This is a genomic window from Campylobacter lanienae NCTC 13004 (assembly GCF_002139935.1).
Taxonomy (GTDB): domain Bacteria; phylum Campylobacterota; class Campylobacteria; order Campylobacterales; family Campylobacteraceae; genus Campylobacter; species Campylobacter lanienae.
In genome coordinates this window covers 865,070-922,740 of the sequence record NZ_CP015578.1, presented here as the reverse complement: position 1 = coordinate 922,740, position 57,671 = coordinate 865,070, and the positions used below count along the sequence as shown (strand labels likewise).

Sequence of the window (57,671 nt, the reverse complement as noted above, 5' to 3'; positions counted from 1 at the left end):
ATTCGTAAAAGACCACTGCGTATTTACAACAGGCCCAGCTGATATCGGCTATGGCATGAGAGATAATATCAACCACCCTAAATATCTACCAAGTGAGTTAGATACAGCAGCCAAAGAGAGATCTAAAGTATTAACCGAAGCTGAAGGTGTAACACTAGCATATTTAGGAATGAAAGCTGGTGATACAATGGAAAATAAACACACAGCCACTCCAGATGCTCATTGGCAAATTTCATTTGATGAGTTTAAAAAGGCTCTAGCGCCATACACACTTGATTTTGTAGCGAAATTAGCCAAAGGTGATGATAATGAAGATTTAGAAGAGTTTAAGAATAAACTTCAAACTCTAGCAAGTTATTATATAGATCAAAAACGCAAAGTTGTGAGCTTTTGGACTATGGGTATGAATCAACATACTCGTGGTACTTGGGTAAATGAGCAAAGCTATATGGTACATTTCTTGCTAGGCAAACAAGCCAAACCAGGTAGTGGAGCATTCTCGCTAACAGGTCAGCCAAGTGCCTGTGGTACCGCTAGAGAGGTTGGGACATTCTCACACCGCTTGCCAGCAGATATGGTCGTAGCCAATCCAAAACATAGAGAGATTACAGAGAAAATTTGGAAACTTCCAGCTAAAACTCTAAACCCAAAACCAGGTGCGCCATATATGAAAATTATGCGTGATCTTGAAGATGGTAAGATCAAATTTATTTGGGTACATGTAAATAACCCATGGCACAATACCGCAAATGCTAATCACTGGATCAAAGCAGCAAGAGAGATGGATAACTTCATAGTAGTGAGCGATCCATATCCAGGTATTAGTGCTAAGGTAGCTGACCTTATCTTGCCAACAGCTATGATATATGAAAAATGGGGAGCTTATGGTAATGCTGAGAGAAGAACTCAACATTGGAGACAACAAGTTCTTCCAGTAGGCGAGGCTATGAGTGATACATGGCAATATATGGAATTTAGCAAACGCTTTAAACTAAAAGAGGTTTGGGGTGAGAAAAAAATCGATAACAAACTAACACTTCCAAGTGTCTTAGATGAAGCAGCTAAATTAGGCTATACCCCAGAATCAACTCTATATGATGTGTTATTTGCCAATGCTGAGGCTAAATCATTTAATGCTGATGATGCTGTTATAAATGGATTTGATAATACTGAAGTATTTGGTGATAGCAGAAATGTAGTTGGTAGCGATGGTAATGTATTTAAAGGCTATGGATTCTTCGTCCAAAAATATCTTTGGGAAGAGTATAGAAAATTTGGCGTAGGCCACGGTCACGACCTAGCAGATTTTGATACATATCATAAAGTTAGAGGTCTTAGATGGCCAGTTGTAGATGGCAAAGAGACTCAATGGAGATTTAATACCAAATATGATGTATATGCGAAAAAAGCAGCTCCAGATAGCGATTTTGCTTTCTATGGTAACGCAAGTGGTGCTTTACCAAGTGGGGATTTAACCAAAGTTACTAACCCTGAAAAAACTTCTATAAAAAATAGAGCAAAAATATTCTTTAGACCATTTATGGATGCACCAGAAACTCCAAGCAAAGAGTATCCACTATGGCTATGTACAGGTAGGGTACTAGAGCACTGGCATAGTGGTACTATGACAATGCGTGTTCCTGAGCTATATCGTGCTGTTCCAGAAGCGCTTTGCTATATGAATGAAGAAGATGGCAAAAAAATAGGCGTAGCTCAAAATGATGTCGTATGGGTAGAGAGCCGCCGTGGCAAAGTAAAAGCTAGAGTGGATTTCCGTGGTAGAAATAAACCACCTGTAGGCTTGGTATATGTGCCTTGGTTTGATGAAAATGTATATATTAATAAAGTTTGTCTAGATGCTACTTGTCCATTATCTAAACAGACAGACTTTAAAAAATGTGCTGTAAAAGTCTATAAGGCCTAAAATGCAAAGGCGAGATGCTATAAAGACGGGTTTTAGTTTAGTTGGACTTTTAGCTGCTAGCTCATTTGTTTATAAAGAGTATGCAAATGCTAAGCCTGTGCTTAAACTGCGTCCGCCTGCAGCTTTAGATGAAGATGAGTTTTTGACTCGTTGTATTAGGTGCGGGCTATGCGTTGAGGCGTGTCCTTTTGATACGCTAAAACTCGCTGAATTTAAAGATAGTGGCGTAGGTATCGGAACTCCATTTTTTACCCCAAGGGATATTCCTTGCTTTATGTGCGAAGATATTCCTTGCGTGGTTGAGTGTCCTACAGAGGCGCTAGATCCTAAGCTAGTTACAAAAGATGGAGCTTTGGATATCAATATGGCTAAAATGGGTGTAGCGGTTGTAGATGAGAAGAGCTGTGTAGCCTATTTTGGAATTCAATGTGATGCGTGTTATCGTGCTTGTCCATTGATAGATAAGGCTTTATTGATAGATTATAAACGCAATGAAAGAACTGGCAAACACGCATTTTTATTGCCGATTGTAGATAGTGATTATTGTACTGGATGTGGTAAGTGTGAAATAGCATGTATCACAGATAAAGCCGCAATAACTGTGCTTCCAAGAGATATGGTTATGGGTAAGCTGGGCAATAACTATGTAAAAGGCTGGGTAGAGGGTGATGATGCTAAACTAAAAGATGCTGATACTAAAATGCATTTAGATAGCAAAAAGGGTATTAAGTATCTAAATGGAGATGAGCTATGAAATTTACAATTGCTAGAAGAGTAGTTCAATTAGCTATTTTGGGATTATTTATAGCTGGAAATATATATGGCGTAAATATCTTAAAAGGAAATTTAAGTAGCTCAGAGCTCTTTGGTGTGATCGGACTTAGTGATCCGTATGCTTTGCTTCAGCTATTTTTAGCTGGATTTAGTGTAGGTAGTGCTAGTGTGATGGGAGCTATAATTGTAGCTCTTTTTTACGCTTTGATAGCGCCTAGGGCGTTTTGTTCGTGGGTTTGTCCTATTAATATCTTAACAGATCTTGGTGCTTATATAAGAACTAAGCTAAAAATAGGCAAAAATCTAGTTAATATAAGCTCAAATTCAAGATATTATCTATTTGCGCTTAGCTTGGTGTTTAGCTTTGCTTTTAGCATAGCGGCTTTTGAGAGTGTAAGCTATATTGGGGCATTTACTAGAGGTGTTGTATATCTTAGTGGATCAGCTATTAGTATAGCTATTATAATTATCTGTATTGAGGCTTTTTTAGGTAAGCGATTAATATGTGGTCATTTATGTCCTTTGGGAGCATTTTGGGCATTAATTAGTAGATATAGCTTAATAAGAATATATCACAATAGCAAAAACTGCACACATTGTAATAAGTGTAAAGCTGTTTGTCCCGAGATACAAGTTTTGGATTTGATAGGCAAACAAAGTGGAAATATCAGAAGTGAGTGTATAAGTTGCGGGCGTTGCGTTGAGGCGTGTAATGATGATGCGCTTGATTTTAGTATATTAAAATTTAGGAGAGAAGAATGAAAAAGGGTTTGCAAAATATTTTACTTAGTGCTACTGCGGCACTAGTTTTAGCAGCTTGTAATTTTGGTGTTGGTCAAAACTCAGCAGTAGAAGATACGCAAATTGGTCTTAGAAATGTGGATCTTCAAGATGAGCTAAATGTTAAAAATCCAGCAATTGCTTGGAAGGGTGATTTGCCTGGTAGCAATGAATTGTATGAAAGAAGCTATGAGAATGCGCCACCACTTATTCCGCATAGTTTAGATGGATTATTGCCTATTACTTTAGAATCTAATGCCTGTTTATCATGCCACACTATAGAAGTGGCAAAAGATATGGGGACTATCCCAGCACCACAAAGCCACTATATGTATCTATCAACTGGCAAAAAAACAGCAGATATCAATAAAGAGAGATTTAACTGCGTTCAATGCCATGTGGCTCAAACAGACGCCCAACCATTAGTTAAAAATAACTTCAAAGCTGATTTTAGAAGCATAGAGGGTAATAGAACTTCTAATCTTGTTGATGTTTTAAATCAAGGTATTAAATGATAAATAGGCGAGAACTCTTTGCTAAATTTAAGCAAAGAGAGCCTGAATCCATATCTCCGCCATATTTTAGCGGAGAGTTTGATTGCGTTAATTGTCCTGCGCCATGTGTGGATAGCTGTGATAGAAATCTTCTTGAATTTGATAATGGTAGGGTTAAGTTTGATCCTAATAAGCTTGGCTGTAACTTCTGTAAAGAGTGTGCTATAGCGTGCGAATCTATAGGTAAAAATGTCTTAAATTTAAGTAATCTTGCTGTTATTAATGCTAATGTAGAGATAAATACCGCCACTTGTCTAGCGTGGAATGGTGTTATATGTTATAATTGTTTAGATATCTGTAAATTTAGAGCAATTGAGTATTTAGGTATGTTTAGACCTACTATTAATGATAAATGCGTAGGGTGTAGCGAGTGTGTGAGTGTGTGTGTGAATAACTCAGTGATTGTAAGGGGAAATTGATGAGATTTTTTGTAGTTTTATTTATTGCGATTACATTTTTGTGGGCTGATTTTGAACTTAAATTACCTGCTAATGCTGTTAGTATTAATCTTGATAAAAATAGCTTATTAATTGGGCTTGATAATGGCGAATTGTATGATTATGATACGAAGAGTAAAGAGCTAAATAGGATAATAGAGCTACCAAAAATCTCAAATTATTTTGATAATAATATCTCACCAAAGATATTTAGTATCGATAAATTAAATGATATTATCGCAATTTTATATGAGAGCGATAATGGGGCTAAATCTCTTGGTATTATCCAAAATGGTATGTTAAAAAGCTTTAAAATGCCTACTGATGGGGTAAAAAAGATATTTTTGTTAGATGAAAATAGTGTTGTATTTGTAACTTTGAGTAGCGAAGTGGAGTATTATAATTTTAAAGAATCTAGGATTGTTTTTGATACCAAGCTTAGCACTTCTAGCACGGGCAACGCAGCGTATGATAGAAAAAATGGAATTCTAGCTATAGGGATTGAGGGTGGTGTGATTTTTTATTTTGATACTAAACTTAAAAAGCTTATAAAACAGATAAACGCTCAAAAAGATACTATATATAGCGTAGGGCTAAATGGAGATCTGTTGATTAGTGGCTCAGCAGATAAAAAAGCGTATTTTAATAATGGTGTTAAAGAGTTTTATTATGATGCTAAATTTTTGGTATATTGTGTTGGGATAAGCGATGATAAAGGGGTATTTAGCACAGAAGATATGATAAAAATTATAGATAAAAGTGGTGTGGTGATAAAAGAGATTGAGTATAATGGCTCTTCGCTTAATTATTTGATATTTGGTAGTGATGATTTGATTGGTTCAAGTTATGATAATAAGATATATTTTTGGAGTCTAAAATGAATAATATTTCAAGCGTAGTTATAACTCTAATGAGTGCTGATAATCGTGAAGATATCGCATCTGTGGTGGCGAAAATCCCAAATTGCGAAGTAGCGGTTAAAGAGGGTGATAAGATTATTGTATTGATAGAATCAGCTGATTTTGATAGTGAGTTAGCTACATTTAGAGCTTTAGAGCAGATTGAGGGTGTGAGCACCGTGGCTATGATATATAGCTATCAAGATTTAGATAGCGATATCTCTAAAGCCAACTCAAATGATATCGGAGAAATTGTCCGTAAAATAGATGAAATGGATATCAAAGATATCAAATATAATGGTAACCCAAATATATAAATTTATTTGAAAAATACCTTTTTTAGGTATAGTCCATTTGATGGAGCTGGGATTTTGGTAAGTGGCTTTTGAGATCTATATAGCTTGATAAACTCACATAGATTCTCATCACTGCTTGCTGCCTTTAAGGCGTTAGCTACCATTAGTCTGACTTGTGCTCTTAAAAATCCATTGGCTTTAAATTTAATGATAGTTAAATTTGGCTTAGAGTTATATCTTTTTAATCCAAATGTGGTTTTAGAAATTTGATAAGCATAAGCTTTGTAAATCTCTCTAATTGTGGATTTTTCGCCGCTACCGACTTTATAAAATGGTTTGAAGTCTTGCTTGCCTATAAAATAATTAAGAGCTAAATTTAATCTTTTTAAATCTAAATTTGGATAAAAATATACAAAATCGCTTAAAAATGGCGACTTTTCGCCGTGGTAGATGATATATCTATACTCTCTAGCCACTGCACTAAATCTAGGATGAAAGCTCTCATCTACAATGAATATATCCTTAATGCTGATATAGGGGCTTAGATGCCTATTAATTTGTGATTTTAATCTATCTAATTCCCAAAAATCCCCACAATGAAGGGTTGAAATTTGGTTTAAGGCATGGACGCCCTTATCAGTTCTAGACCCAGAAAGTATTGGCTCATAAATTCCGATATGATTTAAGGCTTGATTTATCGCATCTTCTACGGCTAGCATATTTGGTTGGGTTTGAGAACCACTAAATTTAGAGCCATTATAGCTATATTTGAGAGCTATTTTCATTAGTATTTTTTCATTACTTTGTGTTTAAAAGTTATCAAGCTAGATAGCATTGTAAGTGTAAAAATAGCCACAATTCCATAAATCGGATACTTAGATAGCAACAAAATAGCTGTAAAATAGGCCGCCAAAACCGCAAAAACCCCAATATATACAATCCCTTTTTCATATCTATAAGTTACAATGCCAAAGCTTAGAGCAAATAGGGTGCTAGCTAGCGGAAATAGCGCTATAAGCGTATAGATTATGAGATTTCTAGCAACTTTTGGGTCGCTACTAGCTTTAGACCAATACTCTATAATGCTGAAATTTTCTCCAAATTTATCTTGGATATTTGAGCGGATTGTGAGCGAGTCGTATTTGGCTATATTCCATTTATTCTCTTTTATATCATAGATATAGCCATCTTTTAAGATTAAATTTAGTTTTGCATCTTCATTGGTGATATCTCCGCTACTTGCGGTGATAAATCTCTCATTTATATCGCTGTTATTATAAAGCACAATATTTTCATATTTTGATAGGCTTTTGTCGCTGTTTTGCTTATCTATAAATATCATCCAAGACCCAAATCTCTGTCCAAATTCGCTTGGTTTGAGATTTAGGCTTAGTTTTGTTTTTTTATAATTTACAAAATTATTGTGTAGATTAAAGGCTGTTGGCATAACAACCAAAGCTATAAAGAGCAGTATTATTGAGATTAGTGCTGATATTTGTAGGAAAAATTTTGCTATATATTTTGGGCTATAGCCTAGAGTAAATATCACTATGCTCTCATTCTCTTTCGATAAGCGAAAAAAGCTCATCGCCAAAGATACAAAAAAGCTAATAGGCGTTGTAAATAGCAGAATTTGTGGAAGTGTAAATAGATAGAGCTTCACAAGCTCAACAAAATTTATATCAATATAGCTAGTGATCCTTACAATTTGTATAAAAAATATAATCGAAACTATCAAAAACAAAGTAGCAAAAAGCGACGCAAAGGTTGATAAAAAACTACTAAAAAGATATATATTAACCCTATTCATATTAATCCTAAATTTATATTTGTGAAATTATCTAGCATTAAAGCACAGATAAAACCCAAAAAAAGCGCCGGGATGAAAGCTATAGCACGCTCTTTTTTGATTAAGTGAAATCCAAGCTGGATAATAGAGCCTATAAACAGAGCTACAATTCCCCACCAAAGCCCCAAAATAGCAACCATTGAACCTATAAATATACTATCAGCATCGCCCATTGGCTCTGATATTTGGCTTTGATATTTATGCCTTAGCATTAGGATGCTTTTTAAAATCACCATAAAGCCAATTATGATAAATGAGTTTAAAATTTGGTTGATATCGCTTAAAAAAGCATAAATTATAGCTAAGAAATATCCACTCATTAAAAGCGAATTTGGCACAGCTTTTAGCCTATAATCAATCACGCTAAGAGCATAAAAAATAGTAAATATCAAAACTAAAATTATAGCTAAGATTAAATTTGGCTTAGCAAGATATGCCAAAATAGCTAAAATTCCAATCAAAAGCTCAGATAGCGGATAAAAAGCTGAAATCTCGGATTTACAATTTTTACATTTTTTATTTAAAATCAGCCATGAAACTATCGGAATAAGCTCATAAAAATTTAATTTTTTATGGCATTTTTGGCAGCGGCTGCGAGTAAATATGATATCTTGTGAATTTGGCACTCTGGTGGCTAAAACTGCGGCAAATGAGCCAAAGCAAAGGCCAAAAATAAAAAATATAAATAGCATTAAATCGCCCCAAATTTGCGGTGAGTGATCTTAAATTTAGCTATAATCTCATCAAGCTCTTTTGTATCAAAATCTGGCCAAAGAGTTGGGGTAAATGCTAACTCAGCATAGCTAGATTGCCATAATAAAAAGTTGCTAAGTCTATGCTCGCCACCCGTTCTAATCATCAGATCCACATCGCCAAAATCAGCGCTATCAAGGTGGCTTGATATGCTTTTTTCATCTATTTTAACTCCATTAGCAAGGGCAGAATTGACAGCTCTTACTATCTCATTTTGGCTTCCGTAGTTTATAGCTAGGATTAAATTTAGCCTACTATTATCTTTGGTTTTATCTTTGAGATTAGCTATAGCATTTTTTAATTGAGTGCTAAATGGGCTTAAATCGCCAATTGTGTGAAATCTAATACTATTTTCTAAAAATAAATTCTCTTTAAGCTTGATAAATTTCAAAAGCAAATTTAGCAAAAAATCAACCTCGCTCTTTGGCCGTTTCCAATTCTCTGTGCTAAAAGCATAGAGCGTGAGATTTTTAATCCCATTTTTAGCGCAGTAAATTGCTATATTTTCTACTGTGTCAGCGCCCTTTTTGTGGCCATCGGTTCTTATTAGTGTGCGATTTTTGGCCCATCTACCATTGCCATCCATAATTATAGCTAGATGATTTAGGGTATTCATATTGTCGCCTTTATGGTGGCTTTTTGCCATAGTGGAGATATGTTTTTGATCTCAAATTCGCACTTTAATTCACTGGCTAAGGCTTTGCTAAGACTTGGGTATTGTGAGCTAATGAGATTGAATTTGCCATCTTTTATTGATATAATCACAGGAGCAAACAAAGAGAAAATTAGATAAATTTTGGGATTTTTATTGAGTGAAATTTGTATCAATGCTGAGCGGTTATCATAGTAAAATGGTATATGAAGTATATTTTCATTTAGTGCCATTATCATATCTGCGTATATGCTAAATTCATCCTTAGAGAGCGAATTTGACATTTTGGTTTTGATATATGGGATCAACCAAGATAGATCTTTTGAGTTGGCTACCATCTCGATTAGGCTTACTCCATCGGCTAAAACTGGTTCGATAACCTCTCTTTTGGTTAGTGAGTTTATGCTTATTACACCACCACTTTGTGAGCCGATATTTGCGTAGTATTCGCTTCCTACATCTAGCTCTTTGTAGCTTGTGGTGCTTATGGTTTTGGTGCCAAATTTGATATTATAGCGGTTAAATCTAGTCTGTTCTAAGACCTTTATTATTACAGGCAAGCTTGAGTTTATCATAGCTGGGATGTTGTTTGAGATTTTGGCTGATTGAATTTGATTTACTCTATTTATCATATATTTTTTACTAGCTCCGTGATTTGCGATGCGACTAGCTCTTTTGGGGCGAAATCGGTTTGCGTGGTTGAGTCTTTGGTTATGAAGCTTATTTGGGTTTGGTCAGAGCCAAATTTGATCTTATCATCTAAGATATTTAAGCAGACCGCATTTAGGTTTTTATCTATTAGCATATTTTTGGCGTTGTTTAGAGCATTTTGTGGATTCATCTCCATCTTAAAGCCGATTTTTTTACAATTTAGATTTAAATTTTTTAATATATCAATATTTAATTTTAGCTCGATTTTATCGCCCATTTTATCTTTTTTTATCTTTCCATCTTTAGGGTTAAGGCAGACAAAATCACTAACCGCCGCACACATAATCAAAATATCATTTTGAGTTACTTTTTGAGAATTTAAGGCATTTAATAGCTCATTTGAGCTTTTGAATTTAATCATCTTATACGGGGTATCAAAATCAACCGAGCTTATAAATACCACATCAGCACCAGCGTAATAGAAACTATCGGCTAGGGCTTTTGACATTTTGCCGCTTGAGTGGTTGGTGATGGCTCTTGCGTCATCTATCTTTTCAGTTGTTGGACCACCGGTGATTATAACCTTTTTGCCTTTGTAAAACTCATCTTGGTTTAATACTCTTTTGGCGGTTTCTACAATTAGCCAAGGCTCATTTAATCCGCCTTTTCCATAATCCAAACAAGCTAGAGTCTTAGCAATTGGCTCAACTATTATAAAGCCATCATTCTTTAAAATCTCTAAATTTCTAATTGTAGCTGGGTTTTCTAGCATATGATTATTGGCCGCAGGAGCGATTATTTTAGGGCAAGATGCGGCTAAAATGGTCTGTAAAAAGATATTATCAGCAATTCCAAGAGCGATTTTATTAATGCTATTAGCGGTGGCTGGGGCGATGATGATTAGATCATTTTTGCTAAAGCTTATGTGAGTTAGATTATCCGCCCAACTCTCATTGAGTGAGCTTAAAACACCATTGCTAAGGGCTTCAAAGCCAACTGGAGTAGTGAATTTAAGCGCACCATCGCTTAGTAAAACTCTCACATTTGCGCCATTTTTTTTAAGCAGACTTAAAATTTCATAAGCTTTATAAAAGCTAATACTCCCACAAACAGCTAATAAAATATCTCTATTTTTCATCTTTTTTGCCAAAAAATTTATAGAAAAATCCATTTTTGTTACTCTGTTTTGCCCTAGCGATTACCAAATCGCCTTTTTGACTATCGTTTGTTACGCTAGAACCGGCTGCTATGAGTGTATCATCAGCGATATTTAAAGGCGCAATGAGCTGGGTATCGCTACCTATAAATACATTTTTGCCTATTATTGTTTTGTGTTTATTTTTGCCATCGTAATTACAAGTTATGGTGCCGCATCCCACATTTGTGCCTTTGCCGATCTCGCAATCTCCTAAGTAGCTTAGATGGCCAGCCTTGACACCATCTAAATTCGCATTTTTAAGCTCTACAAAGTTACCAATATGAGTAGAATTAATATAGCTTTTTGGTCTTAAATGCGCCATCGGGCCAATATCGCTATCGATTATTGTGCTGTATTCTACCACAGAGCTACTTTTGATAATTGAGTTTTTAATAAGGCAATCGCCCTTAATTACACATCCGCTCTCTATCTCACATTCACCTTCAAATTTAGCTCTACTATCGATAAATACGCTATTTGGTAATCTGATTATAACGCCATTTTTCATCAAATTTGATTTAATCTCATTTTGCATTATATTTTCAGCTTTACTTAAAGCTAGTTTGTCATTAATACCCATGAAATTTTGCTCATCTACTAAGACATAACCAACGCTTTTTCCATCTTTTAGGGCTATTTCTATGGCGTCAGTTAGGTAGTATTCGCTGCTTGCGTTTTTGTTATCTATTTTAGGTAAAATTGAGTTTAATAAAGCTGTATTAAAGCAATACGCCCCTGCGTTACATAAATTTATAGCTTTTTGATCTTTGGTTGCGTCTTTTTCTTCTACGATTTTTATTACTTGATTTTCATCTTTTATTACTCTTCCATAGCCAAAAGGCTCATCAGATAAAAAGGCGGCTAAGGTGATATCGCTATCTCCTTTGGCTATGGATATTAGCTCTTCAACCTTGACTAGTGGCATATCAGCACAGATTATTAGAGTTTTGTCATATTTAGGCCTTGCGCTCATAACGGCCCCAGCAGTGCCAGGATAGTTTTGAGTATCTTGTCTTGTTATATTTATACCGCTAAATTCGCTATTTATAGCTTTGCTAACTTCATCAAATTGATAGCCTAAAACAACAGAAATATCATCAGATATTTGAAGTGATTTATCTATCACATGGCTAATCATAGATCTACCGCTTAATGTATGTAGGACTTTGGATTTTGGGGATTTCATGCGTGTGCCATTGCCGGCTGCTAATATGATGATTGATATATCTTGCATAGCTAACTCTTTTGATGATTTGAATTTGGCATTATTGTATCTAAATATGGTTAAAATTGATTAAATTTAATCTAAGCTTAACAATAAATTTACATAAATTACCTACAATGACGCCAAAAATATCTAAGGAAAATAATGAAAATATCGAAAAAATTATTAGCAATTCTTATTATAGTGATTGCTGGTGGGGCTATTTTGTGGTGGAGTTTAAGAGATGAAACGCCAAAAAATGAGTATATAACAACAGTAGTTAAAAAGGGAGATATAATCCAAAGCGTAGATGCTGTGGGTGAAGTTTTTTCTCGTAATTTAGTTGATGTAGGTGCTCAAGTAAGCGGTCAGATAAAAGAGCTATATGTAAAAGTAGGTGATAGAGTAAAAGCCGGAGATAAAATAGCTCAAATAGATAGCATAAAGCAGCAAAATACGCTTGATCAGCAACTTGCGGCTTTGGAGATTTTAGAAGCGAAGTTAAACTCGGCTAGAATTTCAGTTGATATCGCATTAAAGCAGTATAAAAGGGAGCAAAATCTAGCTAAACAAAACGCCACAAGCCAAGAGAGCTTAGAAAATGCTAAAGATGCTTATAGTTTAAAATTAGCTAGTTTAAAAGAGATAGAAGCTCAAATTAAACAAACTGGAATTGAGATAGATACTGCTAGGACAAATTTGGGTTATACTGATATTAGGGCGCCATTTGATGGAGTTGTGGTATCTGTGCCTGTGGAGGTGGGTCAGACTCTAAATGCCAATCAAACCACACCGACTTTAGTAAATATCGCAGATTTAACTAAAATGGAGATAAGATTACAAGTTAGCGAGGGCGATGTACCTAATATCAAGGTAGGAGATAAAGTAGAGTATTCGATTCTTTCAAATAATTCTAAAAAATATACCGCATATATAAGCTCAATTGACCCAGGTCTAACTACTCTTAGTGATGGCCAATACTCATCTTCAAATTCAAACTCAAGCAGCTCAAGCTCAAGCTCAGCGGTATATTATTACGCTAAGGTAAATGTGGATAATAGTGATGAGATTTTGCGTATAGGTATGACAACGGAAAATAAGATTATAATTGCTGAGAATAAAGATGTGCTATATCTACCTACAATGGCGATAAAATCAGGCAAAAAAGGCAAATTCGTATATATCAAAAATGGTGATAAAGTAGAGCAAAAATCTATAAAAACCGGCGTAACAAATGGTATAAATACACAGATAATCGAAGGGCTAAATGAGGGTGAGGAGGTTGTATATTTCTATCTAAATTCAACAGGCGTTCAAAATATGATGAATAGTTCTAGAAAACCTGCGATGAGATTGTGATGATTAGATTAGATAATATTCGTAAATCTTTTAGAGTTGGTGATACTCAAACAGAGGTATTAAAAGGGATAAATTTAGAGATTAAAAAAGGTGAGTTTGTAGCTATTATCGGTCAATCAGGTAGCGGCAAGAGTACGCTTATGAATATCTTAGGTTGCCTTGATACACCAACTAGTGGCAAATATGAGCTTGATGGCAAGGATATAAGTAAATTTAATAAAGATGAGCTATCATATCTTAGATTAAAGAAATTTGGCTTTATATTTCAGCGTTATAATCTACTTAGCTCTAATGACTCTAAAAACAATGTCGCTTTACCTGGAATTTATGCTGGGATGGATAGAGATGAGAGATTAGCTAGAGCTAAAGAGCTATTAAGCAAACTAGGCTTAGAGTCTAAATTTGATACCATGCCAAATCACCTAAGTGGCGGTCAGCAACAGCGAGTAAGCATAGCTAGGGCGCTTATGAATGGTGGGGAGATTTTGCTTTGTGATGAGCCTACTGGAGCACTAGATAGTGCTAGTGGGGTGATGGTTATGGAGATTTTAAAGGATCTACATAAAGATGGCCATACTATTATAATAGTAACTCATGATAAAGATATAGCTAGTTGGGCAAACCGCATTATAGAGATCAAAGATGGAAATATCATAAATGATATTGTAAAAAGCGATGAGAGATATACTAAAAACCCCGAAAATATAGCTATCAAATCAAATTTCAAAGCCTTTAAAGACAGATTTATTGAGAGCTTTGTGATGAGTGTATCAGCGATTAAATCGCATAAGCTTAGATCGTTTTTAACTATGCTTGGTATAATCATCGGTATAGCATCAGTAATTTGCGTAGTAGCATTAGCCAAGGGTAGCGAACAAAAGATTTTAGCCAATATAAATAGCATGGGGACAAATACCATAACTCTAATGTTGGGTAAGAATTTTGGTGATAGAAACGCTAAAAAATTAAAAGATTTTAGTATAGAGAGCTATAAGATGCTTGAGAGTCTTAGCTTTATAGATTATGCTACGCCTAGGATAAATAGCTCTGGACTTTTGACATATGGCAATAAAAATGTAGATGCTAGTTTAAGAAGTGGTAGTGAGAATTTGCTTAGTGTATCTGGGGTGAGTATTATTAGTGGTAGGGATTTTGATGCTGATGATTTGAGATTTTCTCGCTCAAATATTATTATTGATAACTTGGCTCAAAAAGAGCTTTTTGATGGGGTTGATCCTATCGGTAAGACAATTATCTTTAATAAGCAGCCATTTACAATTATCGGAGTAGGATATAAGGATTCAGGCTCATTTGGTGCTGATAATATCACAGTTTATCTACCATATACCACAGCGGCCAATAAGCTTACTGGAGTTCAAAATATACGCTCAATAATTGTTAAAATAAATGATCAAATCAACGCACAAGTAGCAGAAAGTGGCATAATAGAAGCTATGAGCTCGATTCGTGGGGGGAAGGATTTTTTCACTGTGAATTCAGATACCATAATGCAAACCGTCCAAAGCACGGTAAATACAATGGGGCTTTTGATCTCTGGTATTGCTTTTATATCTTTGATGGTTGGTGGAATTGGGGTTATGAATATTATGCTTGTGAGTGTATTTGAGAGAACTAAAGAGATTGGAATTCGCATGGCAATTGGAGCAAAGAGTAGAGATATTTTACTTCAATTTTTAATCGAAGCGATACTATTATGTGCTATTGGTGGAGTGATCGGAGTGGGGTTAGCTTATTTGGTTGGCACTATTGTTAATGCACTAAGCAGTGAGTTTAGTATGATATTTAGCTTTGCTTCGATTATTATAGCTATTTGTGTTTCTAGTCTTATAGGGATAATTTTTGGCTATATTCCAGCGCAAAATGCATCTAAGCTAAATCCGATTGATGCGTTATTAAGGGATTAATATGAGATATATGATTGCTATTTTTATCGCTTTTATGATTAGCGGATGCGCTAGCAAAAAGCTAGATTATGAGATTAAAGATGTTGAGTTTTATACCCCTAAGTGGTATAAGGATTTTAACCAAACTACCTTAAATGAGTTGGTTGATTTAGCTATGAAAAATAGCGAAAATCTTAATATAGCGGCTCTGAATTTAGAGATAGCTATGCTAAATTCTAATGTAGCAAGTGATGGATATATACCATCGCTTAGTGGCGAGATCGGGGCTAATTCTAGTAGAGATATCGGTAGAAATGATGAGTTTAGCAGTAGATTTAATTCTAAATTTAGCCTTAGTTATGAGCTTGATATATTTGGTAAAATTTATGATAATTATAAATCCAAAGAGTGGCTATGGTCTGCTAGTAGATCAACGCTAGAAAATTTGAGATTAACTATCATAAATCAAGTTGCTAATAGCTATTTTAATATCTTATATCTTAATGACTCTTTGCGTAGTTTAAAACAAAATTTAGATAACGCAAAGATGCTTGATGAGCTTGTGAGAGTTAAATTTGATAATGGCAAGGAGGAGTTTTTGGCTATTAAGCAAAGCTCTCAAAATATCTTAAAAATTCAAAATCAAATTCAATCCACCCAAAGGTCATTAGAGCAAAACTATGAGAGCTTAAAAAATCTCACAAGAAGCGATATGAGATTTGATGAGCTTAGTTTAAGCGAAGTTGGATTTGTGGGGATAGGTGAGTTTGAGATTAGTGAGTTATCAAATCGCCCAGATATCAATGAGGCAATTTCAAATTTAAACGCAAGTTTTTATCAATATAGATTGAGCCAAAAAGATCTATTGCCTTCGCTTTCGCTTGGGGCGAGTTTAAGCGATGAAGATAGTAAATTTAAAAATAGCTTTGATTTTAATCAACTTGGTGGGGTTGTGAGTTTTAGTTTGCCTTTTTTGGACTATTATAAGTTACAAAAACATATCAAAATTAGCGAACTTGAGTTTAATAAACTTAGATTAAGCTACGAGCAAACGCTAAAAAATGCGATAAATGAGGCATTAAAATATATCAATTTTTACCAAACTGATAATATCACATATGAAAATTTGATAGTGATGAGAGATGATCAAGCTAAGATTGTAGAAATTTATCAAAGCAAATATAATGAAGGTAGCGCAGAATTAAAAGATCTAATAGAAGCACAAAACAATCTAATATCAATCCAAATTTCATTAATTAATCAAAAATTTGAGCTTTTAAATGATGAGATAAGCTACTATAAGGCTATTGCTAAGTAGATGAATATCTTTGCTAATTTTAAGCAATTTGGGATATTTGCGGCTATTTGCGTGGGGATTTTGGCTCTAAATTTATATATTGAGTTTAAAAATTATGAGAAATTTATATCCTCGCCTTATAACTTTATTAAAGCTGATCTATTATTTAGCGATAAGAGAGAGGGTAAGAGCGGGGAGTATTATATCATCCAGTTTAAAAGCGATGAGTTTGTATTTTATACTAGATCAAAAAATTTACCAAAATGTAGTAGCTGTGAAGTTGGCGTTATAACCAAAAATCTGAAATTTAAAAACTATATAACGGGTAGATTTTTTTTGCCTAGTTTTAAGATTGTAGAGTTTATAAAGCCTCCAAGCATTACAAATCATCTAAAATCAGCCATCATCAGCCAACATAGCGATTCTAAAATTCAAGAGCTTTATAGTGCTTTGTATCTAGCAACGCCGATGAGTAAGGAGCTAAGGCAAAATGTAACTAACTGGGGGATAGCTCACATTATCGCAATTAGCGGATTTCATCTTAGTGTGATATTTGTCTTTATATTTTTTATAGCGAAATTTACGATTATGCCGCTACAAGATAGGTATTTCCCATATTTAAATTTGAGATTTTATATTAGTTTGATTTTGTTTATTTTAATGGGATTTTATCTATATATTTTGGATTTTACGCCTAGCTTTTTAAGGTCTTATATTATGGGTGTTATTGGATTTTTGCTTCTTAGTAGGGGGCTAAAGATTTTTAGCTTTGGGAATTTGATTTTATCTATTTTGATTGGGGTAGCTTTTAGTGTAAATTTGCTATTTTCTATAGGATTTTATTTTTCAGCTCTTGGGGTCTATTTTATATTTTTATATATTTATCACTTTGGCAATAAAGATGATTTAAATAGCTATTGGCGTATTTTTATCCATACTTTAGCTTTGGAGATATTTGTATTTTTGGCGATGAATATTCCTGTTTATTACTTTTTTCCAACTGTGAGTTGGTATCAGATTAGCGTGATTCCTATAGCTTATATTTTTGTGATATTTTATCCGCTTAGCCTGTTTTTACATATATTTGGGTATGGTGGGATTTTTGATGAGTGGATTTTAAGATTTCTTGAGTTTGCCCCAGCGCAGGGTAGGGCAGTCGTGGGGTTATGGGAATTTATCGGATATAATATCCTTGCTTTATTAGCGATATATAAAAAGCAAATAATGATATTATTAGCATTTTTGGGGTTATTTGTCTATGTTTTTGCTTTGATTTGAGTTAATAAAGCTAAAGACAAAATTATTTATCCCATTTTGGTGATTATATAGTAGTTTTAGCTTGTGAGCTACTAAGATATTATGGACTATATATAATCCTAATCCAAAGCTCTTTTTAGCATTTGAGCCTTGCGTAAATGGCTCTATATAATATTTTATATCATGTTCTAATGGCTGTGATTTAGATGAGAATACTATCTCATTATTTGTGATTGTTATTTTAACAAATTTATCATCTGAATATTTCAACGCATTATCTATCATATTTTTACACGCAATTGCTAAGAGCTTAAAATCAGCTTTTATAGTAGCGTCATCTATAGCTACTACTCTTACGCTAGACTCTTCAATCATAGCAATATCTATAGCCTCATCTATGATATCTCGTATTTTATATGGTTTTAACTCGCCAACTAACCTAGATGTAGCTCTCTCTACAGCTGCAAATTCATTTATCAAGCTCTCAAGTCGCTCAAATACATCGATTAAACGCTCTTGATTTTTATTTTTCTCTATCATTTCAGCTGTAATTCTACCTTTTGTGATTGGGGTTTTTAACTCGTGCATGATATTACGAAGAAATAATTGCCTACTATTATTTAAATTTTTAATCTGACTCACAGCATCATAAAACGCACTCGCAACTTGGCTTATCTCATCGTTTCCAGTGGCTACATTTTTGATCTCTAAATCACCTTGAGCAAATTTATCAATCTCTCGTTTAAGCTTGCCAAGTGGCATAATTTTACGAATTATAAATATATAAGTAAGCAGTATAATTCCAGCCACAAAGGCAAATATAATCTGTATTATTATATAGCGATAAGATTGATAAGCAGTATCAATAAGAAGTAGAGTCTCATCATCTTTGGTAATTTTAAGATAGTTTTTCTTTTGGTGAAATAGTATAGCGCTAATGCCTAGCTCTGTAGTGATCTCTTCTAATACCACGGCTTCTTTTATGATTTTTTCTTTTTTGCTCTCATCATTTATGGGCGGCATATATAAATTTGATAATTGCTCTTTATACTCATCTTGATTTATTAGCTCATTAAGATATAATAGTGTGGCTCTAGCTACAATTGAGTATTTGGTATTTAGCTCTCTAGCGTAGTTAGCCTTGTCATACTCTATAAGCCACAAAAATGCAATGCCTATAGCCCCAATCCCAAGAGCAAAAATCAGAGTAATGGTATAAAAAATAGATGAGAATTTCACTACTATAATCCAGATTTACTGCTCTAATTTATAGCCTACGCCCCTAATAGCGTGTATATATTTTGGCTCTTTGGGATTTTCACCGATTTTGGTTCTAATGCGTCCGATTATGACATCGATGCTTTTGTTTGTGCTATCTTCATTGATTGAGTTGCAATTATAAATTAGCTCTTCACGACTTATAGCACCACCTTCTTTTTTGATTAGATATCTTAGTATATCATACTCAGCTACTGTTAGTTGAAGTGGCTCACCTTTTAGCGTTATGATATGGCGAAAATCATCACAAACTAGATCTTTTTGCGTTGGTGAAAGCTCTTGTATATTAATGCTTTGGCGGCGTAAATGGCTCTTAATACGAGCTAAAAGCTCTTGGGGATTATATGGTTTTGGCAAGTAGTCATCAGCACCAAATTCAAATGCGTTAATCTTATCGCTGATATCGTGCCTAGCGCTAGATATTATGATTGGGATTGTGTGTTTGGTGCGTATCTCTTTACACACTTCTAAACCATCAATCCCAGGTAGAGTAAGATCTAAAATCACTAGATCAAATTTGCTAGTATTAAGAGTAGAAAGCCCTAAATATGGATCATCACATATCTTAACTTCTATATCAAACTGCTCTAAGTACTCACTCAAAATCTCAGCAAGCTCAAAATCATCTTCAATCATTAGAATTTTTATCATATATCCGCCTTATAAATTTAGACTGATTATAACCAAAAATAGCTATTATTTCAATACAAGTCCCATTAGAATTCCAGCTCTATTTATCCATATTATCGGTTTTCTATTTGAAGCTTTAGAGGCTTGAAGCTCTTTGCTAAATTCATTAATATTGCTTATAATTTTCTCATTTACTTGGATAATTATATCGCCAGTTTCAAAGCCGGTATTTGCGGCATTTGAGCCATCTTTGACATCTGTTATTAATACCCCTTTTATATCTTGTGGAATTTTGTATTTATATCTTATATCATCGCTTAGGTTTTGAACGCTTAATCCATCAATGCTAAAATTCTTAGCTGCCACTTGGACATCATCGGTTGTAGTTAGCTGGAGTTTAGTAGAGTAAATTTTGCCTGCTCTTTCATATTCTACGCTAATTTTGGTATTTGGCGAGTAAGCGCCGATTATGTTTTTTAGGTCATTTGCGCTTTTGATCGGTTTATTATCTACTTTTATAATCAAATCTCCCCTTTGTAATCCTGCCTTGCTAGCTGGATAATCCTTTTCTACATTTGTAATTAGGGCGCCTTCTTTGTTTTTATAGATTTCTTTTTGATCTGTAGTTAAATTCGCAATCATCACACCGATATATCCACGAGTTATCTTGCCATCGCTAATTAGCTTTTGGGCTATTGTTTTTACCATATTAGATGGGATCGCAAAGCCTATTCCGTTGTTACCACCACTTCTACTTAAAATAGCTGAATTTATCCCTACTAAGGCACCACGACTATCGATCAAGGCCCCACCGCTATTGCCTGGGTTTATGCTTGCGTCTGTTTGGATAAAATCCTCATATTGATTTAATCCGATATTATCTTTATTTAATCCGCTAATTATCCCACTTGTAATGCTGCCACCTACACCAAATGGATTTCCAATAGCAAATACCACATCGCCTTCAAGCAATTTGGAGCTATCAGCAAAATATGCGGGAGTTAAATTTGTCGCTTCGATTTTGATAATGGCTAGATCTGTTTTGGGGTCTGAGCCAACTACTTTGGCTTTATACTCTTTAGAGTTATCAAGCATTGAGACTATGATCTCATCGCTATCTTCTATAACATGATAATTAGTAACTATATATCCATTGCTAGTTATAATCACCCCCGAGCCTAAAGATGAGCTTTTTTGGCTTCTTTGCTCTGGGATATTAAAGCCAAAACCAAAAAATTCTTGAAAAAATGGATCATTCATCAAGCTATTTAAATGATTTTTTGTTTTGGTTGTTCTAGTTGTGGATATATTTACCACAGCTTGTTTGGCTATTTGGATTGAGCTATTGTATGATAAAATTGAGTTTTGATCTATAGATGGATTTATGCGATTGAAATTTGAATTTGCGTCACGAAACTCTACGCTAGCGCCAAAAATAGCCGTAGCTGCTAATAGCGAGATTATTGATATTTTTTTCATAATAATTCCTTGCTTAAAATAATGCTTGATTATAATATTTGCTGATAAATGTAAAATTAATATTTATATAAATGAAATTAAATAAGTTGATTGACATTAGCTCAACTTTTATGATATAATATATATAAAAATATATAAGTGGAGAATTATAATGAGTAATAGTTTATATGAGACCTTAGGCGTCTCTAAAACCGCTAGTAGCGATGAAATCAAAAAAGCCTACAGAAAATTAGCTAGACAATATCATCCTGATATCAATAAAGACCCAGGGACTGAAGAGAAATTTAAAGAGATTAATGCCGCTTATGAAATTTTAAGCGATGAAACGAAGCGTAAGCAGTATGATCAATATGGTGATAGTATGTTTGGTGGGCAGAGTTTTCATGATTTTAGTAGAGAAAATTTTGGCGGTAATGCTGATATTAATGATATATTAAATCAAATTTTTGGCAATTTTGGTAGATCTAGTCGCTCTAGCAGGGGATTTGGTGGGTTTGGCTCATCTAGTTTTGAGAGTTTTGATGGATTTGGCGGTGGATTTGGGCAAAATTTAGATATCCAAGCTAAGATTAATATCTCATTTGAACTTGCTGTAAATGGCGGTGATTATGAATTTAGCGTAAATGGCGAAAAGATCAAGATCAAAATCCCAGCTGGATTAAAAAATGGTGAGAAATTACGCGCTAGAAATAAAGGTAAAAGCGCCGGAGGCCACAGAGGCGATCTAATAATCAGTGTCAATATAGAAGATGATAAAGAGTATAAAAGAGATGGGGATGATCTTTATAAAAATTTAGATATTGATCTCAAAACGGCTCTTTTTGGTGGTAAGATTAATGTCAAAACATTTAAAAAAGAGGCCTCTATCAAAATTCCAGCCAATACCAAAAATGGTCAAAAGATTAGATTAAAAGGCTATGGAGTGAAAAATAGAAAGAGTGAAATTTATGGTGATATGTATCTGATTATTAATGTGATTTTACCATCTATAGATGAGCTAGATCCAGAGTTAAAAAATATGTTAGAAAATAGATTATAAGGAGGTAATATGCAAGATTATGAAGAGCCAGTTTATCTAATAAGCGTAGTAGCAAAGGTATTAAATATCCATCCACAAACTCTAAGACAATATGAAAGAGAGGGGCTAGTAGAGCCTAGTAGGACGGGTGGGAAGATGAGATTATATAGTGAAAAAGATCTTGATAAAATCAAGATGATTTTGCGACTAACAAGGGATTTGGGGGTAAATTTAGCCGGTGTAGATGTTATTTTACGGCTTAAGCAAAGACTTGAAGAGTATGAGGCTACAATAGATGAATTAAGGTCAAATATAAAAACACAAAATAAAAGCTCAATAGTCAAAAGAACAAGTAGTTTTGATCTAATATTTGTAAATGATAAAAAGTAAGAAAAATGGAGAATTTTGTATATATTTTTGTTATTGGTGCTGGTGCTGTAATTTTATTTAATCTTCTATTTCGTAAATATGATATTCCAACTATCATAGGATATATCGCTACTGGGGTATTTATCTCATTGATTTTTGGGCTAAAAGGAAATAGTAATTTAAATTTTATAGCTGAATTTGGAATTGTATTTTTGATGTTTACTATCGGTCTTGAGTTTAGTATTAAGCATCTAATGTCTATGAAAAAATATGTATTTGTATATGGGTCTATACAGATGATTCTTACTGGATTTATATTTAGTTTATCATCATTTTACATATTTGGTTTAGATATGCAAATAGCGATTATTATAGGCTTTGCTCTTTCGCTTAGCTCTACAGCCATTGTCTTAAAAATATTAAATGATACAGGCCATGTATCTAAAAAATATGGGCGAAAAGCTCTTGGAATTTTGCTATTTCAAGATATTGCTGTGATACCATTGCTTTTGATGATAGATATATTTGATACTAAGGATATATCTGTAAGCTCACTGATTTTCACATCTATTATAAGTGCTTTAATTTTGATTGTACTTTTATATTTTATAGGAAAGTATATTTTAAGCCGTGTTTTAAATGCAGTTGTTCAAGAGAATTCAAAAGAGCTATTTATCACAACTATCTTATTTACCGTAATCGGTGCTAGCTTTTTGGCTCACTATTTTGGATTTAGCTACTCATTGGGTGCATTTATAGCTGGTATGCTAATTGCCGAAACTCCATATAAACATCAAATTGAAATAGACTTGATACCATTTAGAGATCTATTGCTTGGGTTGTTTTTTATCACGGTTGGGATGCAAATAGATTTTGTAGTTATAGCTACAAATATCTTTATCATCATTCCTGCGTTAATCTGTGTTTTGTTTATAAAAACTATGGTTGTGTATCTATTTTTGGTATTATTAGCCGGTAAAAAAGTAGCTATCAAAACTGCTCTTAGCCTATCTCAAGTTGGTGAGTTTGCTCTAGCGATATTTACACTTTTATCAGTCAAAAATATGGTAGATGATAGAATACTTCAAATTCTAACTGCTGTAGTAGTCATCTCAATGGTTCTAACTCCATTTATCTTAAAAAATGTTGTTAAAATTGCTGATAAAATGGAAGATCAAGATAGCATAGATATTACTCAAGATCATCACTACGAAATAGATGAGCTTAACACAAAAGATATCGCAGAGCATAAAAATCATTTTGTAGTATGCGGATATGGTAGGCTAGGCCGTGAGATAATAAGACAGCTAAAGGCTAAGGGTTGCTCTTATGTGGCGCTTGAAAATGATCTAAATTTAGTAGAGCGAGGTAAAAACAATAGTGATAATGTATATTATGGCGACGCAGCTCAAAAAAGCACCCTAGAAAAGGTATATATAAAAAATTGTATAGCCGCCATAATCGCTGTAAGTAACGAGCAAAAATCAGAGCTAATAGCAAATTCAATTAAAAATTTAGGTTATGATGTAAATACTGTTATAAGATTTGCTGACACCATCGAAAAGGGATTATATACCGATTTTGGCGATCATTTTTATCTAGTTAAAGAGCGAGAAGCGGTGGCTAAAGAGATTATAAACAAAGCTTTAGAGTGTAAAAATCAAGGATAACTATGGATAATTCATTGATAATTTTTGGGGGTTTATTTCTGCTTAGTGTGATATTTAGCAAGATATCTGATAAGTATGGAGTTCCGGCTTTGCTTATGTTTTTAAGCATTGGGATGCTAGCTGGTAGCGATGGGCTTATAGGACTTGAGTTTGATAATGCTAAAATAGCTGAAAATGTGGGAACTATAGCGCTTATTTATATACTATTTTCTGGTGGATTTAATACAAATTATAAATCAATCAAGCCAATTTTTAAAAGCGGTATAATCCTAGCAACGATTGGAGTGGCGATTTCAGCTGTTATTACAGGAATATTTGCTTATTATATAATGAATTTTTCTATTTTAGAATCCTTGCTATTTGGGGCTATTATCAGCTCTACTGATGCTGCGGCGGTATTTTCTATAATGCGATCAATAAAGCTTAAAAATAATCTTACTTCTTTGCTTGAATTTGAGAGCGGAAGTAATGATCCGATGGCGATTTTCTTGACAATTACCTTGCTTGGATTGCTCACAGCTACAACGATTATTGATCCATACGAAATGACAATTAAGCTTTTGCTTGAATTTATCATTGGTGGAGCGATGGGGTATCTATTTGGTATCATCATCCCAAGCCTTATAAATAGAATAAAGCTTGGGTCTTGGGGCTTATATCCAGTGCTTTTAATAGCTTTGATTGCTATGCTTTTTGGTCTTTCAGAAAAGATCGGTGGAAATGGCTATATAGCAGTATATGTAGCAGGAATCATCGCTAATAAAAAGGAGTTTTTGTATAAAAAGAATTTAACCGGCTTTTTTGATGGGATTGCTTGGATGATGCAGATATTTATATTTCTTACTCTTGGTCTTTTGGTATTTCCTAGTGAGTTGCCAAATGTAGCTATGATAAGTATCTTGCTCTCTTTAGTAGTTATGTTTATATCTAGGCCTATTAGCGTATTTATCTCTACAATGTTTTCTAAATATAATTTTAAAGAGAGGTGCTTTATATCGTGGGTTGGGCTTAGGGGAGTTGTGCCTATTATTTTAGCGACTTATCCGCTCTCAGCAGAGTTAGAAAATGGTCAATTGATATTTAATATTATATTTTTTATGGTGTTGATATCAGTTTTAACTCAAGGCACTACGCTAAATAAAAGCGCTAAGCTATTTGGCGTGATAGAACCACCTAAATCAACTATATCAAATTTACCTAGTAGCCCCATCTCATACTCAGATATCAAGCAGTATAGAATCGGTGAATCATCTAAGGTAATTGGTAAGAACTTAACCGAACTTGGATTGCCTGATGATTTTTTGATTATTCTAGCAAAGCGCGATGGGGAGTTAATCAAAGTTAGCGGGTCGTTTGAATTTATGCCAAATGATATATTATTAATTTTGTGTAATAGTGAATTAAGATACCAAAAAATTATTAGAATTTATGAATTATAGGATTTGAAATGGAGTTAGAAATTTGGGTTTTTGCCCTGCTATTTTGTGTGGCGTTTTTTAGTGGTTTTGTAGATGCTATTGCTGGTGGTGGCGGACTTATTACTATTCCAGCGCTTATTTCAGTTGGAATTCCAGAGCACATAGCCTTAGCAACTAATAAATTACAAGCTACATTTGGTAGCTTTACAGCCGCAGCTAACTTCACGCATAAAAAAATGGTGGATTTTCACTCTTTGTGGCGTGGGATTATATGGACTTTTATTGGAGCGGTGCTTGGTACTTGGGCGATTCTTTTGATTGATGCTAGTGTAATAAAGTATCTAATACCGATCTTTTTAATAGCAATTTTGATATATACGATTTTTAGCCCAAAACTTGGCGAATCAGATAGCCAAAAGAGAATTAATGAGTCTTTATTTTATGCTATTTTTGGTTTGGTGATCGGATTTTATGATGGATTTATGGGGCCTGGGACTGGGTCATTTTGGATGTTTGCTTTTGTGAGTTTATTGGGATTAAATTTAAAAAGCGCTGTGGCTAATACAAAAATTTTAAATTTCGTATCAAATATCGTATCTTTATTTGTCTTTATCGCTGGTGGGCAGATATTATGGATGCTAGGTATAATTATGGGATTTGGGCAGATGATAGGGGCGTATTTTGGCTCACACATGGTTATAAAAAAAGAGATTAAATTTATTAAAACAATATTTTTAATCGTTGTTAGTTTAACAATTATTAAGTTACTTTATGATCTATTTTTAAAGTAAAATTCATTATAAATAGCTAAAATAGGCATTTAAATAGATATTTTAATTTTAGCTTAATCTAAATTAAGATATAATTTTGGCAAATTTTTCTCAAAGGCACTTTTCTATGAAAGATCTCTTTCTTTTTTCAAATTTGATCATCAATGATCATAGTTTTACATATCTTTTTCATATCATTTTGGTTGCGATTATCGTTTTGATCGTTGCTAAGATGGCTACTAGCTCAATGCAGCTTGTGCCTCGTGGTACTCAAAATCTGCTTGAAGCATATTTAGAAGGCATTGTATCTATGGGGCGTGATGTAATGGGTAGCGATGAGCTAGCTAGAAAGTATCTACCACTTGTAGCTACAATTGGCTTAATAGTTTTAACAAGCAATGTTATAGGTATTATACCAGGCTTTGAAGCTCCAAGTTCAAGCTTGAATTTAACTCTTTGCTTGGCTCTTTGTGTATTTTTATACTATAATTTCGAAGGTATAAGAACTCAAGGTGTGATTAAATATTTTGCTCACTTTATGGGGCCAAACAAATTTCTAGCTCCATTAATGTTTCCTATAGAGATTGTATCTCATCTATCTCGTATTGTTTCACTATCATTTAGGCTTTTTGGAAATATTAAAGGTGATGATCTATTTTTGATGGTTGTTTTAAGTCTTGCGCCATGGGTGGCTCCGCTTCCAGCTTTTGCTTTGCTTACATTTATGGCTTTATTACAGACATTTATCTTTATGATTTTGACATATGTCTATTTAGCTGGTGCTGTAGTAGTCTCTGAAGAGCACTGATTTTTGATACATATATTAAATTTTATTCTTGGTGCGTCATGGGCTATAGCCTTTGTTGGCGCACTATTTTTTATATATCATTTCTATTTTTTAGGAATATTTCTTAGTGGATTGATCGGGGCTAGCTTTGGGCTAGTTTTAGCTTGTATCTCATATCTATCTATACGGATTTTGAGTTGTGATAAAATATGCGATAAGTGATCCTAAATTTTACTCAAATTTAGATTATGCTTTTAATCATTTTTTTAGATTAAAAACGGCTGATATGATACTATTTAGAGATAAAATTTCTCATAATTATGATGATTTGGCTGCTAAATTTATCAAATTCAGATTCAAAAATATTAAATTCTTAGCTCAAAATGATATAAATTTGGTTTGTAAGCTTGGTTTTGATGGGATACATTTTAGCTCAGATTCAATCCATCTTTTAAAAGATACCCCAAAAAATTTAATCAAAATTGCTAGTACTCATAATATTCAAGAGATAGAATTAGCCAATCAATATGGCGCTGATTTTATCACATTTAGTCCGGTTTTTTCTACGCCAAATAAGGGCGAGCCAAAGGGGTTAGAGCTATTAGAAGAGGTGGTGAAAATCTCTACTTCTAAAGTGATTGCTTTAGGTGGCATAGTGAGTAAAGAGCAAATAGATAGTGTTATGAGATGTGGGGTTGCTGGATTTGCTTCTATTCGTTATTTTGTTTTGGATAAATGGTGTGATTAATATTTAATTTTTTGTGCTAGAATACGCCATTTTATTAATATCAAAAGGTCAATTTTATGTTTGAAGTAGTAATAGGATTAGAAGTTCATTGTCAGTTAAATACAAAAACTAAGATATTTTGCGGTTGTAGCACTAGCTTTGGCGAAGAGCCAAATACTCATGTTTGCCCAACTTGTTTGGCTCTACCGGGGGCTCTACCTGTGCTAAATTCACAAGCGGTTAAAAAAGCTATTAGCTTTGGTAAAGCGATCAATGCGACGATAAATAAAAAGAGCGTTTTTGACCGCAAAAACTACTTCTATCCAGACCTTCCTAAAGCATACCAAATCTCCCAATTTACCATACCGATTGTAGAAAATGGCGAGTTGATTATCAAAGTTGGTGATAAAAATAAAAGAATAGGTATAACTAGAGCTCATTTAGAAGAGGACGCTGGCAAAAATAGCCACGAGGGCAAAACTAGCTTAGTGGATTTAAATCGTGCTGGGACTCCGCTTTTGGAGATTGTGAGCGAGCCTGATATAAGAAGTAGCGATGAAGCAGTAGCATACCTTAAAAAGCTTCATAGTATTTTAAGATTTTTAAATATTAGTGATGCTAATATGCAAGAGGGATCTTTTAGGTGTGATGTCAATGTCAGCATTAGACCAAAGGGCGATGAGAAGCTATATACTAGAGTTGAGATTAAGAATTTAAATTCATTTAAATTTATCCAAAAAGCTATTGAGTATGAGGTTGAGCGTCAATGCGAGGCTTGGGAAGATGGTAGATATGATAGCGAAGTAGTCCAAGAGACAAGGCTATTTGATACTACAAAGCTAATTACAAAATCTATGAGAAGCAAAGAAGATAGCGCTGAGTATCGCTACTTTCCAGATCCAGATTTATTGCCAGTTATTATCCCTGATGAGCTTATGGAAGAAGCTAGTATCTTGCCTGAATTGCCAGATGAGAAAAAAGCTAGATATATGAGTGAATTTGGGATCAAAGAGAGCGACGCTGATGTGATAATTAGTAGCTATGAGATGGCAAAATATTTTGAAGATCTAATATCTGGTGGCAACTCACCTAAATTATGCGTAACTTGGCTAAGTGTTGAGTTATTAGGTAGATTGAAAAATGGTCTTACCATAGAGACTTCGCCAGTTAGCAGCGCTAAACTATCAATACTATTAAACAGAATAGAAGATGGCACAATCTCTCAAAAAGCAGCTAAAGATGTATTGGATGAGATTTTTATAAGCGATGAGAGCGTTGATAGCGTGATTGATCGATTAGGATTAAAGCAAGTAAGCGATGACTCAGCGATTTTAGCTATCATTGATACTGTTTTGGCTGCTAATGGTGATAAGGTAGCAGAGTATAAAAGTGGCAAGGATAAGTTATTTGGATTTTTTGTTGGTCAAGTGATGAAAGAGGGCAAAGGGGCATTCAATCCAGCGAAGGTAAATGAGCTCTTAAAGTCAAAGCTATGAAAATAGCAGTAATTGGTGCTGGTAAGTGGGGGCAGGCTCTATACTCAGCACTAAAAATTAATAATAATTGTGTTATCTCATCTCGCACAAAGCGTGATATAGATGGATTTGTGAGTTTATCAGAGGCTTTAAAGTGCGATTATCTACTTTTTGCTATCTCTACTCAGATGACAGATGAATTCTTGCGTTTAAATTTCAAATCAAATAATCAAAAAATCTTAGTAGCATCCAAAGGGATCGATACAGCTAGTGGGGAGTTTTTGCATGAGATATACTCTAAATTTGCCCCAAGTAATAATCTAGCGTTTTTAAGTGGCCCAAGCTTTGCTAGTGAGGTGATACAAAAGCTCCCCTGCGCCCTTGTGATAAGTAGTCAAAATATGGAATTAGCGCAAATTTGGGCTAGTGCTTTTCCTGGTTTCATCAAGCCTTATATCAGTGATGATGTTATAGGTGCTGAGATTTGCGGTGCGTATAAAAATGTAATTGCCATAGCCGGTGGTGTATGTGCTGGACTCGGACTCGGACAGAATGCTAGAGCTAGTTTGATATCTAGGGGTTTAGTGGAGATGGCTAGGTTTGGCGAGCATTTTGGTGCGAAGAGTGATACATTTTTAGGTCTTAGTGGGGCTGGGGATCTATTTTTAAGCGCAAGTAGTGAGCTATCTAGAAATTATAGAGTAGGGCTTGGGCTTGCTAGTGGGGAGAAATTAGATAAAATTTTAGCTGATATTGGCGAAGTGGCAGAAGGGGTAGCTACGGCAAAGGCTATAGTTCAAATTTCACAGCAAAAAGCGATATATACACCAATTGCTACTCAAGTAGTAGATATGCTAGGTGGCAAAGATGCTAAAGAGGCTTTAAGGGATCTATTGAAAAGACGATGAGAAAGATTATTATATTATTGATATTTGCGATTTTTGCTTTTGGTAATTCAAGCGACAAAGAGCTTAGAAATATGATCGGCCAGATGATTATGGTGGGATTTAATGGCAATAACGCTAATGATGAGTGGGTTAGGCAATTAAGGCTAGATATCAAAAACGCTAGAATAGGCGGCGTGATGATATTAGCTAGAAACATAAGTAGTAAAGATGGGTTAAAAAATTTAATAAGCTATCTCAACTCAGCTTCGCCAAAGCAGCCTTTATTTGTCGCTATCGATGAAGAGGGTGGCAAAATTAGTAGATTTAATAAATTTAGTGATTTTAAGCATTTTCCATCAGCTTATAAGGTAGGTAGCGATATGAATTTAACCATCGCAAATGAGCTTTATAACGATATGGCAAGTCAGCTAAAAAGCCTTGGGATAAATATGAATTTCGCTCCGGTTGTTGATTTGCACAATGATATCTCACCTATAATTGGTCAAAAGCAAAGGGCATTTAGCACTAATGCTGATGAAGTTATCGCATACGCAAATGAGTTTATAAATGCATTTGAGGCTCACAATATCGCTAGTGTATTAAAGCACTTTCCAGGTCATGGCAACGCACCAGCTGATACGCATAAGGTAAAAACTATCGTAGATAACTTTGATTTTGATGAGATTAAGCCATATTATGAGCTAATAAAGCGCAAGAAAGCTAAATTTATAATGGTCGGACATATGGTGATTCCGGCTATCGATGACTCTAATCCAGCTACGCTATCTCGCCAAGTTATTACAAATTTATTAAAAGATAGCCTAGGCTTTGAAGGGGTTGTGATAAGCGATGATATGCTGATGAAGGCTCTTGGTGGTAGCTTAGAAGAGAATGCTATAAAGGCTATAAGGGCTGGGGTGGATATTTTGTTAGTGAGTGAGTATTTTTATAACAAAACCAACTCTATAAAGGCCTTAAATGATGCGATTTTCAATGCGGTTAAAAGTGGCGAGATACAGACCACTAGAATCATAGATGCTTATAATCGTATAATTGCTCAAAAGGCTAGATTCTAGCCTCTATCTAATCCGAGTTTATCAAATTCAATTTTTAGATTATCTTTGATATCTCTAGCAATATCTTTGCCGTTAATGAAGTTTTGCTCTACAAACTCATCAATCCTACTAAGAAGTCCAAAGAGCTTCTCTTGCCATTTATCACTCTCTTTGGAATTTAGCGATTCTATAAATACAAGCTCTTTGCTAAAATCACTTAAATTCTCTAAAATTTCATCTTTATTATCTTGATTTAATATCTGATTTTCTAATGCTTTTTGGCGTAAGATATCTATTTGATCATCTATCGCAGAGCAGAATTTAGAGTAGGCTAAATTTGGATTTTCGTCATTGATTGTGATATTTTGGGTAACTTTATTTATCTGTTTGTATAGTATAACTCCTACTATTAACACCGCTAGGGCCATTATAATTAGATCATTTTGTGACATTTTTTCTCCTTAAATTTGATATTGCGGCAATCGCAAGGCTAATCCATATTAACACAAAGCTAATGATTTTATACAGATCAAGGATCTCATTATAGACAAAAACAGCAATAAGCATACTTAAAGTTGGGCTTATGTATTGTAAAAATCCAATTGTAGAGAGCTTGAGATATTTGGTGCTAGCGTTGAAAGTTAGAAGTGGTAAAATAGTGATAAATCCACTCAAAAATAGCATAATACCATTGAAATTTAATCCAAATTCGCTACTAGAAACTAAGCTTAAATATATTAGATATATTAGAGCAAATGGCGATAAAATCATAGTTTCTATAAATAACCCCTCAAAAGTTCTAACCCCAAGTCTTTTACGCAAAAGCCCATATAAAGCAAATGACAAAGGCAGCATAATAGAGATAAAAGGCATTTTGCCAAGGGCGTAAATTTGAATACCAATAGCTATAAAAACGATAAATATAGAGAGTTTTAAAGCCGGGCTTAGCTCTTCTTTTAATATTATCGCACCAAGAAGTATAGAAAAAAGCGGATTGATGAAGTATCCAAGGCTGGTGGCTAAAATTTCATTTTGATTAATTGCGTAGATAAATATCCCCCAATTACTTGCGATTAAAATTCCTGTGATAGCTAGGGTTAGGATGACTTTTTTGATTTTTGCGATTCTTTTTAGGCTTGTTAGCTTTTTTGTGACTATAAGCACAATAAATAAAATCACCGATGACCAGATAATTCTATGAGCTAAAACCTCAGTGGCGCTAATGCCTTGGATGAATTTGAAAAATACAGGGAATACACCCCACATAATAAATGTGGCTAAAGCTAAGATAAATCCCTTTTGAGTTGCTTGCATTACTGGTGTAAATCGCCTATAAATTTGATAATTCTCGGATTATCTTGCGCTTCAAAAAACTCTTTTGGTGGTTGTATAGTTATGATTTTACCGCCTTCTAAAAATATAATTTTATCAGCAATATCTTTGGCAAATTTAAGCTCATGAGTTACCAAAATCATCGTTTGATGCTCATTGGCTAACATTTTAAGCGTGGATAAAACTTCACTTACTAGCTCTTTGTCAAGTGCGCTTGTAGGCTCATCAAGTAGCAAAATATCAGGCTTTAAAGCCACAGCTCTAGCTATTGCGACTCGTTGTTGCTGACCACCACTAAGTGAGCTTGGATAGGCGTTGGCTCTATCTTTTAGGCCAAATTTATTTAGTAAATTTAAAGCAATCTCAATAGCCTTTTCTTTTGGCATTTTTTGGACACTGATTAGCCCTTGGGTGATATTTTGCGTAGCATTTAGGTGGGCAAATAGATTATAAGATTGAAAGACCATCCCCATTTTGCGTCTTAAATTTAGGATTTCTTGCTTATTTGGATGCTGTTTAAAATCAATTTTTAAACTCCCATCGCTAAATTCCAAAATCCCGCTATCTGGTGCTTCAAGGTAGTTTAATGAGCGAAGAAGTGTTGTCTTGCCACTTCCGCTTGGGCCGATAATTGCTATTATTTCACCTTTTTTGATATCAAAACTGATATTTGATAAGATGGTGTGAGAGGCTATTTGTTTATTAATATCTTTTATTTGTAGCATATTTTCCTCTTATAAATGCTTACTAAATTTAGCTTCAAGGCGTGTCTGAATATACCCAAGTCCGATACATATAACCCAATATATCAAAGCAGCTTGAGAATATACTCTTAGGAATTCATAATTTTGTGAGGCTATAGTTTGAGCTTGGCGGAATAGCTCGGCTACCAAAACCACTGAAGCTAAAGATGTATCTTTAATAAGCGCTATAAAGGTATTAGATAGAGTCGGCAAGGCTATTTTAAGAGCTTGCGGTGCTATGATTTTAATAAAAGTATCGCTATTAGTTAGTCCAATGCTCCAACCAGCCTCCCATTGGCCCTTTGGCACTGCTAATATACTAGCTCTGATAGTTTCGCTGCTATACGCACCAATGCTAAGGCTAAAAGCGATTATAGCGCTAATAAATGGATTTAGCGTTACGCCGATATTTGGCAAACCATAAAAAATTATAAATAGCTGAACCAAAAGCGGAGTTCCTCTGATTATAGATACATAGAATTGAGAGAGTAATTTAAGCAAATTTGATATTGTATTTTTGCTGTGATTAATGCGAATTAGTGCGACAATCACCCCTATAGCTATACCACAAATAAAAGATATAACGCTAAGGGGAATCGTATATAAGATCGCCCCTTTAAGCATAGGTATAAAAGCTTCAATATAGCTACTCACTAACATCCATTCCAAAATATTTTTCTGAAATTTGTTTTAGGGTGCCATCTTTTTTCATAGATTCTAAGGCTTTGTTGATTCTATCTCTTTGTTCTGTTAGCTCTTTTTTAAACAAAAAGACACTTCTAGTGCCATCGCCTGTATCAAATGCGATTTTAATATTTTTATCGCCAGTTGTTTTTAAGTAGTTTAAAATCGCTAATTTATCATTCATAGTAGCGTCAGCTCTACCTTGACTTACAGCTTTAATGGCGGGTGCTAAGCCATCAACTAAGATTATATTTGCTCCATTTTTGATAGCAGTTTCATAGTAGTTGCTTCCCATTGCTTGAGCAATATTTTTGCCTTTAATATCGCTTAGTGAGTTGATGCTATTATCATTAGCTCTTACTGCTATGGCAGCTGAAGTAACTATATATGGATCACTTAGTGTGTAAAGCTCGGCTCTTTTAGGATCCGCATCGCTTATTTGATTAGCTATCATATCAAAGCGATTTGAGTTTAATCCAGAAAATATCGCATCCCAATTTGTCTCATGAAATTCAATCTCAAATCCAGCTCTTTTGGCCGCTTCTGCTATCACTTCAACATCATAGCCTACTAATTTACCACTCTCATCATGATATGAAAATGGATTATATGTGCCTTCGGTTGCGATTCTTAATTTATCTTTTGTATTTTTATCGCCAGAACAACCTATAAAAACAAAAGTAACAAATAAAATAGCAAGGATATTTTTCATCTATCTCTCCAAAATTTAAATTTTTCTTATATGTTTTATATATGCGTGTATATATTCATAACCAGAATATAGCGTGATAGCTACAGCAATCCATAACAAAATCTCACCGCCCCACCACTGCATGGATAAAAATCCTATGGCCACCATCTGCATGATGGTTTTGACCTTACCAGCTATGGATGCACTTACATCGATACTTTCACTCGCCATAACTACCCTAAATCCAGTAATGAAAAACTCTCTAACAAGTATTATATACACAGCCCACGCATTGGCTCTATCTATTATCATAAGACCCAAAAAAGCCGCTAAAATCAGCATTTTATCAGCTAATGGATCTAGTATTGCACCTAATTTTGTCTTTTGATTCCAGCTTCTAGCTATATATCCATCAAAAAAATCAGTAATACTAGCCACCACAAAGGTCAAAGCACAAAAGTAGTTAAGCCAACTAATCTCTACTTCGTTATTATTTCCATTGATTTGTAACAAAAAATAGAACATCAATGGCGCCAAAAGTATGCGAAAAATAGCTAGAGAATTTGGTAAATTCATCATTTAAATGTAGTACCGCCATCTATTATAAATGTATGCCCAGTTACCCAACTAGCCTTTGAGCTACACAAAAATAGGCAAGCCCCAGCCAAATCTGTTGGCTGCCCCATGCGACCAAGTGGGCTTAGCGCTGCTGTGGCGTCTCTAACCTCTTCATAATTTGTAAAGGCTCTTAGGGCGTCTGTCTCTATAGGGCCACCGCTTACGACATTGACTCTTATATTTTTCTCTCCAAGCTCTGTTGCTGCGTATCTAGCCATAGCTTCTACTGCGGCTTTGGCTGTGCCATGTCCGCTATAATGCTCTATATAGACTAAATTTCCAGTAGAGCTTAGACTGATAATGCTACCACCGCCTACCTTTTCCATCCTTTTGGCTGCTTCTTGAGAGCCAACTACAAAGGCATTAACGGTAGCGGTAAATATATTGTTTATTCCACGAGGTTTTAGCTTCATAAATTTAGTATATCCACCAGCTACCGCACGACCCGAGATAATTGCATTTGATACAAAAAAGTCAATTCTATCAAAATCCTTATCAATCTCTAAAAATAGCTCTTTATAAGTTTCAGGCTCTAAGATATTTAGAGCATAAGCTCTAGCCTTTATCCCAAAATCTCTTTCTAGCTCCAAAGCTTGATTTTTAGCCATCTCTTCATTTGAGTTGTAGGTAAATGCGATATTGGTGCCATATTTAGCAAATTCAAGCACAATAGCCCTACCAATTCCTCTAGTTCCGCCGCTGATAACTAAGGTCTTGCCTTTAAATTCTTCATGATAACAATTCATTAAAATCCTTTTATATCATAATTTTTCATTACTGATTCTATCTTTTTGAGATTTTGCTCACTTGGTGCTACAAGTGGAAGCCTATACTCTAAAGTATCTATTAACCCAGCTATATACATAGCTGCTTTAATAGGTATAGGGTTTGATTCGCAAAATAGAATTTTGTTGATATTATATAGTTTATCGTTGATCTCTTTTGCTTTTAAAAACTCATTATCCAAAGCGTATTTAGTAAGTGCTGAAGTCTGATCAGGTAATAAATTTGATGTTACTGAGATAACACCTTTACCGCCATTGCTTAGCACAGGATAGTTGATACTATCATCACCGCTCAATAGATAAATTCTAGGCTCATGAGCTAGGATATCAACGCATCTTTCTATATTGCCACTAGCCTCTTTAACTCCATAGATATTATCACAATCATTAAATAATCTTATAATTGTCTCTGGCAATATATCACATCCCGTTCTAGATGGGACATTGTATAGCAAGATAGGTATATCTACTGATTTGGATATAGCTTTGTAGTGTTGATATAATCCTTCTTGGGTTGGTTTATTGTAGTATGGAGCCACTGATAATATACCATCAGCGCCACATTTTTGAGCGAATTCAGCTAGACCTATAGCTTCGTGAGTAGCGTTGCTTCCAGCTCCGGCTAGCACTTTGACATTGCTACCTTTACACGCATTTACAGCTATCTCTATACATATTCTATGCTCATCATGAGTAAGAGTCGCACTCTCGCCCGTAGTTCCTACAGGCACAACTGCGTCAATGCCATATTTAATCTGTCGTTTTATAAGCTTTTCATAGCTATTTTCATCTATTTTACCATTTTTAAAAGGCGTTACTAGAGCTGTCATCGCTCCATAAATACTCTTTTTCATTTGGTTCCTTTTAGTATAATTGTAGTTGATTTGTCTTTGTTAAAATATCTACTAGCACACTCTTTGATATCTTGAGTAGTGAGTCTGCTAGTTCTATCTGAGAGTTGCCAAAGTGGCTCTATATCACCCCTTGCGATATAACTTCCATATAGATTAGCTAGCTTGCTAGCACTACTTAGAGAGTAGATAAAGTTGCTTTTTAAGCAATTTTTAATCTTAGTTAGCTCATCAGCGTCAATATCTCTAGTTTTTAGTTGTTTTAATAGTTTTAAGATCTCTTTTTTGACTATTTTGGCTTTTATGCCAGGGTTGCAAATAGCGATAATTATAAATAAATTCTCATCGATACTCTCCATAGGATAGGCATAAATTTGATTTACTAAATTTAATTTATCAATTAAAATTCGCTCAAAAAGAGAGCTTTTGCCACTTGATAGGTATTCGCCAATGGCGCTTAATGCAGTTTGGTCTTCGTGGTTAAATGGTGGAATTTTATAGGCTATTGCTATCATATCCACATCGCTTTGTTTGCGAATTATTAGGGATTTTTCACCATTTTGTTCGGGTTCTATGCAGTGTAGAGTAGGGATAGCGCAGCGATTTTGGATATTTTCAAAATGCTTTTTACCTAGATTAAAGGCACTCTCTTTATCGATATCGCCAGTAATCATCAAAAAGGCATTTTGTGGTTGATAATATATAGACCAAAAATTGCGAATATCATCTATAGTCCAGTTTTGGATATCATTGATAAATCCAATCGGAGTCCAGTGATATGGATGATAGATGAAAGCGTGGTTAAATAGTCTAAAATATAGCATTCCAGTTGGATTATTATCTGTGCGCCATCTACGCTCTTCTAAAACCACATCACGCTCAGGCAAAAACTCATCTTCTCTAAGGCTTAAATTTGACATAGTATCAGCATAAAGCTCTAGTGAAGTATCTAAATTTTGGCTTGAGCATTTGATAAAATAGTGAGTAAAATCAAATCCGGTACTAGCGTTATTAATCCCGCCAAAACCCTTTACTATCTGATCAAATTCTCCAGCTTTTCTATTGTCTGTGCTTTTGAAATTTAGATGCTCTAGCATATGTGCGATTCCACTTTTACCCATTGTTTCGTTTCTAGAGCCAACCTTATAGTATAGATCTATGCTAATGACATTTGAGCCTAGATTAAGTGGAGTGTGATAGATCTCAAATCCATTTTCTAGGGTGATTTTGCTGAATTTTGGTAGCATTTATCTCCTTATATCTACGCCAACAGCTTGAGAGATATTCTCATATCCATCGCTTAGGGCTAAATTTAGTAGTTGGTTATTTATATTTTTACAGATACTAGGGCCTTCATAGATAAAACTAGTGTATATCTGTATCAAATTCGCACCCATTTTGATGCGTTCATAAGCTTCATTTGCGTTATCTATTCCGCCACAGCTAATCAAAATCGCCTTACCAAAAAGTTCTTTGGCAACCTCTTTAAATAGCTCTTTGCTCTTGTTTTTGATAAGTTGGCCACTTAGACCACCAAAATCTTTGGCATTATGGCTAAGGGAGTAATCCACGCTTGTGTTGTTGATTATTAGCCCTTTAAATCCAACATTTGTAGCAGATAAGCAAAGCGATATAGCCGCATCAATACTCATATCTGGGGCGATTTTTAAAATTAGTGGTTTTTGGGTTAGTTGGCTTATGGCGCCAAATAGATCTTTGATGAAAGATTCGCTTTGTAAATCCCTTAAATTTGGTGTATTTGGTGAGCTGATATTGATCACAAAGGCATCACAGCAACCATCAAGCCCACTAACTAAAATCTCATAATCTTTAATAGCCTTATCATTTGGCGTAATCTTGTTTTTACCGATATTTGCGATGAGTGGTAGGCTAAATGGGTATAATTTGGCGGCTCTAGATTTGATCTTATCTAATCCATCGTTATTAAACCCCATAGCGTTTTGAATGCTTTTTTCTTCTATTAGGCGAAATAGCCTTGGCTTTGGATTGCCAATTTGTGGTTTTGGGGTGAGCGTTCCATACTCCAAAAAGCCAAATCCTAAAGCACATAGCGGTAAAATCATTGTCGCATTCTTATCAAATCCACCGGCAATTCCGATAGGATTTAAGAAATTTAATCCAAAAATATTTTGCGATAATTTAGTATCAACGAAACAAAAATTATCCACAAAATAGTCGCTAACAAATGGTATTTTGACAGATGTTCGCATAGCTAGTTCAGCTATTTTATGGGCGGTTTCTGGGTTTAGTTTAAATAGAAATTTTTTAATATCATGATAATTCATTACTTTCCTTTGAAATTCGCCATTTTAGCTAAAATTTGCTTAAATTTGCTTATAATGATTGATAAAATTTATCATATTTTAGGCTATTTATAGATATAATCAAAATTATAAATTTAAAATATCAAAAAAGGGGCTAAAATGGCTTATCAAGAGAAAAAATGGCAAAATTTTTATGAAAATGCTTGGGCTATAAGGGCGGAGTTTATGAGTCAATTTATAAATATGGGGGGGTATAACGCTCTTCAAGTGATTGGCGAATTAGAGAAAAAGGAGCGGTATTATCATTTAGCTATTAATGATGATGGGAATTATGAGTGGAAAAGAAAAAAGAGCGAGAGTGAGAAATTTAACTTTGCTGATATTCCTCATTATGGTATAACATCTTTAAATGGTATGACTATTTTGGTTCCATTTTATACTAAGACAAATTTTATTGATTTTATTATTGATGCTTTATCATTTGATGAGTATGATAGTGTGGTGGAGCTAGGCTGTGGATATGGACAAAATCTTTTTAAGATATTTTATAATGGTGGCGGGGTGAATTTAAGATATTTTGGTGGCGAATTTACTAGTAGCGGTGTAGAAATGGCAAAAAAATTAGCTAGTATTGAGCCAAATATGAGAGCTGAGTTTTTTCATTTTAACCATTTAAAGCCTAAATTTGATAAAAAATTAGATTTTGGTAAGCGTGTTTTGGTCTTTACATATCATACGATTGAGCAAGTTAAGGAGATACCTGATAATTGGTTTAAGGTTGTAGCTAGTATCGCTCCATTTGTCAGGTGTATAAATGGCGAGCCTTTTGGGTTTCAAATAAAAGATTTAGGTGAAGTAAGCAAGGAGCATCGTAAATTTTTTATAAAAAATGGCTGGAATTTAAATTTCGCTTCAACGCTTAAAAAGGCTAATCAAAATGGTGATATAATCATCGAAGATGCTATGTTAGAGCATAGTTGTAGGACTGATCCATTTAATCCAACTTCAATTGCTGTGTGGAGATCGGTTTAAATTTTATTTATGACTATTTTTTTGGCGTTTTTAGAGGCGTTAGACCCGAAGGATATTTGGAAATTTGCTAAATAATCTCTATTTGATAAAGTGTTAATTAAGCTTTCTTGAATGGATTTTATGGTGTTTGATCTCTCTTTGGCTGATAGATTTTGCGATATTTGTGGATATAGTATTATTTTTTGCCCTTTTATGCTAAATTCAACTATATCTATCTTGTTTTTTTGACTATTTAGGGCTGATATTATATCTTGGGTGAGATTGGTGGTTATATCATTATTTTGATTTATTGGCTTAGGTGGGGAGATTTTTGGGATTGGTTCTATTTTTGGTTTTGGGATTTGAGCTGTTAGCATATCTTGGTAATTTGAATTTATATATCGTAATAGCGGTTTTATGATGGTTTTGAATACTATTTTTTTGATAAATTTAGATATTATAAATTTGCTTTTTATAGTGATTGTGAGTTGATCATTCGTGGAGTGCTCTTTGGATATTGTGAGTTTAATAATGCTTTTATCATCATTATAGCAGATTCCTTTTAGTGCGTCTAGAGTGTATTTGATGATGTTATCTATATCTGCTGGATTGCTTTGTTGCCATAATATATCTACGATCAAATCGCCATCCATGATAAAAGCATCTTGCTGATTTGCTACTTTTCTTAAGCTATTTTGATATGCTGTTTTGGCGTTATCATTTTTATTGTTGATGCTAGCTGGTTTATCTTTATATACTATTATCTGTTTCATTTTAGTGGATTGTTGATTTTAGATTTTTATAGATTTCACACTCTTTTTCTAACACTTCATCTGTGTCAAAACCTACTATTTTACCTGAGCTTATAACGGCGATTTTGTCTGCGTTTTTGATAGTTGTGAGCCTATGGGCTATTACTATTACTATCTTTTCTTGACCTAAGTTCTCTATGGCTTTGGTTATCTCTTTTTCGCTTTCATTATCGAGTGCGCTTGTAGCTTCATCAAATATAAGAATTTGCGGGTCGTGATATAAGGCTCTAGCTATAGCTATTCTTTGTCTTTGGCCGCCACTTAGATTGGCTCCATATTCACTAAGTGTTGTATATATGCCATCATCTAAATTTTGGACAAAGCTATAGGCATTTGCCATTTTAAGAGCCTTTATGACCTTGGTTTCATCTAGTGGTGCGCCGTAAGCTACATTGGCGGCGATTGTATCGTTAAATATATAGACTCTTTGGGTTACTAGACCGATATTTTCTCTTAGGCTGTGGAGTTTAAATTCACTAATATCATTTTCATTAATTAATATTATACCCGAGTCTGGATCGTAAAATCTCATTAATAAATTTATAAGTGTGCTTTTGCCCCCACCGCTACTTCCGACTAGGGCTATCATTTGACCTTTGTAAATTTTGAGATTTATCCCATTTAGTGCTACCTTATCGCCATAGCTAAATTTCAGATCTTGGATTGTGATTGAATTTACCCTAGATGGGAAATCAATACTCCCATCAACTATACTTGGGCTCATATCAAGTAGCTCAAATGTTCTTTGACTAGCTACGATGGCATCTTGCATTTGGTTGTATATAGCAGTTAGTCTTTTGATTGGCGTATAGAGCATAAACAAAGCTGTAAGAAAACTAAAAAAACTCCCAACAGTGATCTGGCCATCTATAACTTGCTGACCACCTATGATGATAGTGATGGCAATGCCGATTGAGCCTAGAGTCTCCATCATTGGGCTTACTAGGGTGTTTGTTTTGACAGATTTTAAATTTAGTTTAAAGATTTTATCATTTTGGGCGCCAAATTTATCTAGCTCTTTTTTTTGTGCGTTATTGGCTTTGACTATCTCAATATTAGAAAATATTTGGCTTAAAACTGATGTTATATCGCTTGAGGTTTCTTGCGATGTTCGGCTGATTTTACGCATTCTTTTAGCTAGTCTTGATAGTGGATAAAACGCCGCTGGTAGTACTATTAGAGAAAATAGTGCTAGAGTAGGGCTTTGGTAGATTACTACACAAAGTAGTCCTATGATGGTGACAAACTCACGCACTAATTCTGGGATCAAATTTGATACTATTGAGCGAATTCTCTCTATATCGCCCATAATCCTACTCATAAGCTCGCCACTTCTATATTTATGAAAAAAGCTCATATCAAGGCTTAAAATATTTGCCAATTGATTGTATCTAAATCGTCTTACGATATCTTGACCTATGTAGGCTGTAAAATATGCTTGTAGATATACTCCAAGGCTTTTGATAAAATATATTGCGATAATTGCGTATGGAAGTAGATATAGCAGGGTTTCATCTTTTTGGATAAAGATATAATCAAGCACAGGTTTAACAAGCCACGCTGATACCGCAGTCCCCACACTAGCCATAATCATACCAATAATCGCTATAATAAATTGTGGTATATACTCTTTATAAAATGATTTAAATCTTTTAAAAACTTCTGTTATTCCACCCATATTTTCTCCCATTTAACTCCATTTGGTGTATCCATTATGGCTACTCCAAGGCTGTTTAGCTCATCTCTTATTAAATCCGCTTTTTCATAGTTTTTAGCCGATTTGGCTTCATTTCTAGCTTTGATTAAATTTGAAATTTGCTCTTTTTGTGCTTCATCAAAGCCATATTGAAACCACTCAAATTCATCTTGATACAATATCCCAAGAGTCTCTTTAATGAAATTTAAATTGGCCATAATCGTGGATTTTAAGGCTTTGTTTTTAGGCTCTTTATCTAAATTTGTATTAGCTTGATTTACCATTTCATCTATTTTGGCTAAGGCTATTGAGATATTTAAATCATCACTTAAAGCATCTAAAATCAAGCTTTTAAACTCATCATCAACCCTACTAGGCTCAACTCCGCTTAAGCGTTTTTTAAGTCTGTAAATTTTATCGAGTCGCTTCTTGCTAGAGAGCAGATCAGATATATCGTAGTTAAAATTAGCTCTATAATGGCTACTCATCAAATAAAATCTCACCGCCTCGCCAGGTGCGATAGCTAGGGCATCTTTGATAAAAAATGAGTTGCCTAAACTCTTACTCATCTTCTCATTATCTACTTGTATAAAGCCATTGTGTATCCAGTGATTGGCTAGATCTTTATGATATGCACACCTACATTGTGCGGCTTCGTTTTCATGGTGCGGAAAGAGAAGATCAGCCCCACCGGCGTGTATATCGATTGTCTTAGCAAATATCTCTTCAATCATTGCCACACACTCAGTATGCCAGCCAGGACGCCCCTTGCCAAATGGACTATCATACCAATTCTCATCAAATTTCCATAAGACAAAATCTTTATCATCTTTTTTGCTTTCATTGCTTGATACTCTAGCGATGAGATTTTCATCTTTTCTACCGCTTAAGCTTAGATATTTTTCATCTTTACTTGTATCAAAGTAAATTCCATCTTCAAGCCTATATGTGGCTCCATTTTGCTCTAATTTTTGAATATAATCTATAATAGCATTTAAATAGTTAGTGGCCTTTGGCTCTATATCGGCGTTTAAGACATTTAAAGCTCTCATATCACTAAGATATCTATCTATATAATGTGTTGTTATCTGTTCTAAGGTTTGATTAGTTGAGCTCATTTTGGCTAGTATTTTATCATCTATATCAGTGAAATTCTTAACAAATTTAACACTATAACCAAGCGCTATTAAAACTCGCCTAAGTAGATCAAAACTAATACTAGATTTAGCATGCCCTAGATGAGCATGATCATAAACGGTTGGACCGCATACATATATATTTATCTCATTGTTATTTAATGGGATTAAATCAACTTTTTTCTTTAACACCGTATCATAAATTTGCATAGACAAAATCCTTCAATTCTACTAATAAATATCCAAAAATAGCCGCTAAAATTATGGTGATTAAATTTAATCTGTTTAAACTTATATCTAAAAATTGCTTAAAACCAAATACACAAATCGCATATCCTAATAAAAATAGACCGCTTATAGAACTAGCCAAAGCCAATCCACTAGCACCAAGAGGCTTAAAGAAAATTAAGCATAAAATTGTGTTGATAAATAGCGAATATATAGCTATTTTGGCGGCGATTTTTTGTTGCATTTTGGCATATAGCCAGAGCGAAAATAGCTTATAAAGCCCAAATGGTAAAAGCCCAAGTATATACATTTGTAAAACCTTGGCCGATTCTATGGTATTTTGTGAGCTAAATTCACCCCTTTGAAATAGTAGCCAAATAATCTCTTTTGATAAAATATACCCACCAATAGTAGAAAATAGTAGCAAGAAAAATAGCAAATTAAAGCTCTTTTTAAGTAAATTTAGAGCTGTTTGGTTATTATCACTTTTGATGGCTTTGGCGATTTTAGGGAATATCGCAGTTGAGAGAGCGATGGCAAATAGAGCTAATGGTAATTGAAAAATTCTATTAGCATAATATAGGTAGCTTATAGCCCCAGTAGCTAAAAAACTTGCTATAAATGTAGAGATAAAATCGCTCAATTGATTGGCGCTACTACCGATGATCCCATGGCCGAAATTTTGCCAAAATTTATTAAATTTAGCTCTCTTGCCTTTTGCGAATTTGATTATCCCAAGGGTTAATAAGCGGAGTAAATTTAGCTTTTTAAGCGCTATAATATGTGATAAAACTTGAAGCAATCCACCTACTACAACACCCCAGCTAAGGTATAAAGCGGCGTTTTGTTGGTCTAAATCATTAGCTAAAAATAGAGCCATTATCATCGAGATATTTAAAAACGCAGTGCTAAAAGCAGTGGTGGCAAAGTGATTTTTGTATTGTAATAAAGCTGAGAGTAAAGTAACTATAAAAATAGCCAAAAGATACCAAAAATTGATTCTAACCAAAGGCACAGCAAGAGCTATAACTTCATCACTAAATCCATAGGCCAAAGCCTTAGTAACAAGCGGAGCAAATAGCATAACTATCAAGCTTAGAATTAGCATAGTAATGGTAAGTTTGATTAAAATTTCAGCAGCGAATAGCCCTTTTTGTGATACTTTTACTAAATTTGGCATAAAAGCTTGAGAAAATGCCCCCTCGCCAAAGAGTCGGCGAAAGAGATTAGGCAGCTTAAAAGCTACAAAAAATATATCACTCCAAATGCTTGCACCAAGGGCATTTGCGGTCATTAAATCTCTGATAAATCCAAGCACCCTAGAGCATAAAATTCCAATACTATTTGTAAAAAAATGTTTAAGCAAATATTAATTTCCCAAATTTAATTTACAGCTTTATAACCAATAAAAGAAAGTTTATAAAAAAATATTATAGTTATTTTAAAATATTAAAAATTAAGCGGTATTATACTCTAAAAAAAGTTAATATTAATATATTTTTTAGTAGAATAATCGAATTTAAATCCTAAGGAGTAGTGGTGTTATTTACCAAAGCTAGTGAATATGCTATGCTATCATTGATACTATTATCGCAATCAAACTATCCAAAAGATGTAGATACCATATCTACAGAGCTTGGAATTTCAAAAAGTTTTCTAGCCAAAATTTTACAAAATTTAGCCAAAGAGGGGATATTAAACTCTTTTAAAGGGGCAAATGGCGGATTTGTTCTAGCCGATAAGCCATCAAATTTGAGTATTAAGCGTATTTTAGAGAGTGCTGAAAAGCGCAAAGTAAATGTATTTGAGTGTGCTAACTCTAGATGCGATTGTCCAAGCAACAAAGGCGATATATGTCAAATTTGGCCTATGTTTAATGACTTGCAAGTGCGAATTGATGACTTTTTAGATCAGATAACCTTAGCTGATATTATGAAGAAATAATTTGGCTAAACGAAATATTTTGACAATGGTGGCGCCATTTTTAGCGCCAATAATGAAGGCTAAGAGCCTAACTGTAGTTTTTGTCATTGTAGCTATTTTGGCTATTATCATTGTGCCTTTACCTAGTGGGGTGCTTGATTTTTTCTTAGCCTTATCAATAGCCATATCTGTACTTATAATCTTAATCTCAATTTATATACCCAAGCCAACAGATCTTAGCACATTTCCTACTCTTGTTTTGATAGTTACTCTATTTAGATTAGCGCTCAATATAGCAACTACTAGAATGATCTTAAGCGAAGGCCACAATGGCCCTGAGGCTGTGAGTGATATCATCGCTAGTTTTGGTAAATTCGTAGTTGGTGGCAACTATGTAATTGGTGTTATTGTATTTTGTATTTTGGTGCTTATAAATTTTATGGTTGTAACTAAAGGCTCAACTCGTGTAAGTGAAGTTCAAGCTAGATTTACTCTAGATGCGATGCCTGGTAAGCAGATGGCGATCGATGCGGATTTAAATGCTGGTTTGATAGATGAACAAGCAGCCAAGCAAAGACGCCAAGATATCATATCTGAGGCGAATTTTTATGGAGCTATGGATGGTTCATCTAAATTTATAAAAGGCGATGCGGTAGCTGGTATTATCATCACAATTATAAATATTATCGGTGGATTTTTGATCGGCTCTTTTGAGCATGATATGGCTATCAAAGATGCCGCTTCTACATATACTATTCTTACAATTGGCGATGGATTAGTAAGTCAAATTCCTGGACTTATCACTTCAACAGCAACTGCAATTATCATAACTAGAGCCAGTAAAGATGAAGATAACTTCGCAGAAGGGGTGGTATCACAACTTCTTGGTGAGTATAAAACGCTTTTGATAGTTGGGTTTATTCTTTTTATGTTTGCTTTGGTGCCAGGACTTCCGACACTATCACTTGGATTTATGGGGCTTTTGTTTTTGGGAATTGGATTTATATTAAAACAGATTGAAGATGGCAAGATAGATTTTAGTGCTATCAAAGATGGCAAGAAATCCACCCAGCAATCAAACGCCACAGGCAAAGCCAATCAACCATCTACAAATAAAATGCCTAAAAAGAGCGATGAAGAGATCGCTATGGAAGAGCAAGCTAAGATTGATGATATCTTAAAAATTGAAATTTTAGAGTTGGATTTAGGATATGGGCTTTTGAAGCTTGCTGATGGGGATTTGATAGAGAGAATTAGGGCTATGAGGCGAAATATGGCTACAATGCTTGGATTTTTGATGCCAAAAATTAGATTAAGAGATAATATCTTGCTTGGCCCAAATGAGTATAAATTTAAATTAAAAGGCGTAGTAATCGGCTCAGGCATTGTCTATCCTGATAAGTGCTTGGCTATGGATAGTGGATATGTGAGTGCAGATATCGATGGTATCGCAGTCAAAGACCCAGCCTTTGGGCTTGATGCTCTATGGATAGATCAAAATTATAAAGAAGATGCGATATTAAGCGGTTACACCGTTGTAGATGCCGCTAGTGTGATATCTACTCATATGAGTGAGTTAGTCAAACAAAACGCAAGTGAATTGCTAACCAAACAAGAGGTTCAAAATATCCTTGAAAAGGTAAAATCAGAATACTCCGTAGTAGTAGATGATGCTCTAAAAGTAGTTGGCGTGGGCGTTATTCAAAAGGTATTAAAAGCCTTACTTAAAGATAATATCCCTATTAAAGATATGCTTAGTATCTTAGAAGCTATTAGCGATGTGGCAGAAGTTAGTAAGAATTTAGATATGATAATAGAGCATGTTAGAGCAGCCCTAGCAAGGGTTATAACATCTATATATGCTGATGAAAATGGTCAATTAAATTTCTATATTTTAGATGCTCCAGCCCAGCAAAAGCTCATTGATAGCCTAAGTTATAAAGATGGAGCATACACAATGATGATTAATGTCGCTCAAACTTCAGCTATAGTAAGTGCATTAAGAGCAAAAAGAGAGAATCGCCCTATTAGCGAACAGGGTGCTATGGTGCTTTGCGTTGAGCCTAGTATTCGTAAATTTATAGCTAGTATTGCGCAGAATTTCTCTATCGATATTGCGGTGCTTAGCTTTGCTGAGATTGCGCCAAATACGCAGTTTGAAACTCTTGGTACTATAGAGATACCAGAACTTTAATAAAGGAATAAAATGAAAATTTATCATCTTAGTCATACTGATTTAGATGGATACTCTTGTCAGTTTGTTAGTAATTTTTATCTTAAAAATATTGAATTTTATAACTCAAATTATGGTAAAGAGATAGACAAAAAGATGTCACACATAATCTCCAAAATTACAGATGAAAAGGCTATTATACTAATCACAGATCTGAATTTAACCCAAGCACAATGCCAAAGCTATCAAGATCAGCTAAAAGACAAAGATGTCAAGCTAATTTTGCTTGATCATCACCAAACGGGGGCTGATTGCGCTAAGATATTTCCTTGGTATTATCTAGATAGCTCTAGAAGTGCGACTAAAATTTGTTATGATTTTTTTAGTGCGATGTTTGGCGAAGATGAGCGTTTAAAGGCCTATTGTGATGTTGTAAATGCTGTAGATATATGGCTTAAAAATGATCCAAATTTTGAGCTTGGTAAGGTCTGTATGGGTGCGATCGCTGGGGCTAAAGAGATAAATAAAGTTATGTTTGAAGATGAGCATATAGAGTATATATTTTTTCTTATCAAGAACTTTTTTGAATTTTTAAGTTTAAATAATGCTCATATCGAGCTTGATAATAGACTTCATGCGATTAAGAAGGAGTTTTTTTATCTTAAGAATGATGATACTTTAAGCAATCTTAACTCAAGCTATCTTGTAAGGCGCCTTGCGTCAAATAAGGATAAATTTAGCATTAATTATCGTGGTAGTAAGGGAATTTTGACTTATAATATAGGAAGTGCTAGTGTGATTGGCAATGATTTTCTAGTGGCAAATCCTGAATTTGAATTCTTCATAGATATGACTAGTAAAAAGAGTATGAGCTTTAGATCTAATGGGGATTTTGATGTGAGCCAAATGGCAAAAGAGCTTTGCGATGGCGGCGGTCATAAAAATGCTAGTGGTGGGTTTTTTGCTGGATTTGTAGATAGTTATAATTATGATGAGATAAAATCACAAGTTGTAAATTTGATAAATAAAAAAACAGGAGAATTATGATGAAAAATTATGAAAATGATGTTACGCTAGAAGAGATGAGCTATGAGCTTGAGTTAGCGACTTTGGGTATGCTATATTACGCAGGGGTTAAAAAAGAGCTTGTAAATGTCGCATTTGATAGATATATCGATGTTATAGATGATGTCTTAGAAGGTAGCGACGCTAGTGGCGTAGATGAGGTTATAGCTGTGGTAGAATATATGAAAAAGAACTACCCAGAGCTATTTAAATAGCCTTTTGCTTTTGTGTTTTAGTAATCTAATGGCAAGTTGGCCTCTTTTATTTAATGTTTTATAGTGATGCCAGATATTAAATTTAAATCTACTAATCTGAATTTGGGCAAAAATATGCTCTAATTCATCTCTCTCTTTTGCTGTTAGATTACTCAATTTCTCTCCTTTGATTTGAGATTATTATTGTACTTTATAACTTATTAAATATTAATTAAATTCATTTCTAAATTTATATTTTGATTTTATTTGGATAATATTTTACAATTATAAGCAGTTAAATATATTAATTGCTAAATAAATTGATAAATTTTAATATTTTTGCTTAAATTACTTGACAAAGATAGGCTCAATGTTGTATAATTATCTTAGCAATTAAATATAAAGAGTGCTAATAAATGAAACTAGATAAAAGAGATTTGATATTAGAATCTATCATTCATGCTTATCTTGAGGTTAATGAACCAATCGGCTCTAATGAGCTTGGTATGAGAATGAATGTAGCGATTCCAGCATCAACTATTAGAGTCTATTTTAAAAAGCTTAGCGACGAAGGAGCGATCACTCAACTTCATATTAGTGGTGGTCGCATACCAACAGCTAGTGCGATGGAGTTTTATTGGCGAAATAGGCTAAAATTTAGCTCTGTTTTATCTATTAACAATACAGATTTGCTAAATTTATTAGTTTATAAAAATGATATTTATTGCATGATTTTTAAAGATCAAAAGCTATTTTTACAAGATGTTTTAAATCTCAAAGATCGCTTTTTGGTGCTTGATTTTCTTACTGAGAGCATATCAATTAAATTTAGCTCAAAGGTGGAAAGATTCTTAAGCAACTTAATTGGCGTTAGCTTAGAAGAGCTTGAAAATATCTCTATACAAGTAGGATTGAGCGAGTTAAGAGCAAAGATTAAGGCTTTGAAAAGAGGCGAGATTTTATTTCAAGAAAATGAGAAGATTGCTTTTGAAATTTGTAAAGACGACAGCATAAAGGCGATTTTAGATCCATCATTTGGTGATAATTTTAATGGAAATTTAGCCTTTAGTCCGTTGTTTTCTACTGGCTATATGGGGTTAAAAACTGATGTATTATATCAAGGTAAGCCCGCTGTAATGGTCTGCGCTAGTAGTGTGTATAGTGATTATGAAAAGTTTTTTAGTATGTTAAAGGAGGCGGCGTGAGTCAAAACGAAAAAGAAAATTTAGATAAAAATCCAGCTTTGGATGAACAAAATTGCCAAGAGTGCGAAGCAGAAGAAAAAAATTGTGAAGATGATTTAGCAGATGAGCTTAATAAGGTTAAAGAAGATTTGATAAGGGCTACGGCTGATTTTGAGAATATCAAAAAGCGTTTAGAGCGTGAAAAAGCTGAAGCTTTGAAATTTGCAAATGAGAGCTTTGCTAGAGATCTTTTGCCAGTTATTGATGCTTTGGAGATTGCTGCGAATTTACAAAGCGGAAATGATGAGATAACAAACAAGATAAAAGATGGGATAAATCTAACTATCGAGCAGTTTAAAAAGTGCTTTGAAAAGTATGGTATAAAAGAGATTGATACCAATGTTGAGTTTAATCCTGAATTTCATAACGCTATAAATTATATAGAGACAGACGAGGTAGAAAGTGGCAAGATAGCTACTGTTTATCAAAAAGGCTATCTATATAATGATAGAGTTTTAAGACCTTCAATGGTTGTAATAGCAAAATAAATTTTAATAAAAAAGGATACAAAATGAGCAAAGTAATAGGAATTGACCTAGGAACAACAAATTCATGCGTAAGCATATATGAGAGAGGCGAAAGTAAAGTAATACCAAATAAAGAAGGAAAAAACACAACTCCTTCTGTGGTGGCTTTTACTGATAAGGGTGAAATTTTAGTTGGTGATACTGCTAAACGACAAGCCGTAACAAACCCTGAAAAAACCATATTTTCTATCAAAAGAATTATGGGTCTTATGATGAATGAGAAAAATGCTAGCGAAGCCAAAGCTCGCCTTCCATATCATATCGTAGATAGAAATGGTGCGTGTGCTGTTGAGATAGCTGGCAAAACATACACTCCACAAGAGATTTCGGCTAAAGTATTGATCAAGCTAAAAGAAGATGCTGAGGCGTTTTTGGGTGAGAGTGTTACTGATGCGGTTATAACCGTGCCTGCATATTTTAATGATAGCCAAAGAAAAGCTACAAAAGAAGCAGGAACAATAGCAGGATTAAATGTACTTAGAATCATAAATGAACCAACAGCGGCGGCTTTGGCTTATGGTTTGGATAAAAAAGAGGCCGAAAAAATCGTAGTTTATGACCTAGGTGGCGGAACCTTTGATGTAACTGTGCTAGAAACTGGCGATAATGTAGTTGAAGTTTTAGCTACTGGTGGTAATGCGTTTTTGGGTGGTGATGACTTTGATAATCGCTTAATTGACTTTTTGGTAAATGAATTTAAAAGTGAAAGTGGAATAGACCTTAAAAACGATGTTATGGCTCTTCAACGCCTAAAAGAAGCTGCTGAAAATGCCAAAAAAGAGCTAAGTAGTGCTATGGAAACAACTATAAATCTACCATTTATCACAGCTGATGCCACTGGACCAAAACACCTTACAAAGACTATTAGTAGGGCTAAATTTGAAAGTATGATAGATGATTTGGTATCTCAAACAATATCAAAAATTAGTGAAGTTGTCAAAGATGCAGGTGTGAGCAAAAGTGATATAAAAGAAGTAGTTATGGTGGGTGGCTCAACTCGTGTGCCTTTGGTACAAGAAGAGGTTAAAAAAGCATTTGATAAAGAGCTAAATAAATCAGTAAATCCTGATGAAGTAGTGGCAATTGGAGCAGCTATACAAGGTGCGGTAATTAAAGGCGATGTAAAAGATGTGTTGCTATTAGATGTTACACCTCTTAGCCTTGGTATTGAGACTCTTGGTGGAGTTATGAGTAAATTGATAGAAAAAGGTACCACAATCCCAACTAAAAAATCTCAAACTTTCTCAACTGCTGAAGATAACCAAAGTGCTGTTACTATCAATGTTTTACAAGGTGAGCGTGAATTTAGCCGTGATAATAAAAGTCTTGGTAATTTCAATCTTGAAGGCATTATGCCAGCACCAAGAGGCGTGCCACAAATTGAAGTTACATTTGATATAGACGCAAATGGAATTCTCACAGTCTCTGCTAAAGATAAAGCTAGTGGAAAAGCTCAAAATATCACCATTTCAGGCTCAAGCGGCTTAAGTGAAGAAGAGATAAATAAAATGGTAAATGACGCTGAATTACACAAAGAAGAAGATAAAAAGAGAAAAGAGGCCGTTGAAGCTAGAAACGCAGCTGATAGCCTAGCTCACCAAACTCAAAAATCTCTTGATGAACTTGGTGAGAAAATTTCAAGCGAAGATAGAGCTAAAATTGAAGCAGCCTTAAATGATTTAAAAGAGACATTAAAAGATGAGAGCGCCACAAAAGAGCAGATCGATGCGAAGGTAAAAGCCCTAAGCGAAGCAAGCCATAAGCTAGCTGAGGCAATGTATCAAAATCAAACCGCTGGTGCTAACGCACAAGATAAGAAAAAAGATGATGATGTTATCGACGCAGAAGTAGAGTAAATTTATAAGCTGGCCTTTAAGGCTGGCTTAAATACAAAAATATCTCATCAGCTAATAAAAAATTTGGATTATAGATTCTCTCATTTTCTAATATCAATTTTTTCTCTTCAATTAATATTTTAGCTCTTTGTCTCATCTCTAAACTTAAATCTAATAGATCAACCCCAACGCAACTCCTAAGCCCCAAAAAGACTCTTTCATCTCTTTTGTTTTCATCATTTAAAATTTCAATAGATTTTTTAAAGGGATTATCGATATAATTTTTAAGATTAGTAGCACCTTTGTATCTTTTAAATCCAGTTGTCCCCACAGCATACGCACCAAATCCATAGTAATCATCGCCACGCCAATAGCTTAGATTATGATTACAAATTTGACCAAAATTCGATATTTCATACTGCTTAAATCCGATATTTTCAAGTGAATTTATAAGATATTTAGCTAAGATTGGGCTATCTTTTTGATATGATTTTTTAGAGCTAAACTCACTCTCAAGCATTAAGCTATAAGCTGATATATGCGTAATTTCTAGCTCTTTTAGGGCTTGAATTTCACTAGATAGCAAGGCTTTTGTATCAAGCTTGGTGCCATACATTATATCTACATTTATATTTGTAAAACCAGCTATTTTAGCATCTTTTATGGCTTTAAAGACTCTTTTTGAGTCGTGAATTCTACCTAGAAATTTAAGCTTATTTTCATTAAAGCTTTGCGCTCCAAGGCTTAGGCGATTTACACCGAGTTTTCTCATATATTTTAGCCAATTTAAATTCGCTGAGTTTGGGTTTGCTTCGCTAGTGATTTCGCAATTAATATCTAAATTTGGCATTAAATACTCAAAAATATCATCATATAATCCAGCTTCAACGCTACTAGGAGTGCCGCCACCTATGAAAATTGTAGAGATTTTATCTTTGAATTTTATGCTTTTTATCTCTTTGGCTAGGGCTTTAAAATACTCTTTAGTTATATTAAATTTATCACTATGAGAGCCAAAAGCACAATATGGGCATTTTGATTCACAAAATGGAATATGGATATAAATATGCAACTTTTGTCCTAAAATTTATTCTAAATTTAACAAATAATTTATTAAATTTAGTTGATTTATTAAACTTTAAACGCTTTTAAGGTAGGATTTTATCAAATTTTTAGGAACAAAAAATGGATAAAGGCAAGAGATATCGCCCAAATGTAGCGGCTATTATCTTATCTCCATCTTATCCTTTAGAGTGTAAGGTATTTATCGCCCAAAGGCACGATATTAGCGGTGCTTGGCAGTTTCCACAAGGTGGAATTGATGAGGGTGAATCACCTAAGGAGGCTCTTTTTAGAGAGCTTGAAGAGGAGATAGGAACAAATGAAATAGAAATTTTGTGTGAGCATCCTAAGTGGTTAGAGTATGATTTCCCAGAAAGCATCGCTAAAAAGATGGCTCCGTATGATGGACAGACTCAGAGATATTTTTTGGTTAGATTAAAGCCAAATGCAAAAATAGATCTAGCGACTAAACATCCTGAATTTGATGATTACTGCTTTATGCCTGTAAATGATGTATTAAGCAAGGTTAATCACTTTAAAAAGGGTGCTTATGCTAAGGTGCTTAAATATTTTAAAGATGAAGGGTTTATATAATGCTAATTGTACAAAAATATGGCGGAACTAGTGTTGGAAATTTAGAAAGAATAGAAGAAGTAGCTAAGAGAGTAATCGCTACAAAAGATGCTGGAAATGATGTAGTAGTAGTAGTTTCAGCTATGAGTGGAGTAACTAATCAGTTAATAGAATATGCTGAGCATTTTGCTAAAATTCAGCCACAAAGCGCTGATATGGATATGTTACTTAGCTCTGGTGAAAGAGTTACAAGCTCACTTCTTTCAATAGCATTAAATTCAAAAGGTTATAAGGCTGTAGCATTTAGCGGTGATATGGCTGGGATTATCACTAATGATGATTTTACTAAAGCTAGGATTATCGATATAGATGGCAAAAAGATGAAAGAGGCGCTAAAAGAGGGCAAAATAGTCGTAGTAGCTGGATTTCAAGGGGTCACAAAAGATGGAGATATAACAACTCTTGGGCGTGGCGGAAGCGATCTTAGCGCTGTGGCTGTGGCTGGAGCATTGGATGCTGATTTGTGTGAAATTTATACCGATGTAGATGGGGTATATACCACAGACCCAAGAATTGAGCCTAAGGCTAGAAAACTTGATAAAATTAGCTATGATGAGATGCTAGAGCTAGCTAGTATGGGGGCGAAGGTATTACAAAATAGAAGTGTAGAATTGGCTAAAAAATTAAAGGTGAAATTGGTCACTAGAAGTAGTTTTAACAATAATGAAGGAACACTAATAACAGGAGAAGCGGATATGAATACATCAGGAATGGAACAAGCACTAATAAGCGGTATAGCGCTAGATAAAAATCAAGCAAGAGTAACTATGAGAGGGGTTATAGATAAGCCAGGAGTTGCTGCTAGTATCTTTAAAAAATTAGCTGATAAAAATATAAATGTAGATATGATTATCCAAAATACAAGCCACGAAGATGGCACTACAAGTCTTGGCTTTACAGTGCCTCAAAATGAGATGGAAGCGGCTAGAAATGTTGTTGATGATGGTAGCGCAAAATCTATTGAGATAGATAGCGAAGTAGTCAAAGTAAGCGTAGTAGGCGTAGGTATGAAAAGTCATAGCGGTATAGCATCTATGGCGTTTTCTGTGTTGGCAAATGAGGGGATTAATATTCAGATGATCTCTACAAGTGAGATTAAAATTTCAATGATAGTAGCGGCAAAATATGGTGAATTAGCTGTTAGAGCACTTCATAAAGCTTATGAGTTAGAGAAGTAATGGATCTTATCAAATGGAGTTTGGACGCTATTAGGAGTTCAAGCAAGGAGCTAAGCTGGATGGAAGAAAGACGCTTAGAGTGGGTGCCTTTGCTCTCTTCTAGGCTTAGATATCTCATTGATGGGGCGCCGTTTATTGTAATATGTGATGAGGATAGAGAGTGGTTTGAGAGCTATTTTTTACGCAGTATTAATCGCAAAGGCTCTCATCGCCCCATATTGCCATTTATCTCGCTTAAATCTTTATATCCAAGATTAAATGATATAAATTCCAAAGAGGAGATAAGCTTGCTTGATGATATGCTTAGTATCGTATTTCCAAATGGATTTGTATATTTTTACATTGGTAAAAGTAGCTCAAAGCTATGCGCAATAGCTAAAAATCGCACCAGTAGCTATATGTGGCTATTTGACGAACAAGCAGAAAATAGCTTCTATCTTAGCTCTACAGATGAGAATTTGGATTTTAAGCTTTTATCTATGTTTAGACTATTTGATCGCACTATTGATGCTGTATTATTTGGTCAGGTTGAGCTTTGAGTTTAGATAGTAAGATTATTATTAGCGATGATTTTGAGAGTATTAAATCTGAGTATGTCTCTATTTTAAAACCTGAATATTTAAAAATTTTTGAATATGAGAGTTTATTGATAGACGGAGTCAAAGAGATAATATCTCAAGCATATATCGCAGAAAAAGAGCCAAAAGTTTTGCTAATTATGGCTAATAAATATGGCATCGAGTCGCAAAATGCTCTACTTAAAATCCTTGAAGAGCCACCAAGAAATATAATCTTTGTCTTAGTCGCACCAGCTAAAAATATATTTTTAGCTACAATTCGCTCTAGATTAAGTATAGAAAATAGGGTTAAATTAACCAAAAGTGAGCCAACGGGGATAGACTTTACTAAGCTAAGCTTAAATTATATCAATGAGTATGTATCTACTCAAACAGCACTTGAAAAGAGCGATAAATTAAGCAAAACTCAACTTCTAAATTTACTTAAATCCATAATAATAGATGCAGTCAAAAATGGGGTTAAATTTACCCATGAAGATTATATATACTTTAATAAATTATATAGAATTACAGATCTAAATTCCAAAGCTCAAACCACGCTTTTACCGCTACTTTTACTAATAATGCAAAGGATAAAATGAGAGCGTATAAATTAAATATAGATAGCGATTTTGACCAAATTTGCCACTTTATATCACCGCATAAAAGTGGGGCGAAAATTATGAGAAAAAAGGCGAATTTAAATTTTATTTTAATCAAAGATATAAAGGCTGTAGCTGTAAATATCTTAAAGCAAGATGCCCTTAGTATCGGTGCTGAATTGGTAAGTTCTCATAATGCAATTTTTGGTGGTGTGGGGTTAGAAAACGCACTTTTAATAGCAAATGATAAGCAAATTCAAATTCTAGCCAAAAAGGAGCTAGCTCAAGATTTTGGACTAGATAAATTGGCTAAATTTCTATCAAATTCATTTACAAAACCATCAAAATGCGAGATTATGGCGGTTTTAAATTTCAATAATGATAGCTTGAATCCAGCAAGTAGAGTTGGCATTGATGATGCGATTTTGCGCATTGAGAGCGTGATTGATTTGGGC

Annotated in this window: 60 protein-coding genes (2 of these 60 running past the window's edge); 34 read left to right on the top strand and 26 right to left on the bottom strand. The window is 34.3% G+C overall.

Annotated features, from left to right (window positions below; translation table 11 throughout):
* The 7 genes in view from napA to CLAN_RS04675 are tightly spaced (at most 1 nt apart) and all read left to right on the top strand, a layout consistent with a single transcriptional unit that may run on beyond the window.
* A protein-coding gene (napA, locus tag CLAN_RS04705) for a periplasmic nitrate reductase subunit alpha (RefSeq protein WP_100590710.1) crosses the window boundary here: on the top strand, window positions 1-1,924 show its 3' portion. 854 nt of this gene lie to the left of the window's left edge; only the last 1,924 of its 2,778 coding nucleotides appear in the window; its start codon lies off the left edge, out of view; the stop codon is at window positions 1,922-1,924.
* Window position 1,925: 1 nt separating this feature from the next.
* On the top strand, window positions 1,926-2,678 hold the full coding sequence (napG, locus tag CLAN_RS04700) for a ferredoxin-type protein NapG (RefSeq protein ID WP_086224629.1): 753 nt from the start codon (window positions 1,926-1,928) through the stop codon (window positions 2,676-2,678).
* Window positions 2,675-3,460 (top strand): quinol dehydrogenase ferredoxin subunit NapH, encoded by a 786-nt coding sequence (gene napH / locus CLAN_RS04695; RefSeq protein ID WP_100590709.1) that lies wholly within the window; start codon window positions 2,675-2,677, stop codon window positions 3,458-3,460. Before napG ends, napH begins: the two co-directional genes overlap by 4 nt.
* Window positions 3,457-3,993, top strand: coding sequence for a nitrate reductase cytochrome c-type subunit (locus CLAN_RS04690; protein ID WP_167368936.1), 537 nt, complete (start codon window positions 3,457-3,459; stop codon window positions 3,991-3,993). Before napH ends, CLAN_RS04690 begins: the two co-directional genes overlap by 4 nt.
* The gene (locus CLAN_RS04685) at window positions 3,990-4,451 is read left to right on the top strand and encodes a 4Fe-4S dicluster domain-containing protein (protein WP_096017281.1); all 462 of its coding nucleotides are present in this window, start codon (window positions 3,990-3,992) and stop codon (window positions 4,449-4,451) included. Before CLAN_RS04690 ends, CLAN_RS04685 begins: the two co-directional genes overlap by 4 nt.
* A complete protein-coding gene (locus CLAN_RS04680; RefSeq protein WP_100590708.1) occupies window positions 4,451-5,350 on the top strand; it encodes a WD40 repeat domain-containing protein in 900 nt (299 codons plus the stop codon). The genes CLAN_RS04685 and CLAN_RS04680 overlap by 1 nt, the downstream gene beginning before the upstream one ends.
* Window positions 5,347-5,685: a chaperone NapD gene (locus tag CLAN_RS04675; protein WP_096027203.1), complete on the top strand. Its 339-nt coding sequence runs from the start codon at window positions 5,347-5,349 to the stop codon at window positions 5,683-5,685. Before CLAN_RS04680 ends, CLAN_RS04675 begins: the two co-directional genes overlap by 4 nt.
* 2 nt (window positions 5,686-5,687) lie before the next feature.
* Here the strand turns inward: CLAN_RS04675 and truA are convergent, their stop codons facing one another.
* The 7 genes from truA to glmU are packed head-to-tail and all read right to left on the bottom strand — an operon-like array spanning window position 5,688 to window position 12,001.
* Window positions 5,688-6,449, bottom strand: a complete 762-nt coding sequence (gene truA / locus CLAN_RS04670; RefSeq protein ID WP_096018756.1) for a tRNA pseudouridine(38-40) synthase TruA — start codon at window positions 6,447-6,449, stop codon at window positions 5,688-5,690.
* A complete protein-coding gene (locus CLAN_RS04665; protein ID WP_096019661.1) occupies window positions 6,449-7,474 on the bottom strand; it encodes an LptF/LptG family permease in 1,026 nt (341 codons plus the stop codon). Before CLAN_RS04665 ends, truA begins: the two co-directional genes overlap by 1 nt.
* Complete coding sequence (locus CLAN_RS04660) at window positions 7,471-8,205, bottom strand: prepilin peptidase (RefSeq protein WP_100590707.1); 735 nt, start codon at window positions 8,203-8,205, stop codon at window positions 7,471-7,473. Before CLAN_RS04660 ends, CLAN_RS04665 begins: the two co-directional genes overlap by 4 nt.
* The gene (gene uppS / locus CLAN_RS04655; RefSeq protein ID WP_100590706.1) at window positions 8,205-8,882 is read right to left on the bottom strand and encodes a polyprenyl diphosphate synthase; all 678 of its coding nucleotides are present in this window, start codon (window positions 8,880-8,882) and stop codon (window positions 8,205-8,207) included. Before uppS ends, CLAN_RS04660 begins: the two co-directional genes overlap by 1 nt.
* Window positions 8,879-9,550, bottom strand: coding sequence for a hypothetical protein (locus CLAN_RS04650; RefSeq protein WP_100590705.1), 672 nt, complete (start codon window positions 9,548-9,550; stop codon window positions 8,879-8,881). Before CLAN_RS04650 ends, uppS begins: the two co-directional genes overlap by 4 nt.
* Window positions 9,547-10,707: a bifunctional phosphopantothenoylcysteine decarboxylase/phosphopantothenate--cysteine ligase CoaBC gene (gene coaBC / locus CLAN_RS04645; RefSeq protein WP_100591050.1), complete on the bottom strand. Its 1,161-nt coding sequence runs from the start codon at window positions 10,705-10,707 to the stop codon at window positions 9,547-9,549. Before coaBC ends, CLAN_RS04650 begins: the two co-directional genes overlap by 4 nt.
* Window positions 10,697-12,001, bottom strand: coding sequence for a bifunctional UDP-N-acetylglucosamine diphosphorylase/glucosamine-1-phosphate N-acetyltransferase GlmU (gene glmU, locus CLAN_RS04640; protein WP_100590704.1), 1,305 nt, complete (start codon window positions 11,999-12,001; stop codon window positions 10,697-10,699). The genes coaBC and glmU overlap by 11 nt, the downstream gene beginning before the upstream one ends.
* Before the next feature lie 135 nt (window positions 12,002-12,136).
* Between glmU and CLAN_RS04635 the strand changes: the two genes are divergently transcribed.
* From CLAN_RS04635 to CLAN_RS04620, 4 genes are read left to right on the top strand one after another with little or no spacing between them, the layout of a single operon-like run.
* The gene (locus CLAN_RS04635) at window positions 12,137-13,330 is read left to right on the top strand and encodes an efflux RND transporter periplasmic adaptor subunit (RefSeq protein ID WP_100590703.1); all 1,194 of its coding nucleotides are present in this window, start codon (window positions 12,137-12,139) and stop codon (window positions 13,328-13,330) included.
* Window positions 13,330-15,255 carry a MacB family efflux pump subunit gene (locus tag CLAN_RS04630; protein WP_096014519.1) on the top strand — a complete coding sequence of 642 codons (1,926 nt, stop codon included), beginning with the start codon at window positions 13,330-13,332 and terminating at the stop codon, window positions 15,253-15,255. Before CLAN_RS04635 ends, CLAN_RS04630 begins: the two co-directional genes overlap by 1 nt.
* A 1-nt stretch (window position 15,256) precedes the next feature.
* The gene (locus tag CLAN_RS04625) at window positions 15,257-16,552 is read left to right on the top strand and encodes a TolC family protein (RefSeq protein ID WP_100590702.1); all 1,296 of its coding nucleotides are present in this window, start codon (window positions 15,257-15,259) and stop codon (window positions 16,550-16,552) included.
* Entirely contained in the window at window positions 16,553-17,809 is a 1,257-nt protein-coding gene (locus tag CLAN_RS04620; protein WP_100590701.1) for a ComEC/Rec2 family competence protein, read from the top strand.
* Here the strand turns inward: CLAN_RS04620 and CLAN_RS04615 are convergent.
* Genes CLAN_RS04615 through CLAN_RS04605 form a run of 3 tightly spaced genes read right to left on the bottom strand, consistent with a single transcriptional unit; the run spans window position 17,780 to window position 21,175 of the window.
* Window positions 17,780-19,027 (bottom strand): ArsS family sensor histidine kinase, encoded by a 1,248-nt coding sequence (locus CLAN_RS04615; protein ID WP_096013152.1) that lies wholly within the window; start codon window positions 19,025-19,027, stop codon window positions 17,780-17,782. The two genes, CLAN_RS04620 and CLAN_RS04615, sit on opposite strands and share 30 nt — an antisense overlap.
* A 15-nt stretch (window positions 19,028-19,042) precedes the next feature.
* Window positions 19,043-19,717, bottom strand: a complete 675-nt coding sequence (locus tag CLAN_RS04610) for a response regulator transcription factor (protein WP_096013153.1) — start codon at window positions 19,715-19,717, stop codon at window positions 19,043-19,045.
* A gap of 45 nt (window positions 19,718-19,762) precedes the next feature.
* Entirely contained in the window at window positions 19,763-21,175 is a 1,413-nt protein-coding gene (locus tag CLAN_RS04605) for a Do family serine endopeptidase (protein WP_100590700.1), read from the bottom strand.
* Window positions 21,176-21,326: 151 nt separating this feature from the next.
* Here CLAN_RS04605 and CLAN_RS04600 point away from each other — a divergent pair, with 151 nt between their 5' ends.
* From CLAN_RS04600 to CLAN_RS04550, 10 genes are all read left to right on the top strand, one after another.
* A complete protein-coding gene (locus CLAN_RS04600) occupies window positions 21,327-22,214 on the top strand; it encodes a DnaJ C-terminal domain-containing protein (protein ID WP_100590699.1) in 888 nt (295 codons plus the stop codon).
* A 9-nt stretch (window positions 22,215-22,223) separates the two neighbouring features.
* Window positions 22,224-22,583 carry a heat shock protein transcriptional repressor HspR gene (locus tag CLAN_RS04595; protein ID WP_096013156.1) on the top strand — a complete coding sequence of 120 codons (360 nt, stop codon included), beginning with the start codon at window positions 22,224-22,226 and terminating at the stop codon, window positions 22,581-22,583.
* Between the two features lie 5 nt (window positions 22,584-22,588).
* A complete protein-coding gene (locus CLAN_RS04590; protein ID WP_096015931.1) occupies window positions 22,589-24,232 on the top strand; it encodes a cation:proton antiporter in 1,644 nt (547 codons plus the stop codon).
* Between the two features lie 2 nt (window positions 24,233-24,234).
* Entirely contained in the window at window positions 24,235-25,671 is a 1,437-nt protein-coding gene (locus tag CLAN_RS04585) for a potassium/proton antiporter (RefSeq protein WP_100590698.1), read from the top strand.
* 8 nt (window positions 25,672-25,679) lie between these two features.
* A complete protein-coding gene (locus CLAN_RS04580) occupies window positions 25,680-26,441 on the top strand; it encodes a TSUP family transporter (protein WP_096013159.1) in 762 nt (253 codons plus the stop codon).
* A gap of 106 nt (window positions 26,442-26,547) precedes the next feature.
* Window positions 26,548-27,228 (top strand): F0F1 ATP synthase subunit A, encoded by a 681-nt coding sequence (locus CLAN_RS04575; RefSeq protein WP_096013160.1) that lies wholly within the window; start codon window positions 26,548-26,550, stop codon window positions 27,226-27,228.
* A gap of 178 nt (window positions 27,229-27,406) precedes the next feature.
* Entirely contained in the window at window positions 27,407-27,955 is a 549-nt protein-coding gene (locus CLAN_RS04565) for a thiamine phosphate synthase (RefSeq protein ID WP_096013162.1), read from the top strand.
* A 56-nt stretch (window positions 27,956-28,011) separates the two neighbouring features.
* Window positions 28,012-29,430 (top strand): Asp-tRNA(Asn)/Glu-tRNA(Gln) amidotransferase subunit GatB, encoded by a 1,419-nt coding sequence (gatB, locus tag CLAN_RS04560; protein WP_096023558.1) that lies wholly within the window; start codon window positions 28,012-28,014, stop codon window positions 29,428-29,430.
* Window positions 29,427-30,317, top strand: coding sequence for an NAD(P)H-dependent glycerol-3-phosphate dehydrogenase (locus CLAN_RS04555; RefSeq protein ID WP_096017262.1), 891 nt, complete (start codon window positions 29,427-29,429; stop codon window positions 30,315-30,317). The genes gatB and CLAN_RS04555 overlap by 4 nt, the downstream gene beginning before the upstream one ends.
* Window positions 30,314-31,372 carry a glycoside hydrolase family 3 N-terminal domain-containing protein gene (locus CLAN_RS04550; RefSeq protein WP_100590697.1) on the top strand — a complete coding sequence of 353 codons (1,059 nt, stop codon included), beginning with the start codon at window positions 30,314-30,316 and terminating at the stop codon, window positions 31,370-31,372. Before CLAN_RS04555 ends, CLAN_RS04550 begins: the two co-directional genes overlap by 4 nt.
* On the opposite strand, the gene CLAN_RS04545 is transcribed toward CLAN_RS04550, so the two are convergent.
* Genes CLAN_RS04545 through CLAN_RS04500 form a run of 10 tightly spaced genes read right to left on the bottom strand, consistent with a single transcriptional unit; the run spans window position 31,369 to window position 39,361 of the window.
* A complete protein-coding gene (locus CLAN_RS04545) occupies window positions 31,369-31,803 on the bottom strand; it encodes a hypothetical protein (RefSeq protein WP_100590696.1) in 435 nt (144 codons plus the stop codon). The two genes, CLAN_RS04550 and CLAN_RS04545, sit on opposite strands and share 4 nt — an antisense overlap.
* Complete coding sequence (rarD, locus tag CLAN_RS04540; RefSeq protein ID WP_096013167.1) at window positions 31,790-32,665, bottom strand: EamA family transporter RarD; 876 nt, start codon at window positions 32,663-32,665, stop codon at window positions 31,790-31,792. Before rarD ends, CLAN_RS04545 begins: the two co-directional genes overlap by 14 nt.
* Window positions 32,665-33,408 (bottom strand): amino acid ABC transporter ATP-binding protein, encoded by a 744-nt coding sequence (locus CLAN_RS04535; protein WP_100590695.1) that lies wholly within the window; start codon window positions 33,406-33,408, stop codon window positions 32,665-32,667. Before CLAN_RS04535 ends, rarD begins: the two co-directional genes overlap by 1 nt.
* 9 nt (window positions 33,409-33,417) lie before the next feature.
* Complete coding sequence (locus CLAN_RS04530) at window positions 33,418-34,080, bottom strand: amino acid ABC transporter permease (RefSeq protein ID WP_232045866.1); 663 nt, start codon at window positions 34,078-34,080, stop codon at window positions 33,418-33,420.
* Window positions 34,073-34,822 (bottom strand): transporter substrate-binding domain-containing protein, encoded by a 750-nt coding sequence (locus CLAN_RS04525; RefSeq protein WP_100590694.1) that lies wholly within the window; start codon window positions 34,820-34,822, stop codon window positions 34,073-34,075. Before CLAN_RS04525 ends, CLAN_RS04530 begins: the two co-directional genes overlap by 8 nt.
* Before the next feature lie 15 nt (window positions 34,823-34,837).
* Window positions 34,838-35,377: a CDP-diacylglycerol--glycerol-3-phosphate 3-phosphatidyltransferase gene (gene pgsA / locus CLAN_RS04520; RefSeq protein WP_100590693.1), complete on the bottom strand. Its 540-nt coding sequence runs from the start codon at window positions 35,375-35,377 to the stop codon at window positions 34,838-34,840.
* Window positions 35,377-36,165: an enoyl-ACP reductase gene (locus tag CLAN_RS04515; RefSeq protein WP_096013171.1), complete on the bottom strand. Its 789-nt coding sequence runs from the start codon at window positions 36,163-36,165 to the stop codon at window positions 35,377-35,379. The genes pgsA and CLAN_RS04515 overlap by 1 nt, the downstream gene beginning before the upstream one ends.
* Window positions 36,165-37,058, bottom strand: a complete 894-nt coding sequence (dapA, locus tag CLAN_RS04510; RefSeq protein ID WP_096013172.1) for a 4-hydroxy-tetrahydrodipicolinate synthase — start codon at window positions 37,056-37,058, stop codon at window positions 36,165-36,167. Before dapA ends, CLAN_RS04515 begins: the two co-directional genes overlap by 1 nt.
* A complete protein-coding gene (locus tag CLAN_RS04505) occupies window positions 37,055-38,302 on the bottom strand; it encodes a M16 family metallopeptidase (RefSeq protein WP_100590692.1) in 1,248 nt (415 codons plus the stop codon). Before CLAN_RS04505 ends, dapA begins: the two co-directional genes overlap by 4 nt.
* The gene (locus CLAN_RS04500) at window positions 38,303-39,361 is read right to left on the bottom strand and encodes a quinone-dependent dihydroorotate dehydrogenase (RefSeq protein ID WP_100590691.1); all 1,059 of its coding nucleotides are present in this window, start codon (window positions 39,359-39,361) and stop codon (window positions 38,303-38,305) included.
* A gap of 138 nt (window positions 39,362-39,499) precedes the next feature.
* On the opposite strand from CLAN_RS04500, the gene CLAN_RS04495 reads away from it, so the two are divergent.
* A complete protein-coding gene (locus CLAN_RS04495) occupies window positions 39,500-40,372 on the top strand; it encodes a hypothetical protein (protein ID WP_100590690.1) in 873 nt (290 codons plus the stop codon).
* Here CLAN_RS04495 and CLAN_RS04490 read toward each other — a convergent pair.
* The 4 genes from CLAN_RS04490 to murJ are packed head-to-tail and all read right to left on the bottom strand — an operon-like array spanning window position 40,369 to window position 45,589.
* A complete protein-coding gene (locus CLAN_RS04490; RefSeq protein WP_100590689.1) occupies window positions 40,369-41,124 on the bottom strand; it encodes a RusA family crossover junction endodeoxyribonuclease in 756 nt (251 codons plus the stop codon). The genes CLAN_RS04495 and CLAN_RS04490 overlap by 4 nt on opposite strands.
* Window position 41,125: 1 nt before the next feature.
* Window positions 41,126-42,853 (bottom strand): ABC transporter ATP-binding protein, encoded by a 1,728-nt coding sequence (locus CLAN_RS04485; protein WP_232045865.1) that lies wholly within the window; start codon window positions 42,851-42,853, stop codon window positions 41,126-41,128.
* The gene (gene cysS, locus CLAN_RS04480) at window positions 42,829-44,205 is read right to left on the bottom strand and encodes a cysteine--tRNA ligase (RefSeq protein ID WP_100590688.1); all 1,377 of its coding nucleotides are present in this window, start codon (window positions 44,203-44,205) and stop codon (window positions 42,829-42,831) included. Before cysS ends, CLAN_RS04485 begins: the two co-directional genes overlap by 25 nt.
* Window positions 44,192-45,589 (bottom strand): murein biosynthesis integral membrane protein MurJ, encoded by a 1,398-nt coding sequence (murJ, locus tag CLAN_RS04475; RefSeq protein WP_100590687.1) that lies wholly within the window; start codon window positions 45,587-45,589, stop codon window positions 44,192-44,194. Before murJ ends, cysS begins: the two co-directional genes overlap by 14 nt.
* A gap of 173 nt (window positions 45,590-45,762) precedes the next feature.
* On the opposite strand from murJ, the gene CLAN_RS04470 reads away from it, so the two are divergent.
* Genes CLAN_RS04470 through CLAN_RS04455 form a run of 4 tightly spaced genes read left to right on the top strand, consistent with a single transcriptional unit; the run spans window position 45,763 to window position 49,599 of the window.
* On the top strand, window positions 45,763-46,167 hold the full coding sequence (locus CLAN_RS04470; protein WP_096013178.1) for an Rrf2 family transcriptional regulator: 405 nt from the start codon (window positions 45,763-45,765) through the stop codon (window positions 46,165-46,167).
* A gap of 1 nt (window position 46,168) precedes the next feature.
* Window positions 46,169-48,340: a flagellar biosynthesis protein FlhA gene (gene flhA / locus CLAN_RS04465; RefSeq protein ID WP_100590686.1), complete on the top strand. Its 2,172-nt coding sequence runs from the start codon at window positions 46,169-46,171 to the stop codon at window positions 48,338-48,340.
* Between the two features lie 12 nt (window positions 48,341-48,352).
* On the top strand, window positions 48,353-49,366 hold the full coding sequence (locus CLAN_RS04460; protein ID WP_096017252.1) for a DHH family phosphoesterase: 1,014 nt from the start codon (window positions 48,353-48,355) through the stop codon (window positions 49,364-49,366).
* The gene (locus tag CLAN_RS04455) at window positions 49,366-49,599 is read left to right on the top strand and encodes a hypothetical protein (RefSeq protein WP_096013668.1); all 234 of its coding nucleotides are present in this window, start codon (window positions 49,366-49,368) and stop codon (window positions 49,597-49,599) included. Before CLAN_RS04460 ends, CLAN_RS04455 begins: the two co-directional genes overlap by 1 nt.
* On the opposite strand, the gene CLAN_RS08290 is transcribed toward CLAN_RS04455, so the two are convergent.
* Window positions 49,588-49,755, bottom strand: a complete 168-nt coding sequence (locus CLAN_RS08290; protein WP_167368935.1) for a hypothetical protein — start codon at window positions 49,753-49,755, stop codon at window positions 49,588-49,590. The two genes, CLAN_RS04455 and CLAN_RS08290, sit on opposite strands and share 12 nt — an antisense overlap.
* Window positions 49,756-49,994: 239 nt before the next feature.
* Here CLAN_RS08290 and CLAN_RS04450 point away from each other — a divergent pair, with 239 nt between their 5' ends.
* From CLAN_RS04450 to dnaK, 3 genes are read left to right on the top strand one after another with little or no spacing between them, the layout of a single operon-like run.
* On the top strand, window positions 49,995-50,783 hold the full coding sequence (locus CLAN_RS04450) for an HrcA family transcriptional regulator (RefSeq protein ID WP_100590685.1): 789 nt from the start codon (window positions 49,995-49,997) through the stop codon (window positions 50,781-50,783).
* A gap of 38 nt (window positions 50,784-50,821) precedes the next feature.
* Complete coding sequence (locus tag CLAN_RS04445) at window positions 50,822-51,310, top strand: nucleotide exchange factor GrpE (protein WP_100591048.1); 489 nt, start codon at window positions 50,822-50,824, stop codon at window positions 51,308-51,310.
* 23 nt (window positions 51,311-51,333) lie between these two features.
* Complete coding sequence (gene dnaK, locus CLAN_RS04440) at window positions 51,334-53,205, top strand: molecular chaperone DnaK (RefSeq protein WP_086244583.1); 1,872 nt, start codon at window positions 51,334-51,336, stop codon at window positions 53,203-53,205.
* 16 nt (window positions 53,206-53,221) lie between these two features.
* On the opposite strand, the gene hemW is transcribed toward dnaK, so the two are convergent.
* Window positions 53,222-54,256 (bottom strand): radical SAM family heme chaperone HemW, encoded by a 1,035-nt coding sequence (gene hemW / locus CLAN_RS04435; RefSeq protein ID WP_100590684.1) that lies wholly within the window; start codon window positions 54,254-54,256, stop codon window positions 53,222-53,224.
* Between the two features lie 113 nt (window positions 54,257-54,369).
* On the opposite strand from hemW, the gene CLAN_RS04430 reads away from it, so the two are divergent.
* The 5 genes in view from CLAN_RS04430 to folP are tightly spaced (each overlapping or abutting the next) and all read left to right on the top strand, a layout consistent with a single transcriptional unit that may run on beyond the window.
* On the top strand, window positions 54,370-54,840 hold the full coding sequence (locus tag CLAN_RS04430) for an RNA pyrophosphohydrolase (RefSeq protein WP_086239936.1): 471 nt from the start codon (window positions 54,370-54,372) through the stop codon (window positions 54,838-54,840).
* Window positions 54,840-56,057, top strand: a complete 1,218-nt coding sequence (locus CLAN_RS04425; RefSeq protein ID WP_086242937.1) for an aspartate kinase — start codon at window positions 54,840-54,842, stop codon at window positions 56,055-56,057. Before CLAN_RS04430 ends, CLAN_RS04425 begins: the two co-directional genes overlap by 1 nt.
* Complete coding sequence (locus CLAN_RS04420; protein ID WP_096013183.1) at window positions 56,057-56,596, top strand: HobA family DNA replication regulator; 540 nt, start codon at window positions 56,057-56,059, stop codon at window positions 56,594-56,596. The genes CLAN_RS04425 and CLAN_RS04420 overlap by 1 nt, the downstream gene beginning before the upstream one ends.
* A complete protein-coding gene (locus tag CLAN_RS04415) occupies window positions 56,593-57,216 on the top strand; it encodes a DNA polymerase III subunit delta' (RefSeq protein WP_086239938.1) in 624 nt (207 codons plus the stop codon). Before CLAN_RS04420 ends, CLAN_RS04415 begins: the two co-directional genes overlap by 4 nt.
* Window positions 57,213-57,671 carry the beginning of a dihydropteroate synthase gene (folP, locus tag CLAN_RS04410; RefSeq protein ID WP_100590683.1) on the top strand. The gene runs 681 nt beyond the window's last position, so only the first 459 of its 1,140 coding nucleotides appear in the window; the start codon lies at window positions 57,213-57,215; the stop codon falls past the right edge of the window. The genes CLAN_RS04415 and folP overlap by 4 nt, the downstream gene beginning before the upstream one ends.

Coding starts and splice junctions, on each gene's coding strand:
- napG (WP_086224629.1), top strand. CDS start 1,926: ATGCAAAGGCGAGATGCTATAAAGACGGGTTTTAGTTTAGTTGGACTT.
- napH (WP_100590709.1), top strand. CDS start 2,675: ATGAAATTTACAATTGCTAGAAGAGTAGTTCAATTAGCTATTTTGGGA.
- CLAN_RS04690 (WP_167368936.1), top strand. CDS start 3,457: ATGAAAAAGGGTTTGCAAAATATTTTACTTAGTGCTACTGCGGCACTA.
- CLAN_RS04685 (WP_096017281.1), top strand. CDS start 3,990: ATGATAAATAGGCGAGAACTCTTTGCTAAATTTAAGCAAAGAGAGCCT.
- CLAN_RS04680 (WP_100590708.1), top strand. CDS start 4,451: ATGAGATTTTTTGTAGTTTTATTTATTGCGATTACATTTTTGTGGGCT.
- CLAN_RS04675 (WP_096027203.1), top strand. CDS start 5,347: ATGAATAATATTTCAAGCGTAGTTATAACTCTAATGAGTGCTGATAAT.
- truA (WP_096018756.1), bottom strand. CDS start 6,449: ATGAAAATAGCTCTCAAATATAGCTATAATGGCTCTAAATTTAGTGGT.
- CLAN_RS04665 (WP_096019661.1), bottom strand. CDS start 7,474: ATGAATAGGGTTAATATATATCTTTTTAGTAGTTTTTTATCAACCTTT.
- CLAN_RS04660 (WP_100590707.1), bottom strand. CDS start 8,205: ATGCTATTTATATTTTTTATTTTTGGCCTTTGCTTTGGCTCATTTGCC.
- uppS (WP_100590706.1), bottom strand. CDS start 8,882: ATGAATACCCTAAATCATCTAGCTATAATTATGGATGGCAATGGTAGA.
- CLAN_RS04650 (WP_100590705.1), bottom strand. CDS start 9,550: ATGATAAATAGAGTAAATCAAATTCAATCAGCCAAAATCTCAAACAAC.
- coaBC (WP_100591050.1), bottom strand. CDS start 10,707: ATGAAAAATAGAGATATTTTATTAGCTGTTTGTGGGAGTATTAGCTTT.
- glmU (WP_100590704.1), bottom strand. CDS start 12,001: ATGCAAGATATATCAATCATCATATTAGCAGCCGGCAATGGCACACGC.
- CLAN_RS04635 (WP_100590703.1), top strand. CDS start 12,137: ATGAAAATATCGAAAAAATTATTAGCAATTCTTATTATAGTGATTGCT.
- CLAN_RS04630 (WP_096014519.1), top strand. CDS start 13,330: ATGATTAGATTAGATAATATTCGTAAATCTTTTAGAGTTGGTGATACT.
- CLAN_RS04625 (WP_100590702.1), top strand. CDS start 15,257: ATGAGATATATGATTGCTATTTTTATCGCTTTTATGATTAGCGGATGC.
- CLAN_RS04620 (WP_100590701.1), top strand. CDS start 16,553: ATGAATATCTTTGCTAATTTTAAGCAATTTGGGATATTTGCGGCTATT.
- CLAN_RS04610 (WP_096013153.1), bottom strand. CDS start 19,717: ATGATAAAAATTCTAATGATTGAAGATGATTTTGAGCTTGCTGAGATT.
- CLAN_RS04605 (WP_100590700.1), bottom strand. CDS start 21,175: ATGAAAAAAATATCAATAATCTCGCTATTAGCAGCTACGGCTATTTTT.
- CLAN_RS04600 (WP_100590699.1), top strand. CDS start 21,327: ATGAGTAATAGTTTATATGAGACCTTAGGCGTCTCTAAAACCGCTAGT.
- CLAN_RS04595 (WP_096013156.1), top strand. CDS start 22,224: ATGCAAGATTATGAAGAGCCAGTTTATCTAATAAGCGTAGTAGCAAAG.
- CLAN_RS04590 (WP_096015931.1), top strand. CDS start 22,589: ATGGAGAATTTTGTATATATTTTTGTTATTGGTGCTGGTGCTGTAATT.
- CLAN_RS04585 (WP_100590698.1), top strand. CDS start 24,235: ATGGATAATTCATTGATAATTTTTGGGGGTTTATTTCTGCTTAGTGTG.
- CLAN_RS04580 (WP_096013159.1), top strand. CDS start 25,680: ATGGAGTTAGAAATTTGGGTTTTTGCCCTGCTATTTTGTGTGGCGTTT.
- CLAN_RS04575 (WP_096013160.1), top strand. CDS start 26,548: ATGAAAGATCTCTTTCTTTTTTCAAATTTGATCATCAATGATCATAGT.
- gatB (WP_096023558.1), top strand. CDS start 28,012: ATGTTTGAAGTAGTAATAGGATTAGAAGTTCATTGTCAGTTAAATACA.
- CLAN_RS04555 (WP_096017262.1), top strand. CDS start 29,427: ATGAAAATAGCAGTAATTGGTGCTGGTAAGTGGGGGCAGGCTCTATAC.
- CLAN_RS04550 (WP_100590697.1), top strand. CDS start 30,314: ATGAGAAAGATTATTATATTATTGATATTTGCGATTTTTGCTTTTGGT.
- CLAN_RS04545 (WP_100590696.1), bottom strand. CDS start 31,803: ATGTCACAAAATGATCTAATTATAATGGCCCTAGCGGTGTTAATAGTA.
- rarD (WP_096013167.1), bottom strand. CDS start 32,665: ATGCAAGCAACTCAAAAGGGATTTATCTTAGCTTTAGCCACATTTATT.
- CLAN_RS04535 (WP_100590695.1), bottom strand. CDS start 33,408: ATGCTACAAATAAAAGATATTAATAAACAAATAGCCTCTCACACCATC.
- CLAN_RS04525 (WP_100590694.1), bottom strand. CDS start 34,822: ATGAAAAATATCCTTGCTATTTTATTTGTTACTTTTGTTTTTATAGGT.
- pgsA (WP_100590693.1), bottom strand. CDS start 35,377: ATGAATTTACCAAATTCTCTAGCTATTTTTCGCATACTTTTGGCGCCA.
- CLAN_RS04515 (WP_096013171.1), bottom strand. CDS start 36,165: ATGAATTGTTATCATGAAGAATTTAAAGGCAAGACCTTAGTTATCAGC.
- dapA (WP_096013172.1), bottom strand. CDS start 37,058: ATGAAAAAGAGTATTTATGGAGCGATGACAGCTCTAGTAACGCCTTTT.
- CLAN_RS04505 (WP_100590692.1), bottom strand. CDS start 38,302: ATGCTACCAAAATTCAGCAAAATCACCCTAGAAAATGGATTTGAGATC.
- CLAN_RS04500 (WP_100590691.1), bottom strand. CDS start 39,361: ATGAATTATCATGATATTAAAAAATTTCTATTTAAACTAAACCCAGAA.
- CLAN_RS04495 (WP_100590690.1), top strand. CDS start 39,500: ATGGCTTATCAAGAGAAAAAATGGCAAAATTTTTATGAAAATGCTTGG.
- CLAN_RS04490 (WP_100590689.1), bottom strand. CDS start 41,124: ATGAAACAGATAATAGTATATAAAGATAAACCAGCTAGCATCAACAAT.
- CLAN_RS04485 (WP_232045865.1), bottom strand. CDS start 42,853: ATGGGAGAAAATATGGGTGGAATAACAGAAGTTTTTAAAAGATTTAAA.
- cysS (WP_100590688.1), bottom strand. CDS start 44,205: ATGCAAATTTATGATACGGTGTTAAAGAAAAAAGTTGATTTAATCCCA.
- CLAN_RS04460 (WP_096017252.1), top strand. CDS start 48,353: ATGAAAATTTATCATCTTAGTCATACTGATTTAGATGGATACTCTTGT.
- CLAN_RS04455 (WP_096013668.1), top strand. CDS start 49,366: ATGAAAAATTATGAAAATGATGTTACGCTAGAAGAGATGAGCTATGAG.
- CLAN_RS04450 (WP_100590685.1), top strand. CDS start 49,995: ATGAAACTAGATAAAAGAGATTTGATATTAGAATCTATCATTCATGCT.
- dnaK (WP_086244583.1), top strand. CDS start 51,334: ATGAGCAAAGTAATAGGAATTGACCTAGGAACAACAAATTCATGCGTA.
- CLAN_RS04430 (WP_086239936.1), top strand. CDS start 54,370: ATGGATAAAGGCAAGAGATATCGCCCAAATGTAGCGGCTATTATCTTA.
- CLAN_RS04425 (WP_086242937.1), top strand. CDS start 54,840: ATGCTAATTGTACAAAAATATGGCGGAACTAGTGTTGGAAATTTAGAA.
- CLAN_RS04420 (WP_096013183.1), top strand. CDS start 56,057: ATGGATCTTATCAAATGGAGTTTGGACGCTATTAGGAGTTCAAGCAAG.